The 53,544-nt window shown below is 39.1% G+C and carries 54 protein-coding genes and 1 other RNA gene; 12 read left to right on the top strand and 43 right to left on the bottom strand.

The genetic code is table 11. The annotated features are described in order from the left end of the window. The first annotated feature begins 439 nt into the window (after nt 1-439). Both JZO83_RS03835 and JZO83_RS03830 read left to right on the top strand, forming a co-directional pair. Nucleotides 440-1,198 carry an Ltp family lipoprotein gene (locus tag JZO83_RS03835; RefSeq protein ID WP_242542380.1) on the top strand — a complete coding sequence of 253 codons (759 nt, stop codon included), beginning with the start codon at nt 440-442 and terminating at the stop codon, nt 1,196-1,198. 123 nt (nt 1,199-1,321) lie between these two features. After that, complete coding sequence (locus tag JZO83_RS03830; protein ID WP_242542378.1) at nt 1,322-1,762, top strand: nucleoside deaminase; 441 nt, start codon at nt 1,322-1,324, stop codon at nt 1,760-1,762. Between the two features lie 89 nt (nt 1,763-1,851). Here the strand turns inward: JZO83_RS03830 and JZO83_RS03825 are convergent, their stop codons facing one another. Continuing rightward, entirely contained in the window at nt 1,852-2,304 is a 453-nt protein-coding gene (locus JZO83_RS03825; RefSeq protein WP_207115011.1) for a GNAT family N-acetyltransferase, read from the bottom strand. Between the two features lie 426 nt (nt 2,305-2,730). Between JZO83_RS03825 and JZO83_RS03820 the strand changes: the two genes are divergently transcribed. Then, on the top strand, nt 2,731-3,231 hold the full coding sequence (locus JZO83_RS03820; protein WP_207115010.1) for a hypothetical protein: 501 nt from the start codon (nt 2,731-2,733) through the stop codon (nt 3,229-3,231). A gap of 343 nt (nt 3,232-3,574) precedes the next feature. Here the strand turns inward: JZO83_RS03820 and JZO83_RS03815 are convergent, their stop codons facing one another. After that, nucleotides 3,575-4,921 carry a glucose-6-phosphate isomerase gene (locus JZO83_RS03815; RefSeq protein ID WP_207115009.1) on the bottom strand — a complete coding sequence of 449 codons (1,347 nt, stop codon included), beginning with the start codon at nt 4,919-4,921 and terminating at the stop codon, nt 3,575-3,577. Nucleotides 4,922-5,033: 112 nt separating this feature from the next. Then, complete coding sequence (gene gdhA, locus JZO83_RS03810) at nt 5,034-6,383, bottom strand: NADP-specific glutamate dehydrogenase (protein ID WP_207115008.1); 1,350 nt, start codon at nt 6,381-6,383, stop codon at nt 5,034-5,036. A 112-nt stretch (nt 6,384-6,495) separates the two neighbouring features. Between gdhA and JZO83_RS03805 the strand changes: the two genes are divergently transcribed. After that, nucleotides 6,496-7,755 carry an NAD(P)/FAD-dependent oxidoreductase gene (locus JZO83_RS03805; protein WP_207115007.1) on the top strand — a complete coding sequence of 420 codons (1,260 nt, stop codon included), beginning with the start codon at nt 6,496-6,498 and terminating at the stop codon, nt 7,753-7,755. Nucleotides 7,756-7,863: 108 nt separating this feature from the next. On the opposite strand, the gene ybaK is transcribed toward JZO83_RS03805, so the two are convergent. The 3 genes from ybaK to JZO83_RS03790 are packed head-to-tail and all read right to left on the bottom strand — an operon-like array spanning nt 7,864 to nt 10,310. Then, on the bottom strand, nt 7,864-8,349 hold the full coding sequence (gene ybaK / locus JZO83_RS03800) for a Cys-tRNA(Pro) deacylase (protein WP_207115006.1): 486 nt from the start codon (nt 8,347-8,349) through the stop codon (nt 7,864-7,866). 20 nt (nt 8,350-8,369) lie between these two features. Then, nucleotides 8,370-9,125 carry a type I 3-dehydroquinate dehydratase gene (aroD, locus tag JZO83_RS03795; RefSeq protein WP_207115005.1) on the bottom strand — a complete coding sequence of 252 codons (756 nt, stop codon included), beginning with the start codon at nt 9,123-9,125 and terminating at the stop codon, nt 8,370-8,372. A gap of 15 nt (nt 9,126-9,140) precedes the next feature. Continuing rightward, the gene (locus JZO83_RS03790; RefSeq protein WP_207115004.1) at nt 9,141-10,310 is read right to left on the bottom strand and encodes a class I SAM-dependent rRNA methyltransferase; all 1,170 of its coding nucleotides are present in this window, start codon (nt 10,308-10,310) and stop codon (nt 9,141-9,143) included. Nucleotides 10,311-10,611: 301 nt separating this feature from the next. On the opposite strand from JZO83_RS03790, the gene JZO83_RS03785 reads away from it, so the two are divergent. The 3 genes from JZO83_RS03785 to JZO83_RS03775 all read left to right on the top strand — a co-directional run bounded on the left by JZO83_RS03785 (nt 10,612) and on the right by JZO83_RS03775 (nt 14,290). After that, complete coding sequence (locus JZO83_RS03785; protein ID WP_207115003.1) at nt 10,612-12,759, top strand: LTA synthase family protein; 2,148 nt, start codon at nt 10,612-10,614, stop codon at nt 12,757-12,759. A 303-nt stretch (nt 12,760-13,062) separates the two neighbouring features. Next, nucleotides 13,063-13,791, top strand: a complete 729-nt coding sequence (locus tag JZO83_RS03780) for a hypothetical protein (RefSeq protein ID WP_206859089.1) — start codon at nt 13,063-13,065, stop codon at nt 13,789-13,791. Beyond that, complete coding sequence (locus tag JZO83_RS03775) at nt 13,778-14,290, top strand: hypothetical protein (RefSeq protein WP_206859091.1); 513 nt, start codon at nt 13,778-13,780, stop codon at nt 14,288-14,290. Before JZO83_RS03780 ends, JZO83_RS03775 begins: the two co-directional genes overlap by 14 nt. Nucleotides 14,291-14,358: 68 nt before the next feature. Here JZO83_RS03775 and JZO83_RS03770 read toward each other — a convergent pair whose 3' ends face one another. From JZO83_RS03770 to JZO83_RS03760, 3 genes are read right to left on the bottom strand one after another with little or no spacing between them, the layout of a single operon-like run. Then, complete coding sequence (locus JZO83_RS03770; RefSeq protein ID WP_206859092.1) at nt 14,359-15,801, bottom strand: HAMP domain-containing sensor histidine kinase; 1,443 nt, start codon at nt 15,799-15,801, stop codon at nt 14,359-14,361. Beyond that, a complete protein-coding gene (locus tag JZO83_RS03765; protein WP_206859094.1) occupies nt 15,801-16,517 on the bottom strand; it encodes a response regulator transcription factor in 717 nt (238 codons plus the stop codon). The genes JZO83_RS03770 and JZO83_RS03765 overlap by 1 nt, the downstream gene beginning before the upstream one ends. Further along, entirely contained in the window at nt 16,498-16,848 is a 351-nt protein-coding gene (locus JZO83_RS03760; protein WP_206859096.1) for an SdpI family protein, read from the bottom strand. Before JZO83_RS03760 ends, JZO83_RS03765 begins: the two co-directional genes overlap by 20 nt. Before the next feature lie 142 nt (nt 16,849-16,990). Here JZO83_RS03760 and JZO83_RS03755 point away from each other — a divergent pair, with 142 nt between their 5' ends. Further along, a complete protein-coding gene (locus JZO83_RS03755) occupies nt 16,991-17,764 on the top strand; it encodes a Cof-type HAD-IIB family hydrolase (protein ID WP_207115002.1) in 774 nt (257 codons plus the stop codon). A gap of 173 nt (nt 17,765-17,937) precedes the next feature. Next, nucleotides 17,938-18,081, top strand: a complete 144-nt coding sequence (gene pepG1 / locus JZO83_RS03750) for a type I toxin-antitoxin system toxin PepG1 (protein WP_206859099.1) — start codon at nt 17,938-17,940, stop codon at nt 18,079-18,081. Nucleotides 18,082-18,341: 260 nt separating this feature from the next. Here pepG1 and JZO83_RS03745 read toward each other — a convergent pair whose 3' ends face one another. The 10 genes from JZO83_RS03745 to JZO83_RS03705 are packed head-to-tail and all read right to left on the bottom strand — an operon-like array spanning nt 18,342 to nt 26,063. Further along, the gene (locus tag JZO83_RS03745; protein WP_206859101.1) at nt 18,342-19,736 is read right to left on the bottom strand and encodes an oxaloacetate decarboxylase subunit alpha; all 1,395 of its coding nucleotides are present in this window, start codon (nt 19,734-19,736) and stop codon (nt 18,342-18,344) included. Beyond that, nucleotides 19,737-20,276 carry a citrate lyase holo-[acyl-carrier protein] synthase gene (gene citX, locus JZO83_RS03740; RefSeq protein ID WP_207115001.1) on the bottom strand — a complete coding sequence of 180 codons (540 nt, stop codon included), beginning with the start codon at nt 20,274-20,276 and terminating at the stop codon, nt 19,737-19,739. It abuts the gene before it with no gap. Next, nucleotides 20,269-21,801 carry a citrate lyase subunit alpha gene (gene citF, locus JZO83_RS03735; RefSeq protein WP_206859103.1) on the bottom strand — a complete coding sequence of 511 codons (1,533 nt, stop codon included), beginning with the start codon at nt 21,799-21,801 and terminating at the stop codon, nt 20,269-20,271. Before citF ends, citX begins: the two co-directional genes overlap by 8 nt. A gap of 2 nt (nt 21,802-21,803) precedes the next feature. Beyond that, nucleotides 21,804-22,691 carry a citrate (pro-3S)-lyase subunit beta gene (gene citE, locus JZO83_RS03730; RefSeq protein ID WP_206859105.1) on the bottom strand — a complete coding sequence of 296 codons (888 nt, stop codon included), beginning with the start codon at nt 22,689-22,691 and terminating at the stop codon, nt 21,804-21,806. After that, entirely contained in the window at nt 22,679-22,987 is a 309-nt protein-coding gene (gene citD, locus JZO83_RS03725; protein ID WP_206859112.1) for a citrate lyase acyl carrier protein, read from the bottom strand. Before citD ends, citE begins: the two co-directional genes overlap by 13 nt. A gap of 6 nt (nt 22,988-22,993) precedes the next feature. Next, the gene (citC, locus tag JZO83_RS03720; protein WP_206859116.1) at nt 22,994-23,992 is read right to left on the bottom strand and encodes a [citrate (pro-3S)-lyase] ligase; all 999 of its coding nucleotides are present in this window, start codon (nt 23,990-23,992) and stop codon (nt 22,994-22,996) included. Between the two features lie 15 nt (nt 23,993-24,007). Further along, nucleotides 24,008-24,133, bottom strand: coding sequence for an OadG-related small transporter subunit (locus JZO83_RS14465; protein ID WP_277989388.1), 126 nt, complete (start codon nt 24,131-24,133; stop codon nt 24,008-24,010). 15 nt (nt 24,134-24,148) lie between these two features. Beyond that, nucleotides 24,149-25,264, bottom strand: a complete 1,116-nt coding sequence (locus tag JZO83_RS03715; RefSeq protein ID WP_207115000.1) for a sodium ion-translocating decarboxylase subunit beta — start codon at nt 25,262-25,264, stop codon at nt 24,149-24,151. Between the two features lie 59 nt (nt 25,265-25,323). Then, on the bottom strand, nt 25,324-25,719 hold the full coding sequence (locus JZO83_RS03710) for an acetyl-CoA carboxylase biotin carboxyl carrier protein subunit (protein ID WP_206859121.1): 396 nt from the start codon (nt 25,717-25,719) through the stop codon (nt 25,324-25,326). A 20-nt stretch (nt 25,720-25,739) separates the two neighbouring features. After that, a complete protein-coding gene (locus JZO83_RS03705; protein WP_206859123.1) occupies nt 25,740-26,063 on the bottom strand; it encodes a hypothetical protein in 324 nt (107 codons plus the stop codon). Nucleotides 26,064-26,459: 396 nt separating this feature from the next. On the opposite strand from JZO83_RS03705, the gene JZO83_RS03700 reads away from it, so the two are divergent. From JZO83_RS03700 to citG, 3 genes are all read left to right on the top strand, one after another. Continuing rightward, on the top strand, nt 26,460-27,806 hold the full coding sequence (locus JZO83_RS03700; RefSeq protein WP_206859125.1) for a citrate:proton symporter: 1,347 nt from the start codon (nt 26,460-26,462) through the stop codon (nt 27,804-27,806). 231 nt (nt 27,807-28,037) lie between these two features. Continuing rightward, entirely contained in the window at nt 28,038-28,733 is a 696-nt protein-coding gene (locus JZO83_RS03695; protein ID WP_206859127.1) for a GntR family transcriptional regulator, read from the top strand. After that, nucleotides 28,726-29,622: a triphosphoribosyl-dephospho-CoA synthase CitG gene (gene citG / locus JZO83_RS03690; RefSeq protein ID WP_206859129.1), complete on the top strand. Its 897-nt coding sequence runs from the start codon at nt 28,726-28,728 to the stop codon at nt 29,620-29,622. The genes JZO83_RS03695 and citG overlap by 8 nt, the downstream gene beginning before the upstream one ends. Here citG and JZO83_RS03685 read toward each other — a convergent pair. The 24 genes from JZO83_RS03685 to JZO83_RS03570 form a co-directional block, all read right to left on the bottom strand. Continuing rightward, entirely contained in the window at nt 29,577-30,305 is a 729-nt protein-coding gene (locus JZO83_RS03685; RefSeq protein ID WP_207114999.1) for a response regulator transcription factor, read from the bottom strand. The genes citG and JZO83_RS03685 overlap by 46 nt on opposite strands. Before the next feature lie 882 nt (nt 30,306-31,187). After that, nucleotides 31,188-31,555, bottom strand: a transfer-messenger RNA (tmRNA) gene (gene ssrA / locus JZO83_RS03680). A 203-nt stretch (nt 31,556-31,758) separates the two neighbouring features. Further along, complete coding sequence (locus JZO83_RS03675; protein ID WP_206859133.1) at nt 31,759-32,046, bottom strand: putative quinol monooxygenase; 288 nt, start codon at nt 32,044-32,046, stop codon at nt 31,759-31,761. A gap of 20 nt (nt 32,047-32,066) precedes the next feature. Beyond that, entirely contained in the window at nt 32,067-32,705 is a 639-nt protein-coding gene (locus JZO83_RS03670) for a nitroreductase family protein (RefSeq protein ID WP_206859135.1), read from the bottom strand. A gap of 31 nt (nt 32,706-32,736) precedes the next feature. Then, the gene (locus JZO83_RS03665; RefSeq protein ID WP_206859137.1) at nt 32,737-33,141 is read right to left on the bottom strand and encodes a MarR family winged helix-turn-helix transcriptional regulator; all 405 of its coding nucleotides are present in this window, start codon (nt 33,139-33,141) and stop codon (nt 32,737-32,739) included. Between the two features lie 362 nt (nt 33,142-33,503). Then, entirely contained in the window at nt 33,504-33,767 is a 264-nt protein-coding gene (locus JZO83_RS03660) for a hypothetical protein (RefSeq protein WP_206859139.1), read from the bottom strand. 141 nt (nt 33,768-33,908) lie between these two features. Next, the gene (locus JZO83_RS03655) at nt 33,909-34,397 is read right to left on the bottom strand and encodes a GAF domain-containing protein (RefSeq protein ID WP_206859141.1); all 489 of its coding nucleotides are present in this window, start codon (nt 34,395-34,397) and stop codon (nt 33,909-33,911) included. An 85-nt stretch (nt 34,398-34,482) separates the two neighbouring features. Further along, on the bottom strand, nt 34,483-35,190 hold the full coding sequence (gene budA / locus JZO83_RS03650; protein WP_206859143.1) for an acetolactate decarboxylase: 708 nt from the start codon (nt 35,188-35,190) through the stop codon (nt 34,483-34,485). A gap of 12 nt (nt 35,191-35,202) precedes the next feature. Then, nucleotides 35,203-36,867, bottom strand: coding sequence for an acetolactate synthase AlsS (alsS, locus tag JZO83_RS03645; RefSeq protein WP_207114998.1), 1,665 nt, complete (start codon nt 36,865-36,867; stop codon nt 35,203-35,205). A gap of 180 nt (nt 36,868-37,047) precedes the next feature. Further along, entirely contained in the window at nt 37,048-37,551 is a 504-nt protein-coding gene (locus JZO83_RS03640) for a GNAT family N-acetyltransferase (protein ID WP_206859202.1), read from the bottom strand. 79 nt (nt 37,552-37,630) lie between these two features. Continuing rightward, entirely contained in the window at nt 37,631-37,744 is a 114-nt protein-coding gene (locus JZO83_RS03635) for a putative metal homeostasis protein (RefSeq protein WP_104870956.1), read from the bottom strand. Between the two features lie 24 nt (nt 37,745-37,768). Beyond that, the gene (gene rpmG, locus JZO83_RS03630; RefSeq protein ID WP_206859148.1) at nt 37,769-37,918 is read right to left on the bottom strand and encodes a 50S ribosomal protein L33; all 150 of its coding nucleotides are present in this window, start codon (nt 37,916-37,918) and stop codon (nt 37,769-37,771) included. A gap of 266 nt (nt 37,919-38,184) precedes the next feature. Next, on the bottom strand, nt 38,185-39,582 hold the full coding sequence (locus JZO83_RS03625; protein WP_207114997.1) for an aminopeptidase P family protein: 1,398 nt from the start codon (nt 39,580-39,582) through the stop codon (nt 38,185-38,187). Beyond that, entirely contained in the window at nt 39,579-40,346 is a 768-nt protein-coding gene (locus JZO83_RS03620) for a DeoR/GlpR family DNA-binding transcription regulator (RefSeq protein WP_207114996.1), read from the bottom strand. The genes JZO83_RS03625 and JZO83_RS03620 overlap by 4 nt, the downstream gene beginning before the upstream one ends. Before the next feature lie 116 nt (nt 40,347-40,462). Continuing rightward, nucleotides 40,463-41,257: a phosphonoacetaldehyde hydrolase gene (gene phnX / locus JZO83_RS03615; protein WP_207114995.1), complete on the bottom strand. Its 795-nt coding sequence runs from the start codon at nt 41,255-41,257 to the stop codon at nt 40,463-40,465. Next, the gene (gene phnW, locus JZO83_RS03610; protein WP_207115012.1) at nt 41,250-42,359 is read right to left on the bottom strand and encodes a 2-aminoethylphosphonate--pyruvate transaminase; all 1,110 of its coding nucleotides are present in this window, start codon (nt 42,357-42,359) and stop codon (nt 41,250-41,252) included. Before phnW ends, phnX begins: the two co-directional genes overlap by 8 nt. A gap of 53 nt (nt 42,360-42,412) precedes the next feature. Then, the gene (locus JZO83_RS03605) at nt 42,413-43,408 is read right to left on the bottom strand and encodes an extracellular solute-binding protein (RefSeq protein ID WP_207114994.1); all 996 of its coding nucleotides are present in this window, start codon (nt 43,406-43,408) and stop codon (nt 42,413-42,415) included. Further along, the gene (locus JZO83_RS03600) at nt 43,335-45,020 is read right to left on the bottom strand and encodes an ABC transporter permease subunit (RefSeq protein ID WP_207114993.1); all 1,686 of its coding nucleotides are present in this window, start codon (nt 45,018-45,020) and stop codon (nt 43,335-43,337) included. Before JZO83_RS03600 ends, JZO83_RS03605 begins: the two co-directional genes overlap by 74 nt. Beyond that, on the bottom strand, nt 45,017-45,799 hold the full coding sequence (locus JZO83_RS03595) for an ABC transporter ATP-binding protein (RefSeq protein ID WP_206859158.1): 783 nt from the start codon (nt 45,797-45,799) through the stop codon (nt 45,017-45,019). The genes JZO83_RS03600 and JZO83_RS03595 overlap by 4 nt, the downstream gene beginning before the upstream one ends. A 318-nt stretch (nt 45,800-46,117) precedes the next feature. Next, nucleotides 46,118-47,878, bottom strand: coding sequence for a 1-deoxy-D-xylulose-5-phosphate synthase (locus tag JZO83_RS03590; RefSeq protein WP_207114992.1), 1,761 nt, complete (start codon nt 47,876-47,878; stop codon nt 46,118-46,120). Nucleotides 47,879-48,060: 182 nt separating this feature from the next. Continuing rightward, nucleotides 48,061-48,435 (bottom strand): hypothetical protein, encoded by a 375-nt coding sequence (locus tag JZO83_RS03585; protein WP_206859160.1) that lies wholly within the window; start codon nt 48,433-48,435, stop codon nt 48,061-48,063. Nucleotides 48,436-48,456: 21 nt separating this feature from the next. Continuing rightward, complete coding sequence (locus JZO83_RS03580) at nt 48,457-49,110, bottom strand: hypothetical protein (RefSeq protein WP_206859161.1); 654 nt, start codon at nt 49,108-49,110, stop codon at nt 48,457-48,459. A gap of 59 nt (nt 49,111-49,169) precedes the next feature. Beyond that, on the bottom strand, nt 49,170-49,715 hold the full coding sequence (locus tag JZO83_RS03575) for a hypothetical protein (RefSeq protein ID WP_207114991.1): 546 nt from the start codon (nt 49,713-49,715) through the stop codon (nt 49,170-49,172). A gap of 13 nt (nt 49,716-49,728) precedes the next feature. Then, a partial coding sequence (locus JZO83_RS03570) for a putative mucin/carbohydrate-binding domain-containing protein (protein WP_277990889.1) occupies nt 49,729-53,544 on the bottom strand: 3,816 nt, incomplete at its 5' end.

The raw sequence follows: 53,544 nt of genomic DNA, 5'->3' as shown, positions 1-53,544 counted from the left end.
ATATGTACATATATTATTTTACAATAACAAATCATGTGTGCTAACATTTATTTGAAAGCGATTGCAAAAAAACATCTTGATAACGTGACTAGTTAAAAAATCGATGAATAAAATTTGCACCGTTTTTTAAAGATCAACTGTTCAAGTGGTTTTGAAATTTTGGGATGATATGTATATAAAAAACTACTTTTTCAAGAGATGCTTACTCGTTCTTTCTCCTTTTTATATAGTGTTCAAAATATTCTAACCAATTTTTTATACTTAAAAAACTTATAGCTTAATTATATGATTACCTATACTACTACCATCTTTAAACTAACAATGAAATGATTAAGTATATTATTTAAATTTTGTTAAACATAATTTTAAATAGTATTCTTATTATTTCGGCGACTATCACTAGATGCCGTTAAGTGAAATAAATTTTTGGGAGGACTATATGGCTAAGAAAAAAGTTATAGGACAGAATGGTAAAGCTTACGTAGTAAAAGAGAAAAAACCGTTTTACAAAAAAGTTTGGTTCTGGGTCATTGCAACAATTTTACTTTTTGCTGTTGGCGGCTCATTAACTGGAGGAGGTAATAATAACAGTTCAGATACAATTACTGCTAAATCATCTGAAGAAGAGATATTCTCTGATCCAGAAACTTCTGAGACTACTTCCAATATTCCAGAAGTTTCAACCGAAATCACACAATCTTCTGCAGAAGAAACCATAACATCTCCAAATACATCTGAAACTACTGAACAACCGAGTTCCAATGATGATGTCTCTCTCGAGTTCTCAAATGCGCTAAGATCTGCTAATGATTATTTGAACTATACTTCATTCTCACAACTGGGACTGTATGATCAACTGATTTATGAACAGTATCCTCCTGAAGCAGCTCAATATGCCATTGATAATGTGGATACTGATTGGAACCAACATGCGTTACAAGCTGCACAAGATTATTTGGATTACTCATCTTTTTCTAAAGCTGGCCTTTACGATCAATTGATTTATGAGCAATATACACCTGAGCAAGCACAATTTGCTATTGATAGTATAGAAGCTGATTGGAACCAACATGCATTACAAACTGCACAAGATTACTTGGATTACTCTGCCTTTTCAAAAGCTGATCTGTACGATCAATTGATTTATGAACACTATACATCTGAGCAAGCACAATTTGCCATTGATAATTTACCGTAATGATTATAGATTTTTTCAGAAACAGTAAGTTAGTTGCTTACTGTTTTTTTGCTGGTAACCTGCATTTTTTTCATCATCAAATCTATGTTACAATTTCCTTATAAAATTATAGGAGAGACAATTATGAACTATCATCCCCAAGAAAGTATCATGAGTAAGTTGATTCAATTACAAAAACAAGAACATTCGATTATTGCTGCTGTTATAGATAACAAGAATATGATTGTATCGATTGGTAAAACAACTGTCTTTATTGACAATGATCCCACTTCTCATGCTGAAGTAAACGCAGTAAGACAAGCTTGCAAGCAACTAAATACACATAGACTACCACAAGGTTATTGGTTATATAGTACCTTTGAGCCATGCCCTTTGTGTAGCTCAGCAATTATTTGGGCAGGTATAGACGGCGTAGTCTACTCTAATAATCCAGCATACCGTGGAAAAGAGCAAAATTGGTCATTCATATCTTGCGAAGAAGTTCTTCAAAAAGGATCTTATATACATGATGTTTCATTGATCAAAGATTTCATGATTGATGAGATTAAAGATTATTTTACTTAATTATCTAAAGTCGATAAGTATCTAACTGTTTGCATCCAATTCATTTATTTTGCGATTTCACCTATTTTGAAATGCAATAATAAAAAAATTCATGTTTCATCTATTAAGTTTTTTTCCAAAACCCTCATCAACCGTCCAAATTGATCTATCTCCTTTGACACTTCCTTGTATCCCCACTTTTCATATAGTCCTTCATGCTGTGTAGTTATATAAACATTTCTAAACCCAGTTTCCGTTAATCTACGTTCGCCTATTTCTACTAATTTCTTACTAATGTGATTTCCCCGATATGCTGGTGTGACAAAGACAGTCGCAATATTTGGCGTGTATTCATTCGTGTCGATAATATCTTTTTTGACAAGAGTACAAAATCCCACAATTTCGTCTTTTTCTTTTGCGATAATCACAGATTCCCAATCTGTGAATTCGTGCTTTGCTATTTTATCTGCTGTATACTTTGCTGCCTTCCAATCAAATTGACGAATAGTATCAGCTACTTTAAACCATTCAGGGTGATCATTCGTTAAGATTATATATTCCATCTACATTTCCTCTTTTCTAATCATTTCAAATATACTTACTTGAGTTGTTGAACCTACCCTAACATTTTAAATAAAAAAACTCAAAAAATCCCCATTCTATGATAATGAGAATTACGATTTCATATATTCATTGAAATATAGATTATAAACTAATAGTTAATACATTGATTGGCTAAGATTGTCGTATGATAAAAATCTATTGTTTTGCGTACTTCGTGGTTTAAAATAAAAAAATAGCTTGATTTATTATGCTACACCATGTGACTAAATTTCTTTCTGTTTGATAGTATTCTTTGCATTTTAAACTTTTTATAGTTGTAACTAAAACAGCACAACTTAAAAGTATTAACTTGCTGCTTTATTTTTTACATTATTCATATATTAGCAGTATGATAAATAGATAAATAACATATAGGAGATATTATAATGAAAAGATTTTATTTTATTTTTATGGTGAACAGTCTTTTTTTACTTGCTTCTTGTGGGACGATCACTTCAAACAATACAACTTCAAGCAGTACCACAGATGTAACGATAAAAAATAAAGCTTCTACATCTGAAATAAATTCTAATAACCAATTTTCCGAAGGCTCTTCCAGTATTCAAAGTTCTAAGATTCAAGAAATCACAAAGTCTACTCAATCATCTCAGGCAACAACGGAATCGACTATTATCCATTCTAACCCTGTGAATAATTCGCTAAATTCTGAAAAAAAAGCAATGCAAGTCCTCATTAGCCTCTCCCCTGAATTACAAAATGATGATATTGTGGTTACATTCTATCAAATGGTTGATTCAGATTATCTATTTAATGCACAAAGTAAATCAATTCTAAGGCAAGGAGGATCCGGATCCATAGGTTTTTATCGAGTTTCTAAACAAGGTGTTGTTACAATAACTGATGCATATGGTAATCCATTAAAATAATTAAAAAAAATTTTTTCTAACAGCTGTAAGTAAATTAGATGATTTTTTAAACAATCAAGATAAAAAAGCATCTTGTCTAGTAGTCCAACTGACATGAAGAAAGATAGCCAATAACTGGCTTTCTTTCTTCATGTAGTACCATTTGTAGTACCAATAATTAAATGGGGTTTACATGTTTTTATCAACAACGAAAAGTTTCCGGACAAATTATTTCCCTACCAAAACGAAAGGATGGCTAAATCAGCCATCCTTTCATTTTGGGTACCAGAATGGGTACCATATTTTATTTCAAAGCGAACATGTTTTTGGTACTGATTTTTTATTAGTAGCGTAAACCTCTATCCTAAAGGCGTTCGTTCAATTCTTTCGCAAGATCTTCAAACCCTGGTTTACCTAGAAGTGCGAACATGTTTTTCTTATAAGCTTCTACCCCTGGTTGGTCGAATGGGTTGATTCCGTTGATGTAGCCTGAAATGCCGACAGCAATTTCAAAGAAGTACATTGTGTAACCTAAAGTGTAAGCATCCATTGCTGGGATTTTTACTAATAGGTTTGGTACGTCGCCGTCTGTGTGGGCTAATAATGTTCCTTCAAAAGCTTTTGTATTTACAAAGTCAACTTCTTTTCCTTGTAAATAACCAAGTCCGTCTAAGTCTTCTGCTTGTTCAGGAATCGTGATCGATTTACGTGGTTTTTCAACTTTGACGATTGTTTCAAAGATATTGCGGCGGCCTTCTTGGATAAATTGACCTAGTGAGTGCAAGTCTGTTGAGAAGTTTGCACTTGAAGGGTAGATTCCTTTTTGGTCTTTTCCTTCTGATTCGCCGAATAATTGTTTCCACCACTCAGAGAAGTATTGCATTCCTGGTTCGTAGTTGATCAATAATTCAGTTACTTTTCCTTTACGGTAAAGGATGTTACGCATTGCTGCATATTGGTAAGCTTCGTTTTCTTCAAGTTTGTCACTTGAGTAAGCTTTGCTTGCATCTGCAGCTCCTTGCATCAAGGCATCAATATCTGCTCCGCTTGCTGCGATTGGTAGTAAACCAACTGCTGTCAATACAGAGAAGCGTCCACCAACATCATCAGGAATAACAAATGTTTCCCATCCTTCTGCGTCGGCTTCTACTTTAACAGCGCCTTTTGCTTTGTCTGTTGTTGCGTAGATGCGTTTGTTTGCTTCTTCTTGTCCATATTTTTTAACAAGTAATTCTTTGAATACACGGAATGCAATGGCTGGCTCAGTCGTTGTTCCTGATTTTGAAATGACATTTACTGAGAAGTCACGATCGCCGATCACTTCGATCAAGTCAGCAAGGTAAGTTGAGCTGATTGAGTTTCCAGCGAAGAAAATTTGTGGTGCTTGGCGTTTGTCGCTTCCCAACAAGTTGTAGAATGTATGTTGTAGGAAATCGATTGCTGCACGAGCGCCTAAATAAGAACCACCGATACCGATGACTACAAGGACTTCAGAATCAGATTGGATTTTCTTAGCAGCTGCTTTGATACGATCAAATTCTTCTTTGTCGTAGTTCGTAGGTAGGTCGATCCATCCTAGGTAGTCGCTGCCTGCGCCTGTTCCTTCTCGTAATAATTTGTCTGCAGCAGTAACTTGACTCTGCATATAGCCTAACTCATGTTCATTGACAAATGGTGCAACTTTAGAATAGTCAAAATGAATGTGTGCCATTTTTGTTCCTCCTTAAAAGTTTCAATCTACAGATATACTTTACGTTTTTTTTGCTTATTTTTCAAGCAAATATACGAGAAGCTTCTAATATTTACAAGAAACTTCCATTTTTTTAAACTAAGCCTTGCATTGCCATTACTTTTGCGACTTTTTCAAAGCCAGCAACATTGGCACCTAGCAAGAGATTTTTTTCGTTACCAAACTCTTTGGCAGTTTGACGACAAGTTTGATAGATGGTTGCCATGATGTCGTCTAGTTCTGTGTCGACTTGGCTGCTTTCCCAAACAAGGCGTTGGGAGTTTTGACTCATCTCTAGCGCAGAAACAGCAACTCCACCTGCATTGGCAGCTTTTCCTGGACAATACCAGATGTCTGCTTTTTCAAAAACTGAAACGGCTTCAAGTGTCGATGGCATGTTTGCGCCTTCGGCTACGACCTTGACACCATTTTCTACTAAGATCTCTGCCAAATCACCATTGATTTCGTTTTGTGTGGCACAAGGCAAAGCAATATCTGCGGCTTGTTTCAATGTCCAAACAGATTCATTTGCATGATATTCAGCTGACGAGCGTTCTTTGACATATTCTGTCAAACGGGCTCTTTTGACTTCTTTTAATTCTTTTAACAGATCAAGATCAATGCCTTCTGGATCATAGATGTATCCGCCTGAATCGGAACATGTAACGACTTTTCCACCTAGTTCATGGACTTTTTCGATGGCATAGATTGCTACATTTCCACTACCTGAGACAAATACGGTTTTGTCAGCAAATGAATCTTGTTCTTCGTTCAATAAATGTTTTACATAGTAAACCAAGCCGTAACCCGTTGCTTCTGTTCGAATCTTGCTTCCCCAGAAATCGAGTGGTTTCCCTGTCAACACGCCTGCATCGTATTGTTTCAACCGTTTATAAGCACCATATAGATAGCCGATCTCGCGCGCACCAACGCCGATATCTCCAGCTGGTACGTCGATTGAAGGTCCGATATGCTTCGCTAGTTCTAACATGAAACTTTGACAAAAGCGCATGATTTCATTATCTGATTTTCCTTTTGGATCAAAGTCACTTCCGCCTTTACCACCGCCAATTGGCAGACCAGTTAGGCTGTTTTTGAAAATTTGTTCAAATGCTAAGAATTTTAAAATACTCAAGTTGACACTTGGATGAAAACGTAAGCCACCTTTATATGGTCCGATGGCTGAATTGTATTGGATTCGATAACCACGATTCACTTGCCAGTTTCCTTGATCATCTTGCCAAGGTACACGGAATTGGAGCACGCGTTCTGGTTCAACTAATATCCCTAGAATATTTTTTTCAATATATTCTGGATTTTTTTCTAAAAATTGGATGACCGTGGGCATAAATTCATCGACCGCTTGTAAAAACTCGCTTTGGCCTTCATCTTTTTGGTGAAGTTTTTCTTGTATCGATTGTACATATTCTTTTGCATTTGACATAGGTTCACGCTCCTTTATTCTTCTGACTTTATTTTAGCTTATTTCAATCATAGGTCAAAACATTTTCTGCGAATCGTCGTCAAATATGCTACACTCTCTGTGAGGTGAGAAAATGGAAAAAACTTATGACGTGATTGTTGTTGGTGCAGGAACAAGTGGCATGATGGCTGCAATTAGTGCGGCGGAGTATGGTGCGAAAGTCCTGTTGATCGAAAAAAATAAAAAAGCGGGAAAAAAATTATTGATGACTGGTGGCGGTCGATGTAATGTCACAAATAATCGCCCAGTCGATGATTTGATTGCGCATATCCCTGGAAATGGTAAATTCTTATATAGTACGTTTTCTCAATGGAACAATTTCGATATCATGGAATTCTTTGAATCACAAGGGGTTCATTTAAAAGAAGAAGATCACGGACGAATGTTTCCGGTGACGAATAAATCGAAAACGATCATTGACGCATTAGTTCATCGTCTGAATGAATTGAACGTCACGATGTTTTTTGGTGAGCGTGTTGAAAAGTTGATTCATAAAGAGAATCAAATCTATGGTGTACGTACGGAATTTGATGAATTTAAAGCAAAATGTGTCATTTTGACGACGGGTGGTCGAACGTATCCATCGACTGGTGCAACGGGTGATGGATATAAGTTGGTCAAAAAAGTGGGGCATACTGTCACGCCCCTTTATGCAACAGAATCTCCGTTGATCTCTGAGGAGCCTTTTATTGCTGATAAAGTGTTACAAGGTCTTTCTTTACAAGATATTACATTGCGCGTCTTGAATCCAAAAGGGAAAGTGATCACGGAACATACGATGGATCTTTTATTTACCCACTTTGGGATCTCTGGCCCTGCTGCTTTACGATGTTCGAGTTTTATCAACAACGAACTACAAAAAACACAAGCGCCTGTCACTGTATCTTTAGATTGTTTTCCGACGAAGTCTATGCAAGAACTGGTACAAGAGTTAACAAAGTTGAGTAAAGAATCTAAAAAGAATCTAGCCAATGCTTGGCGTGGTTTTCTACCTGAACGTCTCCTACAGTTCTATCTTGAGCGTTTAGAAATGACGGAGTTGACTGGTAGCCAAACAACGGAAAAACAAATTCAGGAGTTTGCTGCATTATGTAAAAACTTTGAGATGTTGATCCACAAGACATTTCCGATCGAGAAATCTTTTGTGACAGGTGGCGGTGTCTCTTTAAAAGAGGTCAACCCGAAAACGATGGAAAGTAAACGATTGAGTGGTTTGTTCTTTGGTGGAGAGTTACTTGATGTCAATGGCTATACGGGCGGCTTTAATATTACTGCAGCTTTTGCTACTGGGCGAGTTTCCGGGATGCATGCAGCGATGCAAAGTCAGTGGTAATAACTAAAAAAGCAAAACAATACTTGAATGTAGTCATCTTTGAAAGGCAACGTGTGTCGTTTGCCTTTCAAGGGCGCTCATTCCGTATTTGTTTTGCTTTTTTTAGTTCTAACTCTTGATATCAACAAATGTTGCATTGGTCAACTCGGCGATGGCTTCTGGAGCTAGCTCTATTTGCAGTCCTCGTTTTCCAGCAGAAATGATGATTTGATCATACGCTCTTGCCTGTACTTCAATAAATGTAGGAAATAACTTTTTCATCCCGATTGGTGAACAACCACCTCGAATATATCCGGTTGTTTTTTCTAAATCTTTTAGGTGGAGCATCTCCACTTTTTTATTGCCAGATGCTTTTGCTAGTTTCTTTAAATCCAGTTCGGTGCTTCCAGGGATCACAGCGACGATTGGGCCTGTGTTATTGCCGACTGCAACTAATGTTTTAAATATCCTGTCTTCACTCCCAGGCAACTGATTTGCAACGGATGAGGCGCTGATATGGTCTTCATCCCAAGCATATTCATGTTCTGTATAAGCAATCTTTTTTTGTTCGACCATGCGTATCGCATTGGTTTTCACTTGTTTCTTTTTTGCCAAAATATTCACCTTCGTCTAGCTTAATTTTCATTGAGTAAACTAATGATTTTTTTTAATTGTTTAACTGGTAATTGTCCAGGTGCCGATGCACGTGTCGCATCTAATGCACCAAATGTGATGGCTGAACCGGTCACGTTGCCAGCAAGTCGAGAGACCATGCCGAGTTCTCCCATCGACATTGTGACTAAAGGCATCGAAACAAACGAATGGGCGCGACGAGTCAATTCCATCATACGTAGGACATCTCGTTCATTGTTTGGCATCACAGCAATCTTACCAATACTTGCACCAAAATGTTCCATCATATTCAAACGATACAGCAAAACTGGATCTGCTGGGGTTTCTTTGAAATCATGACTACTGATGACCAGTGGGATCTGCCGGCGATGGATATCATGCAGCAGATCTTTATCCATACTTTCAATTTTGAACAACTCAATATCTAGCATATCCACTAATTCTGTATCGATCAGAAATTTATATAGATCGTGGTAGTCTTTGATTGAGATGTCTTGTGCGCCACCTTCTTCTAAGGTGCGAAAGGTCAAAAGTAAAGGAAGTCCTTCTAGCATCTCATAGATCAATACTAATGTTTCCTTTAATTGTTCGTGATCAAAGACTTCTTGATAACAATCAAGTCGCCATTCTGCTAAATCGGCGCCTGCTTCTCTCGCTAGGATCGCTTCTCTTAAAAGATCCTCACGAGTCGTGCCAGTCAAGGGCGCACATACTTTTGGACGTCCGGTACCAAATCTTACCCCTTTTACTTGAAACATTGCTTCACGCCCTCTCTATTTTTTTATTTCATATACGAATACCTTTAAATAATTGCCTTCTGGGAAAGAATCAATGGTTTGAAAATCATCAGGTAAGCGATACACGCCGCTGATTTGATAATCATACTCCGCAGAGATTAGTTCGTCTTCGATCATCGCTTGAAATTGATCGATCGATACATTGGCTGCATTTGTTGAGGCAATCAAGACGCCTTCATCTGCTAAGATCGACAAGCTATCTCTAACTAATTCCCCATAATTTTTTGCCACACGAAAGACTTTTTTCTTGTTCCGTGCAAAGCTTGGCGGATCTAAAATGATCACGTCATAAGTAAACCCTTTTCGTTGTGCGTATTTAAAGTATTCAAAGACATCCATGACGATGATTTTGTGTGCATCAGAAGTTAAACCATTGACCTCAAATTGTTCGCGTGTCTTATTTAAGCTTCGTTTCGCGAGATCGACACTTGTCGTTTCTCTTGCTCCGCCCATCGCAGCAGCCACCGAAAAAGCACCGGTGTAACTAAACATATTCAACACCGATTTTCCTAATGCCAGTCCATCGATCAAAGCTCCTCTGACTTCTTTTTGATCAAGAAAAATCCCTGTCATGAGTCCTTCATTCAAATAAGTGGCATAGGTCACTCCGTTTTCTTGGACGAGTAAAGGTTCTTTCGCTTCTTCCCCCGTCACATGCTGGCTCTCAGGTAATCGTGTCGTTTCAAAACGAATTTTTTCGTAAACCCCTACAATTTCAGGATAAGCAGCTTGAAAAGCGTTTAGTAAAACTTCACGAATCAAGTATAAGGTTTCATTGTACCAAGAAAAGACAGCAAACCCATCATAATAGTCGATGATCAAGCCACCGATACCATCGCCTTCTCCATTGAACAAGCGAAAAGCCGTAGTTTGCTCGTCGTTAAAAAAGCTTGTTCTTTTTTCTCGGGCTGTATGGAATTTTTGTTCAAAAAAGGATTGATCAAATGGTTCATCCTGATCACTTAGTATCCAACCAATCCCTTTGTTTTGTTTCCCTAAATAGCCTTTTACTATAAATTTACCTTGTTGATCAACTAATTCCACCCATTCTGTTGTTCGTTTCACTTGAACTAAATCTTCTTCTTGGATCAATGGGTAACCTTTTAAAAATTTTTTGACCGCTCTTTTTTTGATTGTTAGTTTCATTGGCTCACCTGCTTTTTCATTCTCCCTTTTAGTATAACAAAAAACAGCCTGCTTGTCTTAGTGATTCCTTGGCTTGAGCCTACTTTCCCTCAGAAAAAGATCATGTACATAATGGTTCATCCTAAAAGCATGTTTATCTAAAAATGAAGGATATTAAAGAAAATCTTAATCTATTAAGCTTGATTTGTACTTTCAATTGACACTATTTTGGTCTACTAGTAAAATGATGAGGAGTATGTGAGTCGTGAGTATGTTTCATGCCACTCTTTTTTTATGTAAGAGTGCAGAAAGGAAGATTAATTTGAAAATAAAAACACCCGCTTTTTTAAATAAAAGGCTCGGATTTTTTTCTTTACTAGCAGTTTTGTTATGGGTCAAAACAATTGCTACTTATCTATTTGAGTTTCATTTAGGAATTGACAGTGGGATTCAGTACTTCATCTTGTTCATCAACCCAATTGCAACAACTATCCTTCTTTTAGGGATTGCCTTATATGTTAGACGAACGAAAGCAGCGTATATCACGATGCTTGTCATCTATTTCTTGTTGACCTTGCTCTTATTTTCTAACATCATCTACTATCGTGAGTTCACTGATTTTATTACGATCAACGCGATTTTAGGCGCAGGAAAAGTTGCAAGTGGTTTAGGAGAAAGTGCGATACGGTTGTTCCGTCCCTATGATGTCCTTTATTGGATCGATATCGTTCTGATCATTGCCCTTTTAGCAACGAAAAAAATCAAAATGGATGAACGTCCGATCCGCGCTCGGATGGCGTTTGCTTTTTCTACTTTAGCGATCATGATCTTTTCAGGAAATCTCTTTTTAGCTGAAGCAGATCGTCCAGAGTTATTGACACGTACCTTCTCTCGTGATTATTTAGTTAAGTATCTTGGACTAAACGCATTCATGGTGTATGACGGTATCCAAACTTACCAAACGAACCAAGTACGCGCAGAAGCAAGTCCAAATGACATGAAAGAAGTAGCAACGTATGTCAAAGAACATTATGCGCAACCAAACCAAGACCTATTCGGATTAGCTGAAGGTAAAAATGTTATCTATATCCACTTGGAAAGCTTGCAACAATTTGTGATCGATTATAAATTGACCGACGAAAATGGTGTAGAACATGAAGTAACACCTTTCTTGAACAGCTTGTTCCATAGTAATGAGACATTTAGTTTTGATAACTTCTTCCACCAAGTAAAAGCAGGAAAAACAAGTGATGCCGAAACATTGATGGAAAACTCATTATTCGGTTTGAACCAAGGTTCATTGTTCACTCAATTAGGCGGCAAAAATACATTTGAAGCTGCACCAAACATTTTAAAACAAACAAAAGGTTATACAAGTGCCGTATTCCACGGAAATGCTGGTACATTCTGGAACCGTAATGAAACATATAAGAGTTTTGGTTATGATTACTTCTTTGATGCGTCTTACTACGACGTGAATGATGACAACTCATTCCAATACGGTTTACATGATAAACCATTCTTTGAACAATCAGTACCATACTTAGAACGGATGCAACAACCGTTCTACTCTAAATTTATTGCTGTATCCAACCACTTCCCTTATTCAAGATTCACGAATGAGGAAGCTGGATTCCCAGTAGCAAATACAAATGATGAAACAATCAATGGGTACTTTGCAACAGCCAATTATTTAGACCGAGCAGTAGAAGAATTCTTTAACTATTTAAAAGCAAGTGGCTTGTATGAAAACTCAATGATCGTCTTGTATGGAGACCATTATGGTATTTCTAATTCAAGAAACAGATCATTAGCTGAGTTGGTTGGTAAAACAAGTTCAACTTGGACGAATTTTGACAATGCAGCGATGCAACGCGTACCATACATGATCCATCTTCCAGGACAAACAAAAGGCGGGATCAATCATACGTATGGTGGACAAGTTGATGCTTTACCTACACTGCTTCACTTGTTAGGCGTGGATTCAAAAAATTATATCCAACTTGGTCAAGACCTGTTCTCACCAGACAACAATCAATTAGTGGCGTTCCGTGATGGTGATTTTGTTTCACCTAAGTACACATACTACGGTGGCGCGGTTTATCTAACAGAAACTGGCGAACTGCTTTCAGATATGACAGAAGAACAACAAGCAGAAGTCACTGCTTTGCGTGAAGCAGTCAGCAAGCAACTTGCAGTTTCAGACCAAATCAACAACGGGGATCTTCTTCGTTTCTATACAGAAAGTGGTTTAGAACCACTTGATACTTCTACGTTTGATTACAAGAATGGCTTGCAACATCTAAATGATGCTGAACGCGCACTTGGCGATAAATCAACAAGCGTCTTTAGTCAAAACAATGATCAAACAACGCAAAATCTATACGAATCAAAAACGTTCCAGGATCTTCATGGCGTTCCTGATACCGAAGAACCGACGGATAGTGATGATTCAGTAGAAAACAACTAACGAAATCACGTGATTGCAAATACCTTTGTTATCACTCAAAAAAGCACTTGCGAATATTCTTTCTGCAAGTGCTTTTTTTGTGTGAAATAATGTCTACTGTTGGTAAGAAACGCTTGTTTGATTGGGCATCGTCCAAACGAAAAGTAATTTACTTAAACCTGTCAGGTAAGATGATCATTCTGTTCATTTTATGGTCATTTCAATCAACGATTCGCCCCCTTCTTTCTTTATTTCGGTTTTTCACTAAATGAATTTCATACTTTATTCATATTCATTTTTTATACTATTCTTGAGGTGAAAAGTATGAATATGATCCGTTATTCTACGGCACGGTTACTTTATTACAAAAAACAAACTTTTTTGTATACTTTATTTTCAAGCTTTTCTGCTTTATTATTACTGATCAGCTTTAACTTATATAATTTACAAACAGCTTTACACAAACAAATCCAAGATCGGGTCTTGATGTTTGATGCTTCTGATGTCAAAGAGAATTTACCTTCTTCAGAAACGCTTCAACAAGCCTATCTGATCGTAATCAGTTGTATACTGGCACTGTTTGCATTGTGTTTCTTTTTTTTCTTTTTACACTCACTTTATAAGCATCGTATGGAAATAATCAATTGGCGATTGGCAGGGCTATCAAAACCAAAAATGTTCTTCTTTATTTTTTGGCAATCGTTGATTCCGTTACTCATGAGTTGTCTTGCTGTTCTTTTGCTCGTTTTTGCTTTTCAAAATGGCTATCAAACATTACTTCAAAAAATCAATTTGACCTTGTTGAATTTCTTCGAATTACCAAATCTACCAACTGTCTTTTCATCTGGAAATGGTTTATCGATTTCGATTGACCAAAACACTTTTTTTATGATTGATTTTTTTAGCGATAACTTTTTAACTGATACCTTAAAAGGAATTGGGCAGACGATCATCTGTTTAGTTAGTATTAGTACATTGCTTAGTACCTGTCTATTCATGATTTCAAATCGACTTTTAAAAAGAAAGAAGCTGATCATTGATGAACCCACATGATTCACTGATATCGTTTAACGGTTTTACTGTTTTGCTTGGTTCTAAAGCCGAGCAGCAACTGATTTTTTCAGAGATAAAAGAGCAACTCCTTACTTCTGAACGTACAGATGTGATGATCGTTCAAAAAAACTGGCCCTTCTTCCCTTACCTCAATTTAAAGGAACAAGTATTTTTAGATATCTCTGAAAAACAAAAGAAGTCCAAACAGGAAGATATTCAAAGCAAGCTGATGATCGACTCCTCTTGCTTAAAAAAAGCAGTGGATGAATTAAATACATTTGAAAAAATCAAATTACAACTTATGCACGCGATCCTTGCTGAGAAAACGAATTTGATCATTGAAGATCCTATCGATGATCTTTCGATTACTGAAATCCAAGATCTCTTAGTCCATTTATGTGATCTAGTCAACGAGTTTTCTTTTTCTATCCTTTTATTGACACACGATCTCTCGATTGCGGAAAGTCCATATGTCAACTTTTGTAAAGAAGCAAGTTAAAATTTGATTCTCTTTCAAGCAAAAACGCTAAAGCAAGATTCTTGCCTTAGCGTTTTTTTGTTGTTCAGTTATTCGATCTCCACATCTGGTAGTTTGACAGTAAAGGTCGTTCCTTTGCCTAACTCGCTCGTGACATCAAGCTTTCCTTTATGCAGTCGAACTAATTGTTGGACGATTGGTAAGCCTAACCCAGACTCACCGTATTTGGTATTTTTTCTAGATGGATCGACTTTGTAATAGCGATCCCATATACTTTTCATTTGTTGTTCTGACATGCCGATCCCTGTATCAGTCACTTTGATGATCGTTTCAAGATACCCTTTTTCTAAAGTGACCGTGATCGTTCCATTTTCAGTGAATTGGATCGCATTTTGGATAATGTTGACCATGATTTGCACAAAACGATCATAATCAGCATATACATCTAATTGCTCTGGTGCTTCTAAAATCAATTGGTTGCCCGCAGCTTCTGCTTTTGATTCCAATTGGGCAACGATATTTTTCAAAGTTTCTGTGCCATCAAATTTCTTGATGACCATACTGATTTGATTCGTTCTGATTTTTTCATAATCTAGATTCTCATTGACTAAACGAATAAGACGTTCGGTCTCGTTCTTCATCAACTTGATAGCATTGTCTCGTTGATTTTCTGGGATGGCATTATACTCTAAACCTTCCAACAAGCCATTGATCGTTGTTAATGGCGTCCGCATCTCATGAGACGCATCTGCCATGAATTGCCGGCGACGATTTTCTTGTTCTTCGATTTCTGCACGTGACTCTTTCAGGGAATTCGTCATCTTATTGAAATCGTCTGCTAACTCATCAAATTCATCTTTGTCGTTGACTGGTAACTGCACATCAAAATTGCCGTTTGTCACCTCTTTGGTGGCATTTCTCAATCGATTGATCCGTTTCACTTGGAACGCAGCAAACGCATAGCTGGCAATGATGGCAATAATACTTGAGAAAATGAACCCTTTAAATAGATTCAAGGTCACTGAGCGCACACTATTATCGATGTTTCTTGCAGGTTGGCTGACGACCAGTCCTCCATAAAATTCATGGTTCAAGTTAAAAGGAACCAACGCATATGAGGTGGCTTGATTTTCTCCTGCAATATTTTTATTGGAGGTGAACTTGACTTGTCGGCCATTTTTCAAGCTTTCCCATTGATTGGCGGTGATCGTAAAATTTAAGTAAACGCCAGCGGTTGGATAGATGACACGCTCATACTTATCAATAAAGATAAAGTTGACATTTTGTTCCGTCAACACTTGTTCGGTCAATTCCAAGGCATTTTGGAATGCCTGATCTTGATTGAATTGAGAAAACGTATCTGCAAAAGTTTGCGTCGTTTTTTCCACTGATTCAGCATAGCCAAAGAGTTGTTGGTAATTATTTTCTTCGATCGTCTGCTTCGTCAATTGGGTAAAAGAAATGCCGACGATCAAGATGATCATGGCGATCATCCCACAAAAGGCAAGTAGTTGTTGATATAAATAACGCATCAGGCAACACCTGAATCATCAAATTTATAGCCTACGCCCCAGACTGTTTGGATCACTTGTGGGCCTACTTTCTCAATTTTTTGACGCAGTTTTTTGATATGTGCATCGACAGTTCGTTCATCCCCAAAGTATTGGTAATCCCAAACTAGTTCCAATAACTGTTCTCTTGAAAAAACTTGTCTTGGTTTTTTTGCTAATGTAAATAAAAGATCGAATTCTTTAGGTGTCAAACCATCGATCGGCTTGTTGTTCAAATAAGCTTCACGTGTTTTCGTATTCATTTTGAAATGATCGGTTTGGATATCAAAGTGTTGATCAGATAAGGTACTTTCTTCTTTCGTTTCCACTAACTCACTGCGGCGGTGTAAGGCCTTCATACGGGCAATCAATGTTAATGGGCTAAAAGGTTTCGTGACGTAATCATCTGCCCCCATTTCTAAACCGATCACTTGATCACTTTCAGAATCACGGGCAGTCAACATAATGATCGGTACAGTACTAGATACTTTGCGGATTTCTCGTCCAACCATCATGCCATCCATTGTCGGTAGATTCAGATCTAACGTGACCATATCCCAGTGCTGTGGATTTTCTAAAAACGCATCTAATCCTTCTTTTCCATCATATTTAAAGGTTGCTTCCCAACCTTCATTCAAAAAAAACATCTGCATCATTTCAGATACGGATTGATTATCTTCAATCATTAAAATGTTCATGCTCGTCTCCTCCATTTTCCAAATCGTAAGTTTGTAATTTCTTTTCTGTTAATATAAAAATCGGCATGATTGGAAAAACTAAGACCAACATTTCAATAATGAAAAAATTTGTATGGCCTGTCGCTTTCAACCAGTACCCGATCAGAGTCATCAATAAACCAAAAAGAAAGAAATATTTTCCGCTCGTTCGTTGGGCGATCTGCCAATGTGCGTCAGATTTAGCAGCACGTTCTGAATGATAACCGTATAAAGGCAAGTTACCTTTAGAAGGTAAAATCAAAAATAAGAGACCTATTAAGGTTAAAAAGGCACCTACTGTTAAAAAAATCATTATTTCACTCCCCAATCTCTGTCTATAGTATACTCTAAAATGTTTGTTGAACCAATAAGTTCAGTAATTCTTCACGAAACGTTTGTCTTTTGTTCATTCTTTGATAAGATAAGGGTATTCAATTGAAAAAGGAGTTTTATTTGTGACAAACTATAAAGCAATCACATTTTTTGATCTCGATGGGACTTTACTAGATGGAAATTCTAAAATCACTCCTGGGATCGCCGCAGCCATTCAAGCGCTAAAAGACAATGATATCCTTCCTGTTATCGCTACAGGACGTACAGAAATGGAAATCAGACAAATCATGCGTGATGCGGGTATCACCTCTGCTGCAACAATGAACGGATCGTGTATCAGTGTTGAGGGAGAAGAAATCTATTCTGTTCGTTTTTCTAAGGAAGAATGTCAAAAAATGCGTGACCATATCGAAGAGCAAGGCCATGCACTTTGTTTTTATAACCGAGATAATATTTGGAGTACACATCACACGGAGACTATGAGAAAAGCTTATGGCTTTATCCATTCAGATGTCCCGCCGATCGATCCTTCGGCTTTTCAAGATCATCCGATCAATATGTTGTTGATCCTTTCAGAATCAGGCGACGAATACTATCATGAACATTTTCCAGAATTGACTTTTTACCGCAATAGTCCGTATTCGATCGATACAGTTAAAAAAGGTATTTCAAAAGGTGCTGGTGTCAAACGATTGAAAGAAACCTTAAACTTAGAAAACATTCCAACTTTTGGTTTTGGTGATGGCCCTAATGACTTCGCTTTGCTTCAAGCTTGTGATCATAAAATCGCAATGGGCAATGCGTATGATGAGTTGAAAGAAATTGCCACGTTCATTACAAAGAAAAATACTGAGGGCGGAATCGTTCACGCATTGAAGCATTTTGACTTGATTTGATCGTCTGTTATAGCACAACTAGCTATTTCGATATTCCATCTAAATAACTGAATCTCATAAAAAAGCCCTAGTTATTATCTAAAGTTCAAGGACTCTAACTAGGGCATTGTGCTATACTTTTTTTGACAGTAAAGTTTAATGACGGTGGTGACTTCTGGAAGGTGGTGGTGCTTATGGAAATAAGTACAGAAATCTATGAAAGGAGAAACCTTTTGTCTGCATATGAGACAATTCAAACGATCGTAGCTTTCGGTATGTTTACCATTGCTTTGATCAGTTTGGTTGTGGAACTGCTTAAAAACGACAAAACGAAATAGCCGTCACTTTAGCGGAGGACGACTATTTCTACTGAAATAAGTTAAAGCTTTGCCACCGTCTTTAGCGGTGCTGTCAAAAGGAACTGTTGACGCAGTTCCTTTTTTCATCTTTATTATAGCATAGCACGGACGATTCAGCCATTGTTATCTAAACACATGGTTGGAAATTTGATCTAGTCAACATCTCTCAAGTGACAAATAATCACCTTTATTTTTACTATCTCTTATCAACCTTTAAAACTTAAATACTTGTATTGTCATCAATCGATGTCGATCATCACTTCAACCGTTTGCAGTGGTACGTCATAAAACCGATCTTCGCGACGTCCTAAGAAATCTTTGGCTTGCTGAGGGAATAACGCATAACTCAAAAGATCTTCTGTTGATTTTGCATAGTCGCTGATTTCTTTTTCGAATTGAGGCAATTGTGGTGCCAATAAATCGGCGGGTCGTACAGTGAGTACTTCGTCTTCTCCGATGATTTTTTGTTTGATCTCTTCAGCAATCGGTGCTGGCGGACGGCCATATAGTCCACGGACGTATTCTTTGATTTCAGTTGGGACGAGCTTGTAGCGGTCACCAGAAATCACATTCATCAAGGCCTGTGTTCCTACCATTTGAGATAATGGGGTGACAAGTGGTGGAAACCCAAGATCTGATCGAACTTTTGGTACTTCTGCTAATACTTCCTCATATTTATCTTGTAGTCCTTGTTCGGTTAGTTGGCTCAAAAGATTCGATAACATACCTCCAGGGACTTGGTAAATCAACGTTTTGGGTTCGATATCCTTTACTTTGGGATTTAACATCCCTTCGTTTCGAAAACGATCTCTTAGCGGATTAAAGTATTCTGCTATTTCTGTGATCTTTTTCATGTCTAATCCTGTATCATAGCCCATCTCTGCAAGGACCAAAGCCATTGATTCCGTTGCAGGTTGGCTCGTGCCACCGGCAAAAGAAGAGATCGCTGTATCGATGATATCTGCTCCTGCTTCTACCACTTTTAAATACGTCATTTCGGCGATACCACTTGTGGCGTGCGTATGGACTTCTAAAGGTAATGGGACAGCATCCTTGATCCGACTGATCAATTCATACCCTGTTTGTGGTGTTAGTACTCCTGCCATATCTTTGATACATAAAGAATCGGCACCTGTAGCAGCCATTTCTTTTGCTAATTTAACAAAATAATCGATTGTGTGGATCTCACTGGTCGTGTAAGAAATGGCTGTTTGGCAATGTCCACCAGCTTCTTTGGCTGTCACGATCGATGTTTGTAAATTACGGACATCATTCAATGCGTCAAAAACACGAATAATGTCGATCCCATTTTCGATCGATTTTTCGACAAATTCTCTTACTACATCATCTGCGTAATTTTTATAGCCAAGTAGATTTTGTCCACGCAGTAACATTTGCAGTTTTGTATTTTTTACTTGTGAGCGAATCAGACGCAAGCGTTCCCAAGGGTCTTCATTCAAGTAACGTAAGCAAGCATCAAAGGTTGCACCTCCCCACATCTCTAATGAATGATAACCTGCTTCATCTAGCGTGGTCAAAATCGGCAACATGTCTGCTGTAGTCATTCTTGTAGCAATCAAACTCTGTTGACCATCACGCAAGACAGTTTCCATCATTTGGATTTTTTTCCCCATTTACTCCCTTCCTTTCTCAACGAGTTGTTGGATATGGTTACGTATTTCTTGGAATGGATGTTTCTGTTGACGGCTACATACTTTAGCTTCTTCGGAACAAATGAAACACGTCCGTTGCTTATAACCCAGCATGTCACGACTGACTGGTTGAAGCTGTCCTTCTTCCCAAAAAAGAACGTCTAGATCTACGAGTCGCCCAAAAAGACAAGTTTCTTCAAGTTCGATCATGCGTTTTTTTAGTGTCTCTTTTCCTAATGGAAGAACTAAAAAATACTCGTAACCCGTTTTTTTCTTGCGATATAAATGAACCAATGGTCTGACCTCTGAAACACTTTTTTCGACAGCATCGATCATCACATGAAATACTTGTGCGATTTCTTCTGACGTTTTGACAGGCCCCGGTATATTCATGGTTGCTGAAAGCAATACCGCTTGTGGATTTGCTTTTAATAAATTTTTTTGGATATTCGCCCGTACTTCTTTTGCATGAAGAATTTCTTCATGCGTTACTGTTGGGCCGTCAAATAACATGCTAAACATTTCTGACCACGTCGATCAAGGTACCATCACGATACTCAACTAAAGCAACGACTTTTTCGCCATACTGGATCGGTGATGGTTCTCCAACGATGTCGTATGCTTTTTGTTTCAGTTCGTCAATCGTATACTTAGGAATATCTACTTCCTTGAAATAGTCAATCAGATCTTGGCGTTTAGGATTGATTGCGATCCCTACTTCTGTGACGAGTACATCGATGCTCGTTCCGGGAGTCACAACTGTATTGACATGATCCACGACAGTCGGTATTCGTCCACGAATCAGCGGGGTGATCACCAGACTCATTTTGCAGCCTTTGCTTGTATCTGGATGACCACCCACCGCACCGCGAATCACACCATCTGAGCCGGTCATCACATTGACGTTGTAATCTGTATCGATCTCCAAGGCAGACAAGATTGCTGTATCTAGCTGATTCACCATTGCGCCTTTACTTGCCGGTGAAGCATACATACTCGCATCGATTTCATAGTGCTTGCTATTTTCTCCTAAAGAAATGGCGGATAAATGATCGAAATCTTGGACATCAATGATTTTTTCAACTAGCCCTTCCTCCAATAATTCTGCCATTGCATTTGTAATTCCACCTAATACAAAACTAGCGGTCATTTGATCTTTGAGCATTGCTTCTCGCAAAAAGCGAGTCACTGCCAGTGCAGCGCCACCTGTGCCAGTTTGGAAAGAGAAGCCTTGCTGATAATACGGCGAGTGAGTGATGACTTTTGCAGCATATTCCGCGATCAACAGTTCTTTCGGATTTTTGGTAAAGCGGGTCGCCCCTTTCGCAATCCCTTCAGGGTCACCTATTGCTTCAACTTTCACGACATAATCGACATCCGTCTGCGCAATACTGATAGGCGTATTGGGAAAATCCACCAAAGTATCTGTGAGGATGACGACTTGATCTGCATATTTTGCATCGATCATGGCATAGCCTAATGAGCCACAAGTGGCTTTTCCAGCAGTTCCATTCGCATTTCCGTATTCATCAGAACTTGGAGCGCCTAAAAAAGCGACATCGATAGGCAGATCACCTGTTGCAATAGCTCGCGCTCTTCCGCCATGTGAACGAATGACTACTGGTTTTTCCATCACACCTTCTGAAATGGCAGCCCCTACTTTGTCCCGTAAGCCACTTGTGGTAATACCAGTTACTACCCCATTTTTGATATGCTCGATCAAGGGTTCATGGACATTGGCTATTGAGCTTGGTGCAATCGTAAGGTCTTTGATCCCCATCTGTGCGATTTCTTCCATAACCATATTTAACACAAAGTCCCCTTCACGGAAATGATGATGAAAAGAAATCGTCATGCCATCTTTCAAACCAGTTTTTTCAATGGCTTCCTTGAGACTCCCAACGATTTTTTTCTCATTTGGCAATACAGGTTTAATTTTCCGACTGGCTTCTTTGTATGTTTCAACATGCGTTAACTCACCTTCGTATAGAAGATGATTTTCCGCTACTGTTTGTGGAATCTCTTTGCCAACTTTATTTACAACCATCCTTAGATTTGCTCCTCTCTGATCAATTTTGCTGCTTTTGCGAGAGCAATCACTCTTTCCGCTCGCTCAACGATCGGTTTATCGACCATCTTGCCATTGACAGAAATCACACCTGAGCCTTTTGCTTCCGCTTCTTGAATGCCCCAGATCACTTCTTTGGCCGCTTGGATTTCTTTTTCTGTTGGTTCATACATCGCATGGACGAAAGGAATCTGACGCGGATTGATCACTGACTTCCCATCAAAGCCCAATTGTTTGATCAGACTCACTTCTTTTTGAAACCCTTCAACATTTTCTACATCGGAATAGACTGTATCGATCGCCGCAATACCAGCAGCTCTCGCTGAATGAAGAATCATATTACGAGCAAAAAATAGTTCTTGTCCATCGGGATATCGTTGCGTTTTCATATTGGTGACATAATCTTCTGCCCCTAATGCGATCCCCACTAAACGACTAGAGGCATGAGCGATCTCTCTAGCATTCAACACACCTTCTGCGGACTCGATCGCGGCCATCATTTTTGTCGTCCCAACTGGCATTTGATTCGCTTCTTCGACCGCAGTAATGACTTGATCAACATCGACGATATCTTGCGCTGTTTCTGTTTTCGGGAGTCGAATCACATTGATTCCAGCCAAAATCATTGCTTCAATGTCTTGATCGCCTCCAGCAGACAATGGATTGATTCGAACGACTGTTTCTACTTTGTTGTAATCAAATGTTTTTAATGCAAAATAAACGAGCAAACGTGCCGAATCCTTTTCTTTCAAAGATACAGCATCTTCTAAATCAAACATGATGGAATCTGCACCATACAATGGGGCATCTCTAAGCATGGCTGCATTTGCACCCGGGACAAACATCATCGTTCTCCTTAAACGTTCCATGAACCGATCTCCTTCCAATCATAACGCTCTTGTTTTGCTGCGCGATAAACGGCTGCCACGGTTCTGGCACGAATCGTGCAATCAAGTGCGCCTTTATCGGTAGCCGTCACCTTCACTCTTTCGATACCTAAATCTTGCAACGTATCCATAATGACTTTTCTGATTTGTTGGCCAAATTGTTTTTCGACACTGCTTGTCAAAGAAAGTTCAATCCCTTTATCTTCCTTTGGATCGATCGTGATCATGATATCGCTTGATTCAATCGTGCCAGCAACTGCACTTTGGTATATTTCCATGTTTAATCACCTCTGTTGTATATGGTTCTTGATATAGTTATAAGTTGAAGCGGGCAAATATACTTGTAATGTCTCATCATCCGCTTCTTTTAAAGCGCGTCGGATTTTTGTTGCGCTGATTGCTTCATTTTTTATGCGTTTTCTCGGGATAATGATCAGGGAAAGTGATTCTCCAAACACCTTCTTTAAGGTTTCGTTATAGATTTCTGTCACCTTAGAATAAGGTTCTTCACCGACAAGTCGGCTTTCGATTGCTAATATTGGTGCAATTTTTTCTTTAAAAAGCTGTGCGTCTAGCGTAGCTTGCGCGATTGTTGCTTTTTCTGTGGCATGGTCTTTTAAAAAATATGCAGGAAATGTGGCGGAAGAAATCAGATAATCTTCTGTTGGTAAGATCGTCACATTAGTTAAATGTGCCACCCCTTGCTTGACCATCTCCAAGCGGTCGTCAAAGGAAAATTCTGAGCGATCTTCTGATAAGACGAAAAGATAGACTTGATCTGCTTTTTTTGATGCACATTCAACCAAGTATTGGTGACCTTTTGTAAAAGGATTCGCATTCATCACAATCCCACATCCTGTTCCTTCCTTCTTTTTTTTCTTCAACATGCCAAGATAGTCATGAAAATCCGGTGTCCCATATTCCATAAACAAAATGGTTGCTGTGGCAATGATTTCTTTCAATCCCAGCGCTCGAAAAAATGTTTGATTACCTGGGCTAGTGTAGACAAAGAAATGTCTCCGATTTTCTTCAGACAAATGATCGATCAATTCCTGAACGATTTTTGTTAATAGATTTTCTGATTGATATGTTTTCTCCACAACCAAATATTTCAAGATATTTCTTTCATACGAACCGGTTGCGATCAGTTGTTCTTCTTTATAGATCCCGACTGTATAGTCAACTTTTTCATCGATGGCAAGATCCGCTTGTGTAACTAGTGCGAGCCATTGCTGATATGCATGCTGATCTTTTTCCAACCATAATCGTTTTATTTTATACATGATCAAACCCTTCTTTTATTTTCGTACTGGAAACAACCGGCTCAAGAGCATCGAAGCGAAATAGATGATCAAGATAACAACGAAAACCCCACCCCATCCTAAAACTAGTAGTTCAAGCGATTTGATTAATTCTGCAGACATTGTCTTTCTCCTTTCTTAGACCAACAAGGCGAGCAATAAGCCACCGGCAATCACTGAAGCAATCTGACCAGACACATTGGCCCCAGCGGCGTGCATCAAGATGAAGTTCTGTGGATCTTCTTCTGTCGCCATTTTCTGTATGACCCGACTAGACATTGGAAATGCTGAGATTCCTGCTGCTCCGATCATTGGATTGATTTTCTCTTTTCGGAATAAATTCAATAGTTTCGCAAACAACACGCCACCGATCGAATCCATAATAAAAGCAACTAGCCCTAACCCAATGACCATCAAGGTATCAATCTGTAAAAATTCTTCATACTGCATTTTGACCGAAATGGATATCCCCAATAAAATACTGATAAGATTCACCAACTCGTTTTGGGCAGTGATCGACAGACGTTCCAATACTCCACACTCCCGTAACAAATTACCAAACATCAAAAAACCGACTAATGGCAAAGAAACAGGTGCAATCAAACCGGCGACGACCGAGATCACTAAGGGAAACAGGATTTTTGCTGTTTGCGATACTTCTCCTGCCCGATAAGTCATGCGGATCTGCCGTTCTTTTCTTGTTGTTACAGCTTTGATCGCTACCGGCTGGATGATCGGTACTAACGCCATATACGAATAGGCAGCCACCATGATGGCCCCCATATATTTGGAGTTCAACGTATTCGCGACAAAAATGGATGTTGGCCCATCTGCTGCTCCGATGATCCCGATGGAAGCCGCATCATTCATATCAAATCCTAATAGGATGGCTACAATGATCGTAAAGAAAATCCCAAACTGGGCAGCCGCTCCAAAGAGTAATAAAAACGGATTTTGTAACAATGGGCCAAAATCGATCATCGCACCGATCCCGATGAATAATAAAAGTGGAAACAGCTCCGTTGTGATTCCCATATCAAACAATATTTGGAATGCTCCTGCCTCGCCACCAGCACTTAGAACCCCTGAATTGGGAAAATTGACTAAAATCGTACCTAACCCCATTGGAACAAGCAACGTCGGTTCATATTCTTTTTTGATCCCAAGATACATGAGGACGCCGCCAATCAACATCATCACGATCCGACCCGGCTCTTGCCCCATTCCAATAACTCCTTCAATAAGTGTTTCCACACATGTCACTTCCTTTACCTAATCTAGAGTGAGCCACTCTGCTTTTAAACGATACTTTCTTAACTGATCGTGATAAGTGGATCACCAGGATTCACCATCTCACCTTGCCCAATATGGATACCAGTCACTTTGCCGGCTTTACCAGCAACGATCTCATTTTCCATTTTCATTGCTTCTAAGATCATCAACGGTTGATTGACTTCTACCACCTCACCGATTGAAACTAGTACGCGAGAAATCGTTCCCGGCATCGGGGAAGCCATCGCATCCGCTCCGGCTGCAACTGAGGATTTCACTTCCGGTTCTTTAGGTGATTCCTTCGTCGGCACTACGGTTTCAACTGGAGTGGCACGTTCAACCATAGGAACTGGACGTGTTTGTGTGCCTTCTCCGATTTCTTCCATTTCCACTAAATATTCTTTTCCATCAATTGAGATTTTGAACTTCCGCAACATTTTTTCTCCTCCAAAATAATTTATTTTTTGGTTATTTTTCGTATCACGAATTGACTATGAGGATGAGCTTCTGCTCCCACAGCCGCAGCAATTAGCGAAACCAAGACCATTTCTGGATTTCGTTGCTTAATTTTTTTTATGACAAAGCGACTTGCTGGATAATGTTCCGCTGCTAAACTTGCAGCTATCACGCTGACACGTTCAATATCTGCTGGCGAAACATCAATATATGCAGGAACCGCTATCATTTCATCTGTTTCTTCTTTGTTCCTCTCTTCCACCATCGAAGAGGAAGTCTTTATTGCTTGTTGCTGCTTGTTGAAACGTTTTTTAAACAGCCCCATACTTCTTGCTCCTTTCTTCTTTCTATCCTTATTTTCATTATAGGAGGATTGAACCAATTTTGTTTTCCAAAATGAAATAAGATTGTTTTTTTGTTGTTTCTTTTTCTAAAAACAGGAATAAAAAGCACGAGAATCATTGATACAAAAGCTTTTTCATTGAATTAATGTTCTGTTAAGGTACGGTTAAGCATACGCTAAGATTAACTAGACCAAATTGTTTTTTTCATGTTCTTTTTCATCCCTAAACCTATCATCCTTTTAAAATATTGCTTATCCTAGAGTCGTCAAGACGACGTCGATGATAGAAAACACCATTCTTTCTATCCTTTGAAGGGTTTTCTATCCACTTGATTTTGATAACGCTTACAAATGATGCAATCAGAAAAGGAGAAGAATATGCTACTAACCGTTTTATCTTATGCGATGATCATTATTTTTATGTATGTCATCATGAAAAAGAAAATGTCTCCATTTACCTCTCTAGTGGTTATTCCACTTTTGTTTACTTTAGTTGCAATGATTTCCGGTGCTTCAAAGAAAGGAAATATTGGCGATTTTGTATTAGAAGGAATCAAAACAACTTCAAATACAGGAATCATGCTATTATTTGCCATTTTATATTTTTCGATCATGTTAGATGCCGGACTATTTGATCCAATCACAAAGAAAATGATCTATTTTGCTAAAGGCGATCCAATGAAAGTCTTGATGGCAACCGCGATTGTCGCTGCCACCGTCTCCTTGAATGGTGATGGAACAACGACCACGTTGATTTGTTGCTCTGCCTTTATTCCTATCTACAAAAAGTTGAACATGAAAATGATGAACCTAGGGGTATTGATCATTCTGCAAAATACGATCATGAATCTATTGCCTTGGGGCGGACCAACCGCTCGAGCAATGGCTGTCTTAGAAGTTGATGCGGATATTTTGTCTTACTTAGCGCCTGGAATGATCTTATCTCTACTTTATGTCATCTTTTTTGTTGCCCGCCGAATGGGGAAACAAGAACGGACTCGTTTAGGTATCACTCAATTATCCAATGAAGAAATCGAAGAGATCACTAAGATCACCGATCCTGAAACAGCAAAAATACGCCGTCCTAAGAATTTTATTTTCAATGGAATACTTACGATCGCACTGATTGCTTGGCTAGTGGCTAGCTCGTTTATCTCTTCGATCGCCTTGCCTCCACTTCTCCTATTTTTAGTAGGGACTTGTATTGCTTTGATGGTAAATTACCCCATTCTTAAAGATCAATCAGCACGGATCGGTGCAAATGGTGGTGATGCCGTCCAAGTTGTAATTTTAGTTTTTGCAGCCGGTGTGTTCATGGGCTTGTTCCAAGGATCTGGAATGGCAGAAGCATTAGCAAACAGTTTTACGTATCTCATTCCAAAACAATTAGCCGGCTTCTGGGGATTGGTTATCGCTTTGATTTCAGCACCAGGTACCTTCTTTATTTCAAATGATGGCTTTTACTTTGGGGTATTGCCAGTCTTAGCAGAAGCTGGTCATACTTATGGATTCACGAATATGCAAATGGCCCTTGCCTCTTTGATGGGTCAAGCCTTCCACTTGCTAAGTCCATTAGTTGCTTTTATCTACCTTCTACTACGTTTGACTGGATTGGATATGGGAAAATGGCAAAGAGAAGCCGGAAAATATGCCTTAGGTATTTTTATTATTTTTATCATCACAATTATCCTTTTAGGACATATGCCGTTTTATATCCCACAATAAAAAAAAATCCGTTCTGAGAAAGACTCCGTAACAACTGAAAATAAGCGATTCGATCTTTTCACTGATACGGAGTTTTTCATAGGCGGTATTACACCATACACTTTATTCCGATTGATCAAACAAAAGTCACTCACTTTTTTCATTCGTTTTTATAAGGCGAACGACAAAACATGATAAACTTATTAATTAATTGGATGATTTAATAGCAAAAGTAGAAATGGGGAGAAAAAAATGAATGAGGTTGTTGAAGCATTACGCAAAAATTTGGATCTAACTCAAAATAAGACATTGAACGTGCTTATTTATGAAGCTTTTCGTAAAACGATCATTCTAGGGGATATCCCTGCAAATACACGGATCAACGAAAAAGTTTTAGCAGAAGAACTAAATATCAGCCGGACACCCATTCGCTTAGCCATGAAACAATTAGTCAATGAAAAGTTGGTTCAACATGTGCCTAAAATCGGCATCGTTGTGAAAGGTATCCGCATAAAAGACGCTTACGAAATCTATGACATCCGCAAATCTTTAGATACACTTGCCACGATCAAGGCCATGAACCAAATGACAAAAGAAGACTTCTCCGAGTTGAAAGAGCTGTTGTTACAAGGAGAACGTTATAATCAAGCGGACCAAACAGAAAAAGTCCTACAGAATTTCTCGGACTTCAATACTTTCATTTATGAAAAAAGCCAGATGCTCCGTTTAAAATCTATCGTACTAGAGTTACAAGCTTACTTAGTTTATTTTCGTGATATCGCCATTCGTTCATCCAGACGTAGAGATAAAGCCCTTGAAGAACACTGGCTCATCTATCGTGGCATGCAAACGAAAAATGTAGAGCAAATCACTTTGATCACACACGAACATCTTGATCGTTCTTTGCAATTTATTTTAGCTGAAATGGAGCGTAGAAAAATTGACTGATCACGAATTGGTACCTTCAATTGCACTTGCTGCAAAACACGCTTTACAATACGAAGTCACATTAAGTCCAAAACCAGGCTTAGTCGATCCATTTTCAAAAGGTGCGCATAACGATATGGATTTTCAGACGTTTCAAACGAGTATTCAAGCGTTATCTCCCTTTTTCTCAAAATATCTTGAAGTTGGGCTTCAGCATAAAGGGAGCAAGAAAAGGTTATTTGAACGTCTACGAACGATCGGCTATCAAGCAGAAAAAATGATGCTTGTTGCAACGAATGGCGTGAATACACATAAAGGTGCGAATTTCTCTTTTGCAGTTATATTGGGCGCTATCGGCTGGCAATTGCAACAACAGTTTATTCAAAAGCTCCCGTTAAACGCTGAACAGACCCAAAAAATTTTACACGTAACTGGTGAATTGACTCATCATTTGATCCAAGAAGATTTTCAAGATCTAACCCGAAAAAAACAAAAAACGCATGGCGAAAAACTTTTTTTAACGTACGGTCTTTCTGGTATTCGAGGCGAAGCATCACAGAGCTACCCTAGCCTTACTTCACTTCTCCTTCCATACCTGCGTTCAACAAAATATGACACATCAGATGAACTATTTTTACGTGCATTAGTATTGTTGATGAGTGAGATCGAAGATGGAAACTTAGTTCATCGCGGAGGTATTCAGGCGTGGCAACAAGTAAAACAAGAAACAAAAAAAATCCATCAAGCAGACCTTTCGACGAAACAACTACTTGATGAATTAACTAATTATGATCAACGACTGATCGAACGCAACCTCAGTCCTGGCGGCTCAGCAGATTTACTTTCATTAGGTATGTTTTTCGCTCAATTAGAAGGACTACTCTCTCTGCCAGAAGGCAAAAAAATGTAACCAAGCCCACGAACTGTTTTGAGGTACTGGACATTTTTCGGATCATCCTCGATTTTACTACGCAAGTGATTGATAAAAACCATAAGGGTATTCGCATCCATCTCGCTGTCATGCCAAACACTTTGATAAATTTGTTCTTTAGAAAAAACCTGTTCTGGATTTTCCATAAAAAATTGCATCAATTTGATTTTTTTTGAAGACAATTCAATACAAGTATCCTTTTTATATAGCCGATAAAGAGCCTTATCGAAACAAAAATCGCCGACGATGATCTTATTTTTTTTACATAAGGTCATTTCCTCTTTGATCACCTGATGTCGGTCAAGAATCGCAATCACTTGTGCCTTTAAAAGTGTCGGATTGAATGGCTTAGTTATGTAATAATCCGCTCCCATCTCTAATCCGGTGATAATTTCGATTTCATTTTTATGTTCAGTAAAAAAGACGATTGGCGAGAGCAGATCCTTTTCACGAATCAATTGAACAATATGATAGCCGTCCGTCTGATGGGCTAATCGAATATCTAAAAGATAGAGATCAAAAGTCACTCTAGACATGATATCTAACGTTTTTTCAACAGAATCACTTTGATAGATCAATACGCCTGTTGGTTGCAAAGCCTTCCAAATCATTCTTCTAAACGTTAGATCCTCATCGATTGCTAAAATCTTTTCACTTCTCATTTTCTTTCCTCCTATCGGGTACATCTTTAGAACTATAAAAATCTCACACTCTTGTCATTACTATTTGATCGAAAAACCAATTGATCACAACATCACAAATCATCTTTCAGTTCTATTATACGCAAAGAAACTTCGAATTTCCGACCGTAAAAAAGAAAATACAATAAAAAAACATTTTTTATCTTGTGGATAGACGAGTCCTTTATAATAAATTACTTTATGGTTTTAGAATCATACCAACTATAAACATCTATCATTAAGCAAAGTACATTTTGACCCTGTTAAAACTTTAAAAGGAAAAACATACTAAAAATAGTGATCAGAATATTTTACCCACTATTTTTAGTATGTTTAATTTTATGTACACTAATTCATTCTAATATAGAATTAAACGCGACTAATGAAGCGAACCTAATCAAGAGTTTTAAAAGCAAAGAATATTACATTAAAAACATTCTGAATCACTCCTAAAAAAAGCTTATTACAGAAAAATAGCCCCACTCCATAAATCTATGAAATGTGACTATCTTCCTAGGCATAGCGCCCTTCACTAAATAATGTATATCATAGCAAATAGTGTAAATCAATAGATAAATAAATTTTTCATACTATTTTTTTTGAGAATTTTTTCTATATATATGGCATAGTCAATGCTAACTACTTAAAATAAAATTCCCGAAACTCGTTATTATTCTAGGCTGGAGAACATATGAGAAATACAAGTACGCTTAGGTCATTCAAATATCCAAACGACTATTCATATCCCTACTCATGTTTTTCTGAAAAGCGTAGTCAAAACCGGAGTCAAAACAAAAAAAATGTAGCAAGAACACTATAAAATCGTTGGTACAACAGTGTTTTTGCTACTTAAATGGTTTCTCCGAATGGAGACGGCGGGAGTCGAACCCGCGTCCAAACACATCGCCACTTAAAAATCTACGTTCATAGTCAACTCATTTAGAAGTTCGCTTTACAGCTTGCCGAGTGACAGGCAGTCTGTATCGCTAGTCTGATGTTCTCTTTTTCAACTTACAGACGGAAAGTTGAAACGTATCCCACTAAAGTTAGGACCCTTACTCGAGCACATGGGCGATGCCGAGAGGATCTACGCTAACTGTTTTTAGGCAGCTAAAGCGTAAGAGTTGTTTTCGTTTTTAGCAGTTATATTTAACTGTAACGTTTTAGCGTAGACGTAACCTACGAAACGCAATTCAAGCTCGAACTGTGCCTGTCGAATCCGTAACGTCCCCTTAATAAAAATGGGTTACGGTATTTTCAAGATACTTATATAGTATACCATATATTTCATTTTTTTCAATATGGATGTTTGCTCTTCAAGTAGTCCATTCACTTCTTGAGGCAAACAAGAAAAGCCTAAGGTTTGAATAGACAATGGACTTTTCATGCTCCCTCTTAAAGTGAACGTTCTTTCTACCTTAAACAATCACTTGTTTTAGGCAATTGTTTTTGCAACATTCAATACTGTTTCTTTTTCTGCATATTCTGGCATATTTTTGAACAACTGTTGCAATAATGGGCTTTGGTTATGTCCTTCGATTGCTTGTTCATCACGCCAGTTTTCCACCATCGTAAATACATTGACTTGCTCGGTTGACTCATACAATTCATAACTCAAGCAGCCGTCTTCTTTTCGAGTGGCTTCGATCAATTGTGTGACTTCTTCTAAAAATTCAGCGCGTTTTGCTTCTGTAATGGTAAATTTCGCATTGATGATGATCATTTGTCAGTCTCCTTTTCTTTCTATTTGAAAGAAGTGATTTTTTCTGAAGCTAAACGAACAGATTCATATCCTTGATCGACTGCTTTACCGACTGATAAGATCATCACAGGTACATAACGTTCTTTGTCTAAATCAAAAGCTTCGGCCAATTGATCTGCTTCAAAACCGCCGATTGGATTCGTGTCATACCCATGGCTGCGTGCAGTTAGCATAAATTGCATCGCCGCTAAGCTAGAATCGATTTTCACTACGTCATTCATTTGTTCGCGTGTGAAGTTTTTGTAGTAAGGAATGATTGCTGCTAGTTGTTCGTCACGAACTTCTGCGGGCATTTTGCCTTCTTCTACTGCTTGATCATAAATCTCTTCTCCGTACTCGTAGCAGTTCATATCACCAAAAATCAAGACCATGGCAGATGAAGTGTCGTTTTGTTTTGTATTAAAGCGGATCAATGGTTTCAATTTTGCTTTTGCTTCGTCACTTTCAACTACTACAAAACGCCAAGGTTGTAAATTGACAGAAGATGGAGCTGTTGTTGCTTCTTGGATCATTTCCAACATTTCTTCGTGAGGGATCTTCACATTTTCATCGTAAACACGAATCGACTTTCTGCCAAAGACGATATCTGAAAAATCATTGTTTGCTAAAGTTTTATTCATTACTTAACCGCTTCTTTCTTCAATTTGATTTTTAGTATAATTTATCCAGTAATTTAGTCAGTTGATCGATTTCTTCATCTGATAGGGAAACACACAAGGAGTCATCTGATTCTTGATGATTTCTTTCACACGCTGTCAATTCATTTACTGCTTTATCTGATAAGGAAACAAATACTTCGCGATTATTGTTTTCGTTTCTTTTTCTAATCACATATCCTTTTTGCTCTAAAATTTTAAGGTGACGTGAAATAGCTGCCAAATCGATTTTTAAATCGCTCTGTAACTTGTTTTGCAAACATTCTCCGTTTTCTTGTAAGAACATCAAGATCTCGTATCTCGTTAAACTAAAACCAGTTTCCTTCTCAAATAATGCGGTTCCTTCTTGACTGATGATCTTTATCTGATAAAGCAATTGACTTAACTTTCTCAGCTCCATATTATTGCCTCCTACTATCATTGACTAATCAATTATTGACTTGTCAATAATATAAATCATTTCCTTACTTTTGTAAAGTAAAAAGAAAAATAAGTATCTGTGATAACATTTGACGTGCTCCTCAAAATCAAATAAACGTTGGAAGCAGAATCGATCTAAAAAATAAAACGGAAGCCACGAAAATTTAAATAACAATTTTCGTGGCTTCCGTCTTTTAATTGTTCAACTATTCGTAGTCGATTTCTTATATATGTAGTAAAACTCAATTGATTATGTAAAATATGCGAATTAGTGGAAGTCTGACATTCAAATGTTGCTTATGATGATCAGACTTCCTAATGGTCAGTAGATGTAGTCATACTTTAAGAGACCATCGCTTGTGTATAAAGCTTTGTTGGCGCTTGGAAAACTTGCTCAAAAGCGTTCAGCTCATAAATATCTGTATATTTTGCTACTACTTTGCCACCTTTTTCTAAAATATCCAAATGATCGATACGATCATATTCTTCTACACTCATAATCACACAGTTTTCTAATTTTCCGATTACTTCTCCTACTACTTTGTTTTTGATACCAATTGGATTACATACATATTTTTGTCCTAAAACGATTGTTTCACTTGTCATGATTCATTCTCCTATTTCTTTATTAACATTTTATAAAATGATAATAACATTAAAATTAGATTATGAAAACAAAAATATTCACTAAAACACAAAAAAGTTGAAAAAAAGTGCATTTACACCTTTTTTCAACTTTTTTTCGCTTTATTTCATAACATTTACAGGAAAATCACCTAACAATAACTCAACATATTGTTCCAAAAATTCTTGGTCCAACGCATCATACCCTTCGATCACTCCGCAATCGATATCCAATACACCGATCAATTGATTCTCTTTGATCATAGGAACAACGATTTCTGATTGAGCTGCTGAATCGCAGGAGATATAATTTTCGTGGGTTTTTACATTGTCAACGATCAATGTTTTTTGCTTTTCTGCTGACTCTCCGCAAACCCCTTTGCCCATTTTGATACGTGTACAGGAGACTTTTCCTTGGAAAGGACCTAAAATCAATTCTTGTCCATCGTATAAATAATAGCCTGCAAAGACTGTTTGAGGTAATGTTTCATTCAATAGCGCAGAAGAGTTAGCTAGATTGGCTAACCAGTTATCTTCCGCTTCTAAAAGACCTTTTTGTTGAAGCAGCAAAATTTCATAAGCATCTCGTTTTTCTTTTTCTGTCCATAACATCCAACATCACTCCTTCTATTCCCAAAATTATAGCGTAATTCAAGGAGCAATGCTATGATTTATTTCTCGTTCGTACCAATTCGGATCATTCTGCTTGCTCGATTTCAGCCGCTAGATCCGCATAGTCGATTTCCGTTTGGATAAACGTTGGATCGTTCGTTGGAAAATGTTGGATCAACGCATCCATTTGACTGATTTCAACTGTTCCTTCCGAAATCTCAAAATCAAGGATGTGTCCTCCAAATGTTTTTTCCTCGTCAATAAAATGTAGATGGAAACCGGCTGCTGCTACCCCTTGAAATAGTTCAGGCGTGTAAAAACCGACGATCGTTCCTTGCACATCCGATTGCTGGAATTCAGGTTGCGATTCTGAGATCTTCGCTAAGCGTCGATACGGTTTTTCTTGTTTTGGCATGATCCGGATATGCATGTTTTTAAATAAACCACTGATCTTGACCGCAAAAAAGAGATTTTTTCCGCCTTCTTCTTTGAGGATCTCTTCTTTCAATGTTTGGCTCGCTAAGTGTTGGACTGAAAATGAACGGTCAGCTGAAAATGGGGTGATTGCCGCATAAGGAGTAGACTCTTCTCCAGACAAATGGATCAATGCGCCATCAGACCTTCCTTGATAAGCTTTACCATCTAAAAAGATGACCTCCCCATCCAAGCCGTGTAATGTTCCCAATCCTAGTGTGCCATGTTTTAAGATTTCTGCTATCGACGTAGTGCCATCCATCAACCCCGCCATCAGCGCACCTAGTGTGCCATGTTGGTATAATATTTTCTCTGTCATACGAGCATCCCCTTAATAAAATTGGTCTGGTAAGATTGTTTCGCCTAGTTTTTCATTGTCTCGATAATCGATTGGGATATCGATGATGACTGGTCCTTCTGTTGCAAAGCCTTCTTCTAAAGCGGCTGCCAATTCTTCGGCGTTTCTAACTCGTAACCCTTTAGCACCAAAAGCTTCTGCATATTGAACAAAATCAACGGGGCCAAAATCAACACCTGATGCACGTTTGTATTTCATGATTTCTTGAAATTCAACCATATTATAGCGACCATCATTCCAAATCAAATGAACGATATTCAATTTTTTACGTACAGCTGTTTCTAAATCTTGTGCAGAAAATAAGAATCCGCCGTCTCCTGAGACAGAAATGACTTGTGTATTTGGTCGAACCAACGCCGCAGAAATTGCCCAAGGAAGTGCGACACCTAACGTTTGCATCCCATTACTAAATAGTAAATGACGGGCTTCATAACTTCTAAAATGACGAGCCATCCAAATATAGTGGCTGCCCACATCAACTGTTACGGTCATGTCATCTGTTACTTTGGATTGTAGTGTATTGATCACTTCTAAGGGATGCAAGATACCATCTTCACTGCTTGTTTCACAGATATCTCTTGCTTTTAATTTCTCTTGCAAGGTATTCAAATACTCTTGTGCATCTTCAGAGACTTGTGTTTCTTCTAATGATTCAGATAGTAAATCTAATGTGGCAGAAATATCACCGATCAATTCTCGTTCAGGTTGCATGTAACTATCGATTTCAGCTGGCGTTTCGTCGATAACGATGATTCGGGCATCTTTTTCTGCATTCCAGTTTCTAGCTTCATATTCAATTGGATCATAGCCAATCGCAATCACTAAATCGCTACGTTTCAACAGCATATCTCCTGGTTGGTTGCGGAATAGTCCGACTCTGCCAAAAAAGTGTTCTTCGAGTTGCCGAGAGATCACGCCAGCCGCTTGGAAGGTTTCTACGACAGGTAATCCAGTTTTTTCAACAAGTTGGCGAATCGCTGCTGTTTCCTCTTTGCTTGAGCCACGCATCCCTACTAATAATACTGGTAACTTCGCTTCACGAATGCGTTCGACCAAGTAATCAATATTTTCAGCAGAAGCCGAACCTAGTTTAGGGTCTTGTAATGGCTTGATCACGTCGCTTTTGACTGGTGCATCCACCACATCCTGAGGGATACTGATAAAACTTGCCCCTTTTTTCGAGCTTTTTGCCATTCTGTAAGCATTAGCAATGATCTCTGAAATCGTTTCAGGATCTTGGATCTCGGCACTATATTTCGTGATTGGTTCAAATAATGCTGCATTGTTCATGCTTTGATGTGTTAGTTTTAATAAATCGCTGCGTTTAACTTGTCCCGCAATTGCCAATACAGGGTCACCTTCTGCTGTTGCCGTGACTAAGCCTGTCGCTAAGTTACTTGCTCCTGGCCCACTTGTTGCAATCACGACACCTGGTTCTCCAGTAATGCGACCGATTGCTTGCGCCATGAATGCGGCATTTTGCTCATGACGAGTCACGATCAGTTCTGGACCATGATCTTCTAATTCATTGAATACGCCGTCGATTTTTGCTCCTGGAATACCAAATACGTAATCAACTTGATGATTGATCAAACTTTCTACTACAGTTGAATAACCTTGTTTTTCTTTATTGTCCACAATACATCTTCCTTTTCAAAGCTATTTACATGATTATTACATAATAAATAGAAATTATATTAATACAGTTTTACGAACCTGTTTCATTTATTAGTTTAGCACTAATAGTTGCTTTTGTGTAGTGAGAAGTTCAAAAAAAGACATACATTTTTGTCACTTAGACAAAATGTACGTCTTTTTTTATTGATTCAGATAAGTTTTTCCTAAAATGACTAAGCCGATTTCGTGATCACCCATATCGGCAATTTGCGGTAAGTGTCCCCAAAGCTCATAGCCATTTTTAAGAAATAGTTTTTTGCTTGCTTGATTTACATCAAACACAAGGGCAACGAGCGTACGGATCTTAAGACGTTCCAATTGCGTTTCAACAAAAGCGAGCGCGTCTTGTCCTAAATGTTGACCACGCGTGACTGGATCGAGGTAAATACTGATCTCAGCTGTCCGATGATAAGCGGGTCGACCATAAAATTCACTGAGACCGATCCAACCAACGATATGATCGTCATGAGTCATCACCCATAATGGTCGTGAATCGGCGTGATGTGCTTCAAACCAGGGGATTCTCGATTCAACGGTGATTGGCTCTAGGTCTCCCGTCGATTGTTTAGATGCAATCGATTGATTATAGATTTCAACAATGCGCGGCAGATCATCGATCGTTGCATGTGAGTACTTGATATCGATTGGTTCCGCCCCCTTTATTTTTTTGAACAGTATAGCATATTTTTTATGATTGTTATAGAACAAAAAAGAGGGCTTTTATTTATTTATTTTTCATCCTTTTAGATTGTTGGATGATTTTAAGTGCGCGTTTTCGCGTTTTGATATTCGGGCTTTTCAATCGGCGGTATGCACTTGAAAGATCTTGTTTCTCCATTTTTACCCCACCTCTTCAATTGACTTATTTTATTTCTGTGAATAGCATTTTTTTCCTTAATTTAGGGGAATATTTTTTCAAAGCTAAACGTTCTGGCGTATTTCTTTTATTCTTGCTAGTCAAATAAATCCGCTCACCGGTTTCCTTGCATTCTAATGTAATATTCTGGCGCATCTTTTTTCCTTCTTTCTTTTACTTGATTTGACGATTCAATCAACGTCCGATTTCAACTTTCGATTCGACCTACTGACACCACCTAAATAGTAATGATTACGATTTACAAAAATCAATATACGCTACTAGCATTCTTCTGTCAATAAAAAAACGAATGAAAATTCACTCAAATGAATACACAATCATTTTATACGACCTTAAATAACAAAATAAAAAGTCACCTCTCTCGATAGGATTGCTCCTTTTTCGAGAAAGGTGATGGCTGTCTATTTCGTTTTATTTATACAAAGCGCTTTTTCTTTTGCTAAAAAGAATGGTCGTAGATACCCGACTGTATTTGATAAAGGAAGCAGTTCTTCATTTAGTTGGATATGCAGCACTTCGGCTAAATACTGTTTACGTGTGATGATGCGCTCCCACATGTCCGGATACTGCTCAGCTAATTCATTTCGCAACCGTTCATCCGCAACGGCGATACATTCTTCCGCACTTACACCAGTATAACCAGCTACCGAAGGAATGATATCTAATTGAAAGATCATGCCACTTTGGACGATTTCGTTTGATCCCGAATAGATTGGCGAAGCTAGCCATTCTTCATCCGCTGTCAAATGCCCTGGGTTCAAATGCCAGTGATATTGTGCTTGTGGTAAAACGGCTTCAATCAACTCGTACAACTCAGACCCCCGCATCCCGATTTGGATTGCTTCCAACCAACTGACCATCGCTGCATAGTAAGGCTTTGCCACGCGATCGAGATAGTCAGATTGTTCTACTGGTAACTGACTTTCTTCTGCGATCACAAATCCCGTACGACTGGATAAACCACCTTTGAAACCTGTCGTCAATGACATGGGATCGCCTAGTTGGATCGGTTTTGCTGTCGGATAGAGATTCGCATGTTCAAAACGACGACCAGTCGCTGCGATGGTGATCACTGTGTTGGCTTGTCCTTGAGCATTCAATAACTGTCCGATTTCTGACTCTTTCACCTCAGGTTCGATTGCATCCAACGCACGCAACATACAGGAAGAGGCCAGATTTGCACCATATTCGTAGTGTGCCAGTTCATTGGCATTGTTCGTGACGCGTGACCCATTTTCACCAATCAGCACATGTGTTCCATTGACTAAAGAAGTTTCTTTAGGGAGTGCTTGTTTTAACGCCTCAACAATAAAATATGGCACATCGAAGATTTGGGAATTATCTTGTAATGTGGATGTAAAAAGCTTCCAACCGACTAAGCCGATTTTCTTATTATCTGCTACGTTCAAAGAAGTAAAGATAGCTGATAAGTCTTGTTCATTCGTCATTGGTTGATTTGGCAATGAGAACGCTGGATAGTGGATCAAATCGGCGGTGATCCGCGCATGCGCATTCATTTTCAAGTTCTCATTTCCGAGAATCATCGTGCATTTCCCTGTTTGGTCCAACAGCAACAAGCCTTCTTCAAACCGAGGGATAAATCCAGTAAAATACTCAAAATTACTCCCATGCTCTTTGTCTGCGTAAATCACCAACAGGTCGATTGCTTCTACTCGCATTCGTTCGATCGTTTTGTTGACTCGTTCTGTAATCGTTGCATCAGTTAAAAACACGGGAGCAACATCTGGAAAAATCGTTGGTTTTGGTAAAGTCGTTAATTGAATATTTTCTTTTTTCATTTATCATTCCTCGTTTCTATGAGTTGTACATGGTTTTCAGTCAATGCTTTGATTAACTCGTTCGAAGGCTTTTGATCTGTAATCAAATAATCGATCGCTGACAGGTCACAAATTTTATAAAAACCGGTCTTATCAAGTTTCGTATGGTCAGCCAGCGCAATCACTGTGCGGCCTTGTTGGATCATCTGACGTTTCACACGCCCTTCTTCTTCCGTGTGGATAAACAACCCATCACTTGATAAAGCAAACACACCAAGTAATGTATAATCTGTCTGGTAATTTTTCAACTGTTCAATAGTTTCTGTGCCATATAAAAACAACTGGGCTTTATGAAGGCTGCCCGGCAATAAAGAAATCGCTGTTTCCGAATAGTTCGCCAATAATAAAGCATGGGATAATGAATTAGTGACTGCTTGTAGCCTTTTATCCGGTAACTGTCTGATCACTGCTTCCACGGTAGTTGAGGAATCAAAGATGATCGATGATGGCTCTTTCATTAGTTGGCGCGCCTTCTCAGCCATTCGCTTTTTTATGTCACTGAGAATCGTTGCCCGCTGTTCATAATCAAAGATCGTTGCTTCTTTTTGGAGGGCTAGAGCACCACCATGCGTTCGTTTGATCTGCTGCTGTTTTTCTAACTGGATCAAGTCGCGCCGAATCGTATCTCTGGAGACAGCTAACTCATCCGCCAAATCTTCGATCGAGGCACTTTTTTCTTGGTCAATGATTTCTTTGATCCGTTGCAAACGCTCTGCTTTTAACATCTAATTCTCCCCCTTTGAACCTAAGATACGCTATATTGCACTTTTTTTGCAATATTTTGCATTATTTTTCGCAAAAAAAGAAAGACCAAAATAGTCTTCCTTTTCCCTATTTAGATTCAACTAGTAACGACTTGTTGGGCTTCTATTGTTTCAATCAGTGCAGATAGCTCAGAAAACTGATCGATCACATAGTCTGCGCCGGCTTCCAAATATTCTCGGCGCACTCGTTTGAATAGCGCTTCTTTTTCTGCTTCCGATAATTGCTGATAGGCGTCAAATGAATAACCCGCTTGCGAACTACCTTCAATCACGCCAACAGAAATCACTCCGGCATTTTTCCCTTCTAAAATATCGGAGATCGTATCTCCTAGTTTTAGTACTTCTTGGTTATTTTCCTGTTTGAAATAAGCCAAGTTTGTGAGTAACATTTCCGGCGCAGGACGACCTTTTCCGTCTACCTCATCAGGCGTGACGATGTGATCCGGTTGATACCCTTGTGCGTTTGCTTCTGCAACGACGATTTCCATCATTTCACTTGTATATCCTGTTGTACTTCCGATTTTGATTCCTCGGTTTCGCAAAACAGCAACAGTGTCCAAAACGCCCGGTTTCACTTCTGCATGGTTCGCTAATTGTTGGAACAGGACTTCTTCAAATGTGGCATAGATCGCCTCGATATCTGCTGTTGTAGGCGCCTGTCCATGAGTCTCTAACCAACTCTCAGCAATCCGTGGCATCTCTAGCATCCTCTTGATATGCTCGATTTTTTTCATTCCCATCGGTTCTCTGATTTCTTGCTCCGTCACAGTGATCCCTTGACGCTCAAACGCTTCTCTAAACGCAGCCACCGGTGCCATACACCCAAAATCAACCGCTGTTCCTGCCCAATCTAAAATGACGACTTTAATCATTCTTCAGTTCCTCCATATATTGCTGGATCAAACCAGCTACTTTTTCGATATCTTCCAAATAGATTTCACCAATATTCCCAATGCGGAAACAATCTGTATCACTGATTTTTCCAGGATAAATCGCGTAGCCATGCGTTTTTAAATAGTCATAAAATGCTTGAAATTCAAAATCACTAGTTTCTGGATATTTGAATGATGTGATGAAAGGACCTTGATTGTCACTGACATAGGCTTCAAAGCCGATTTCCGCCATTCGTTCACGTAAACGCTCATTATTCGCATGGTAACGTTGGTAACGAGCAACGATCCCACCTTCTTCTGCTAACTCTTCCAAGGCTTGCCAAAATGCTAATACCGTATGCGTTGGTGAAGTGAAACGCCACTTGCCGTCCACGTCCATTACCCGAAATTGGTCATAAAGATCCATGCTCAACGTACGTGCTTGACCAGCACTTTTTTTCAACAAATCTTTTTGACAGATCACAAAACCAAACCCAGGTACTCCTTGGATACATTTATTGGCACTTGAAACAAGGAAATCAATTCCTAACTCGCCAACAGGAATGGGGATACCACCGAAACTTGACATTGCATCGACGATAAAACACAAGTCATGTTTTCTTGTCAGTTCCGCAATCTCAGGTAGAGGATTCAAAATACCAGAAGTCGTTTCACTATGGATCATCGCCAGTGCTGTGATATCGGGATGCACTGTTAAGAGCTCTTCGATTTTTTCTGCTTGTGGGGTTTCATTTTCAGCAACTTGATAAACCACATGATCAATGCCATGATATTCAGCCATCTGAACCATTCGCTGACCATACGCCCCATTTGTACAGATCAATAAGCGATCAGCTGGTGTAACTACCGAACTTAAGACAGATTCCACCGCAAAACTGCCGCTCCCTTGCATCAAGACAGCTGTGTACGATTCATTGGAAACTCCAGCAAGATCGAGCAACCGCTGACGGATTGCTTGCGTGATCACCTTAAAATCATCATCCCAGGTACAATGATCGACAAGCATTGCTTCTTTCACCGTACGGCTCGTAGTCAATGGCCCAGGCGTCAATAGTTTATAATTGATTTTATTGTGATTCATTTCTTGCTCATAATGTTCGATTACCTTTGTTTTCCCACTCATTTTTCTTTCTCCTATTCAACTAGACTTGCGTGTTTTTTCAATAGATCTGGTGTTAATGCTTCTGGGAAGACTTTTTGATTCTTCGCAGTTTCAACACCTGTTAAATCATCTGTTTCATACAGTTTGCTTGGATAAAATTGCAATAGATCGGCGCGTCCTTCTTTAAGGATCACATTCAACATCTCTTCTGCTAAAGGATTCGTATCTTCTCCTTTGTCGATCACCGCAAGTGATTCTGTCAACGCATACGTGCCTTCACTAGGTTCTACAAAATCGATCGGCAAGCCTTCTTTTTTATCCTTGATTGCTTGGTGGCGTAACCCAAAACCTAATGCCACTTCACCAACGCGAACTTTTTTCAACGGCCCTGAACCAGAAGCTTCGATATGATCGCCCGCATTGTCATAGATATCAGCTAAAATCGATTGTGCTTCAGTCTCACCATATTCATCGATCAATCCTTGGAACAACAACCAAGCAGTGGAAGAATGGTTGATATCAGAAATCGACAGTTGTCCTTCATAGATAGGATCAGCTAGATCGGCTAAACTCGTCGGTACAGGTAAATCCGCTTCTTCTAAGACTTGCGTGTTATAGAAAATGACACCTTCTTGTGTTGTCATCGGCGCTTGATAATTCGGTAGATCATCGATTGGTTGCATGTCTAGTGATAGTTCTTTGAAGACAGGATCATTTTCTTGAACACCGTCTAGATAAAACGTACTCATCGTGACTAAGTCCGCTTCGATATCTGTCCCTTCTGCCCAAAGTTTGCCGCTCAATTCAGAAGTACCAAAAGATTGCAACAAGTATTGATTCTCAAAACCATTCGCATCAAGGACTTCTTTGATGATTTGCACAGGTTCCTCATCTGCATTGGTGTAAATGATGACTTTGTCTTCACCATCCGCATTTTCGCTTGCATTTGACGTGCTACACGCCCCTAGAATTCCCAAAGCGCTGACGAATGACAGATAAATCAAACCTTTTCTTACTAATTTTTTCATTTGCTTCAACTCTCCTCATGATTGATTGCGCAAGGATTCTTGCGGTTAAATTAACGAGCAACAATAAAATGGAAAGGATAAAGATTTCAGTAAATCGCCCGAAATGTTGCAATTCTTTGATTTTTGTCGTAATGACCATCGTTCGCGCACTTGTCAGAAAAACGACCGCACTGATCGTCACCATCGAATTGGTAAAATAGTAACAAGCCATTTCCACAATGGTTCGCTTTGAATTTGGCAGAATGATCCGAACCAACGTTTCGAACCAACTATCGCCCATCATCTTCGCCGTATTTTCCCAATTTGGATTCATCTTCAACAAGGCACTTTTTGCTAACTGGTAAGGTGTTGCAAAATAATGGATCATGTTTGCAATCACTAAAATACTGATTGTACTTTGCAGAGTCGTGCCACTAAAAACCAGTAAATAAGCGATCCCTAAGACCATTCCTGGAATCGAATTAGTGACTGAAGCTAAGCTGTCGATCATTTTGAGTATCATGCTCTGTTTCACAGAACGTGCGGTGAAAACTGCTGCTAGATAGGCAATGACCGTCCCCACTAAAGCTGTCCAAAATGCCACGATAAGACCCGTATTCAGCGTCCGACGCAAATCAGACGTTTGCATAAACGCTTCGATATGGCGGGTTGTAAACGTCAAATCAAACGGCCAACCTTCCACAAACGGAATGAGGAACATTACTAGAAATACACCTACAATGAATAATCCACCAATCGTCATACCTATGCTAAAGAGGCAGTCTCTGATACGGTTGCTCTTTATAGATGTGCTTGTACCAGGTGACGTATGGTCGTTTTTTTGGATCTTGCGTAAAAACAAAATACTGATGATCGAAGGAACCAACATGATCAACGCAATGACTGCCCCGCGATTAAAATCTGGGATCGACCCCATAAAATACTCATACAGTAAGGTCGTGATAAATGTTTCTCGACCGCCTACCGCTACAGGAATACCAAAATCAGTAAAACTCATGAAAAATGCTTGGACGAAGGCAACGCCAAATGTTTTGCTTAATGGCTGCAGGATCGTGATCCTCAGCCCTCTCAAAATACCGTCACCCATCAATCTTGATACTGTCAAATAGCGTTTATCCAAATAGTTCATCGCATCGTTCATCAATAAGAAAGTCACTGGGATCGTATAGATCAATAACCCTAAGACCACACCTGATTTCCCATAGATCGAAAATAATTCATGACCGAACAGACGCGTCCATAAGCCTTGACGACCAAAAGAATAGATCAAGACAAACCCGTAAGTGATCGTTGGCAACAACATTGGCAGGAAGAAACATTTCTCGATGATCCACTTAAATCCCTTTGGCAAATTGGTAAAGTGCATGCCATAAGCAAACACAAAACCAAGAAGCGTTGCCAAAAGTGCCGTGATACCGCCAACGATCAGGCTGTTGCTTAGCGCATCCAACCAACCGTAATCTTTTGCGAGTTCTTGAATCAGTTCAAAAGAAAATCGTCCATCTACACTTAATGCCTCTTTTATCACGTTTACTAAGGGATAGAACAACATCAGCGCAAAACTAAACAAGATAAGCGGAGGTAATAACTTTTCTACTTTCAACCTACTCATGAGAAATAAACCACTTTTTCTTGAAGGACTCCTGTTGCTTGCGTAAAGATCCGTTCAATATTTCTACGTTTGATTTTTAATTGATCAACGATAAATGCCTGTACAAAAGGCTCGACAGTATTCGTGACGATTTCTTTTGGCGTACTGTATTGTGCGATCCGCCCATCTTTTAGCACCATGATCTTATCAGAAAGGGTCAACGCTTCTTCCGGATCATGTGTCACGATGATCGTCGTTAAATTCAGTTTTTTGGCAATCGTTTGGATGCGCTCTTTGATCGACTCTTTGATGACACCATCCAAGGCACTCAAAGGCTCATCCAACAATAAGACTTGGGGTTTCATCACCAATGTGCGTCCTAATGCTACTCGTTGTTTTTGCCCGCCTGATAGTTGGTGGATTCGTTTATCTAAATGATCGTTCAAATCTAATAGATCGATCAATTCTTGTAATTCTTCTTTAGAAGTGAGATTTTTTTGTTTTCGCAAACCATAAACTAAGTTTTCATACGCACTTAAATTAGGAAATAAAGCATAGTCTTGAAAAACAATATTAAATGGTCGTTTCTCCATGGCGTGTTTCGTAATATCCTCGCCATCATAAAGTAGTTGACCATTCGTTGGTTGCTCCAATCCTAAGATGATATTCAGTAATGTCGTTTTTCCTGAACCTGAAGCACCGAGTATCGAAACGATCTCTCCTTTATCGATCGATACATTGATTTCTTTTAAAACCTCATGATGATTAAAAGTTTTACTAATACCATCTAGTTTTAACATGCTTTCACTCCTTCGTTCTTTCTATACTGCTAATTGTAGAAAACCATTTTTTACTTCCGATTAACTTTAAGTAAATTATTTGTAGGAATATATATTTTTTATGTAAATTTTCTAATGGTTTTCAGATAAGTATGTCTACAAAAAAACAGTGGCTTGGTATCCAATGCGTCATTTTCAGCATTGAAACCAAACCATTTTTTATTTTAGAACTAATTTTCTTATTCTGTTTGTCAACTTCCTGTAAAGTTGAGGTCAATCAGATAGATGCGCTTCAGCTAACTGGCTGTGACACCTCTTGCTTCCACAATGCACTGACTCTTATGCTTCTGTAAGTGTCTGTTCGATGTTTTTCACAATATTTTCCACCGTCAAGCCATTTTCTGCTAAGAGTGCCGCTACCTCATAGCGGTCGTGGAAAGCTTTATCTAGCCCATAAGTTTGTACATGGATCGCTTCATTGCCTAAATAGCCAGCGACCATTTGGCCATATCCACCTTCCAAAATACCGTCTTCTAGTGTGACGATCAACTGATGCGTTTCTTTCAGTTCATCAAGCAATTCAGTATCTAAACCGGAAATGAATGCTGGATTGATCACTGTGGCTGTCAGTTGGCGTTCTTTTAGTTCAGTCGCAACTTCTTCAGCTAAGCCGTAAAAATTACCCAGACCTAAGATTGCCACTTTTTCACCTTTTTGCATGACTTTGTTCTTATATAACTGACTGTAATCTGTTTGATCCACTTCACCAGTTGATGTCACTGGTCCAACTGGCACTCGGATCGCAACCAATTGATCCGTTTGATCGATCGACCATTCAAGCATCGCTAAGTACTCTTCTTTAGTAGTTGGCGCTAAGTATACCAGATTTGGGATGTGAGTTAAAAATGGAATATCAAAAATCCCTAAATGACTTTCATCATTCATGCCATTAACTGAAGCAAGCGTCACTAAAATCGTTCCTGATAAACGATTCAACGCTAAATCATGTGAAATTTGATCGTAACTTCTTTGTAAAAACGGTGAATGGACCGCCCATACAGGTTTTACGCCACCTTTAGCAAGCCCTGCTGTCATCGTCGCCGCATGCTCTTCAGCAATCCCTACATCCACAAATTGACTACCCACTTGTTGACGTTGTTCCGGTGAAAATAAAATCATCGGTGTCCCTGCATTCACAGCCACGACTGTTGGATCTTCGTTCATTTTTTGTAATAAGAAATCGGTCGTCAAACTGCTGTACGTTTCTGTCGGTTTAGAAGATCTTAAGTATTCCCCTGTTTCTAAGCTGAACGGACCACCCGCATGAAACTTTTCTCGATTTGCTTCTGCATAAGAAAAACCTTTACCTTTGGTCGTGTGGATATGAAGTACGATCGGTTCTTTTTGATCCTTCACTTCTTCAAACAACTCGATCAAAGCAGTTAAATCATTTCCTGCTTCTAAATAACGATAATCAAGTCCTAAAGATTGAAAGAAATTGTTCGTTGCCTGACCATTCGTTTCTCTTAACTCTTTAAGATTTTTATAGAGTCCTCCATGATTTTCCGCAATCGACTGATCATTGTCATTGACAATGACGATCGTATTCGTACCAAGTTCAGAAATATTATTCAAGCCCTCGTAGGCTAAGCCACCTGACAAAGAACCATCACCGATCACTGCAATGACATTCGACGTTTCTTTTTTCAAATCTCGTGCCTTTGCTAACCCATTGGCTAGAGACAATGAAGTTGATGTGTGTCCGATCGTAAACAGATCATGTTCACTTTCTAACGGGTTCGTATAACCAGAAACTTCGTTATAATGCGCTTGAGCCAAAAACGCTTGCGCTCTTCCAGTCAACATTTTATGCACATAGGTCTGATGTGAGACATCAAATACGAATTGATCTTTCGGAGAATCAAACACATAATGAAGTGCTACGGTCATTTCAACGACCCCTAAATTCGGTCCATTATGCCCACCATACTGGCTGATTTTTTCTAATAATGCGGTACGTGCTTCTTCAACTACTTGTTGTAGCTCTTCTTTTGTCAATTGTTTTAGATCCTGTGGACCCTTGATTTGTTCTAATAACATAGACTAACCTCCTTTATTTCTGCTTTATCATACACCTTGAAGCAAACTCCAAGTCAAGTGATTTTTTTAACAAAACATTTTTATTTTTGAAAATTATGTTCTTAGATGATTTTATGCAGTTTCAAACCTAAAGAAAAAAGCCAGAGATCATTTGATCTGTGACTTTCTTCTCTAAATGAATATTATTTCACAATAACCCGACTCATCTTTTTAGGATTTCGCCGTTTCTCACGTACGATTTGATACATGATGATCACGATCAAAACCACGATCACACCTGTTAAAACGTACAGTACTTGCATTTGTTCTCCCAATGGTGGTAGAGCGCTATCTTTAGGTGGTGTACTGGGTGTGACTGATTCTTTTGGATCACTGGGTTTCGGATTTGTCGGGGTTGCTTCCTGCTTATTAGTTGATTCATCTGTTGCGTTCAACTCTAGTTCGCCGATGACTTCTATCGTATTGGCGCTCGCTTCTATATGATTTTCTGGTAACCCAAGAATCAATAGTCCCAAAACCATGAACAAACAAAGAATTGTTTGTTTTTTATGTTTCATCCAATCACCTCACGATTCGAACTATGGATAAGGATCTCCAGCTTCATCTAGTGCTTCAATATTCAATGTCAACGTACTTGCAATCGAGATCGACCCCTTATCTTCTGGGAAATTCAACGTATCACCAACAATTCCATTAAAAGTAAATGTCGCTGTACTATCTCCTTGCAAATCACCTGGACGTGCATTCGGAGAGGCTAAAGTCATTAAGTTTCCTGATAAGTTTGAATTTACGGATCCATTTTCAATCAAAAGATTCGTACTTCCTAAACTTCCAACTAATGACAACTCATCGATTGCTGAGATATCCCCAGAAGACACGGTATAATTTCCTACACTGATCTGTACTGGACGTGCTGAATTATTTGTGATCGTATGCTCTCCACCTTGGATGGAAGTATAGTCTTCTGGTTCAGTGAAGAAGACAGCTTTTAAAGGCAAAGTCACATTTAGCCATTTGTCTGGGTTTCCTGGTTCTGGTGCTCCTGGATCTGTGTTATCAAATCCTAATGTTCCATCGATTTCCACATCTGCTGTAGTATCGATCGACCCACCCAATGAGTTATCGATTGTTTGATTGTCGCCATCGGTAATAATATCCGCTTGAACACTTGCACCTGCTGCCAATACCGTACCACAAATAAATCCTGTTGCTAAAATATTCTTTAATTTCATCAATTTTCTCCCTTTTCTTCTATAATTTTATTCTAAAGCATGACTGCCTTATTTCTTTTTTACTCATTGACATGGATCATGACGTCAACGGTTGTTTTTCCCATCAGTTTTTTATTGTCTAAATCATAAAATTCTAATTCTACTACCCCTGGATATTCCCCACTCGACAGGTTTTTTGTCAAGGTCAATTCGGTTACTTCATATCCAGGTTCTAATAAACCTGTTTCATACAATTTTTCTTGAGAATCTTTCACGGACAATATCGCTTGTTGCCCATAACGATTGGTCGGTAAATTTTGGATCCAGATATTTCCCGTCTTCCCATCGGCATTGATGTTGACTTCTGGATAAACATTGATCGTCACATTACTTTCATCGACTGCTTGATTGGCATATTTCTTCAATTGTTCGCCTGTCATCTTTTCCGCATTTTTGATCTCCGGAAAACCATCTGACAAAATCTGCGTTGGTTGGTTATTGGTGTACCAATACCAACCAATCGCAACTAACGCAAGCAATAATAAAACTAATACAAGTAATCGTTTTTTCTTTTTTTGTTCATTTTTTTCAATTGCTGTTGGTGTTTCTTGCGTTATGATGTTCACCTTCTTGATTTGTTCAATTTGTCATCGCTGCAAAGTGTAAACTTAAATTGCCCGAGACTTTGTTACTCACTGTTACATCACCGAAATAGGTTCCTGTAAATCCTAGCGCCATTTGAGAATCGGGTTGAATGACCTCAGTCCATCGCGCGCCCGTAAAGGTGCTTGATCGTCCCACTAAAGGTTTATCAGACACTGGCTCTCCTAGACGTTGCAAGTATAAAAGCATCGCTTCTTCCCCTTGCACCCCATGCTCGGGTTCTTCTAAAAAGACGACGTTCGATGTACTTGCTAATTCCACATCCTCTTTTGTATGGAATGCTACGGATAGATTTGTTGTTGTCGAGTGATTGATTACTTGGTAATCCGGGCTTATCACTTCCTCTTCAATCACATCAAAGATCATTTTAACTGGTAACGTCACATGGATCGCCGGATCACTTTCTACAACAAAAGGAACAGTATATTCCCATGTAACAGTTTGACCATTCACTAGTTCTTCACTGACAACGATTTTCCCGCTCGTATTCCCTTCCATAGAAGTATCAGGGTATTGACTGAAGCCCTCGATTTTCAATGTAGGATATTGACTGATATCTAAATATCGACTGATTTGTCGATCTAAATCTTCTTGAGTCATCCCTAAAACGGTTTTTTGTTCTCGTGGATTTAAGCGATCAATGGTTAACTGTTCAAATCCGTTCGCAGTGATTTGGTAACGACTTCTTCGCTCCGTCGATCTAGACTGAGCGACATTATTTTGAAAGTTATCTAATCGAGCGCTAGCTTCTCTATGGTATATTTCTACAATTTCGCCTTTCGCAACAGAGATTCTTCGATTTGAACCAAAACTATCCATGATACCCACTCTATCACTTCCATTAGCAGAAAAAGTAACATTTGATGTTTGCTCATTCAACGGGCCATTAGCGATAGTTCCTGAGTTATAGTGCATGATTTGATAGTACATTTCATTCCCAAAATACGAATGAATGGAAACGCCAGATATCAAACTATTATACGTCGCAACAATTTCTGTTTGATCGCTATTCAAACTTAACGTTGCTGCCCGTATATCAGTTCCTTGGAAACTGATTCCTCGTACATTCAACGAATGGCCGAACTGATACGTAACTGGCACGTTAAGCGTTGCTAATATTGTCCCGTTTTTCGACACCTCTACACGTGCTGAATTTCCATTTAATGAATCAGGGAAGCTTACAAAGCGTGCTTCGTAATCATCTGTTTCGCTATGATCTTTATACACAGCCACGAAATCTTTTGCGTCATAATCTTTCTCTTCGTACCCATAGTTCAATACTTGACTGACTGGTTGGATATCAGTGTAATTTCCAATCCCCGTAAAGCCAATAACGCCTTGTCCATTGATGACCCCGATTGAAAAGCGTGTTGCATTGTTACGATTGATCTGGATCGTTCCTGATGCAGCATTTCCAGGCAAATCTGCTTGGTATGGATTAAATAAGCGCATCGATTGACCTGCTAGATCCAATGTCGTTGTTACTTGATTTGTTGATACCGCTCGATCGACTTCTGGTTGGATCGAGTGTAAAAATTCAGAAGGTTGCACGTCATTCGTTTGCCATTTCAAATATGGGTAGGTTCGATTCGCACTGCTCCCCAAAGCAAAGCCTGTCAACCACTTTTCGCCAAATCCAAGCTCACTGATTGTCGCATCGATCAAACCAGTCGTCAGTCGTGCCTCGCCGACACCTGTCGTTGAAGTTTTTCTTGTAGTTGTTGTATCAAAATAGACATTGTTGGCTGTAATTCCTGTTGTTGTATTCGTGATTGGTTGCCCTCCTGTAAATCCAGCAACAAAGAAATTATTTAATTGCACTGTCGCTGCTGAAGCAACCACTCCGATTACTCCATTGCCATTCGTTGAACCAACGCTATAACTATCATTGACACTCAATTGTCCATTTCCTTCAAGCCTACCAATCAAGCCACCAGAACCATCTGTCACACTTCCTAACATATACCCATTGTGATAACTCTCATTGATCGTCACGTTTCCTGATGCACGACCTACAAAACCACCTGCAAAACTGTTTGCACTTCGGATATCACTAGAATTTATACTTCTTTCAATCACTACTCGGGCATTCCCTCCAGTAAGGCCAATCATCCCACCACGATAAGTAGAGGATGCAGAAGCAACCGTTGATTGCGCCTCGCTTTGAGTATCACTGATCGTAATGGTACCCGATGCTTCTCCGATCAATCCACCTAAGTTTAGACTATAATTATTATCACCAGTAAAGCGTACTCTTGAAGTGGTTCGCTCGATCGTAGTCGTTCCTGTCGTACGACCCACTAAACCACCTAGCAGACCATTTGAGGTGTGCGTATGAACAGAGTTTGACAGTAGGCTATTCCTAATCGTCAAACGACCATTATTATTTCCAACAAGAGAGCCACTACCATTTGATTGGTTCGAAGCAATCCTAGTGCTTCGATCAAACATGATGTTTTCCAGTTCAACGACTCCGCCTGTATTGATTTGACCGATCAATCCTGCCGTATAGTTCATAAATGACTGGGATCTGGTATTTCTAACGCTCAAGTTCTCAAAACTCAGATTCTCGATCTGTAAGGAACCAGTGCCTGTTGCTTGGATAAAGCCTAAATCGATTTCTGCACTAGTCAATGTTAAGTTTCTGATCACCGCATGATTACCAATCAGTTTTGCTCCATAGGTTTGTCTGCCAGGGAAGGTCCCTGCATTAGCCATGTCGATTGCGACACCATCTTCTGGCTCGATCGAATAGTTTTCATCATCTCGATCAAAAGGTGCTTGTCTATTCAAAAATCGACTTAGATCTGCAGCTGTTCGAATGACTGTTTGCACATAATTTGCTGTGACAGTAGCATTTTCTATTCCCATTGTAAAAGTAGCGGTGCGATTTGTCTGATTGATATTACTCAATGTGCTTCCCGTTCCAGTGACACTAAAACCAACGAAACGATACCCTTGACTTGGTTCAGCGGCTTGAATCGTCGTTGTTTCCCCTTCGATAAAGTTCGTTAGGTCAGCAGATGGATCGGATGCACTTCCAGTTAACGGATCTCTAGTCAACGTCAATTCCAGCCGGCGTGCGGTAAAACCAACAACACCTTGTGGATTGATGACACCGATTGAAAAGCGTGCCGCACCATTACGGTTGATCGTTCGTTCTCCTGAAGACGCGTTACTTGCCAAGCCAGCTGTATATGGATTAAACAGTTTCAGCGAGCCAGTTTGTAAGTCTAACGTTACAGTCACTTGGTTTCCACTCACCGGACGATCGACCATAGGATTAATACTATTCAAAAACATCGAAGGTTGCGTATTGTTTGTTTGCCAGTTCAAATATGGATACGTTTTATTCGTTCGTTGGCTGACAGAAAAATCGGTTCGCCAACGAGAACCAAACCCTAGTTCATCGGTGGTTGATTCAATCAATTCCAATGTTGTTTTCGCTTCACCGACTCCTGTCGTTGACGATTTGTTTGTGGTACTTGAATCATAGTAGACATTGGTCGCTGTAATACCAGCCGTGGCTGATGTGATCGGTTGCCCACCGGTAAATCCAGCAACATAGAGTTGACTAAGTGTGACCGGATTGTTCATTTGGTTGTTTCCGATCACTCCATTACCGTTCGACGAACCAATGCTGTAACTATCTGAAATAGCTAAAGTGCCATTACCTTCAGAGATTCCTATAAAAGCACCCGTTCCGATCGTTGTACTTCCTTGTACATGTCCATCATGGTAACTTTCCTCGATTCTAGCAGAACCAGATAATCGCCCGATAAAGCCACCGAC

This window comes from Enterococcus sp. DIV1298c (assembly GCF_017316315.1).
GTDB lineage: Bacteria > Bacillota > Bacilli > Lactobacillales > Enterococcaceae > Enterococcus_B > Enterococcus_B mangumiae.
The sequence above is the reverse complement of the archived record's forward strand: the minus strand, read 5'-3'. Positions and strand labels throughout refer to the sequence as shown.

Excerpts from the sequence above, each read along its gene's own strand:
- JZO83_RS03835 (WP_242542380.1), top strand. The coding sequence starts at position 440 with ATGGCTAAGAAAAAAGTTATAGGACAGAATGGTAAAGCTTACGTAGTA.
- JZO83_RS03675 (WP_206859133.1), bottom strand. The coding sequence starts at position 32,046 with ATGATCATCATCAATGCGAAATTTACCATTACAGAAGCAAAACGCGCT.
- JZO83_RS03620 (WP_207114996.1), bottom strand. The coding sequence starts at position 40,346 with ATGTTAAAAGCAGAGCGTTTGCAACGGATCAAAGAAATCATTGACCAA.
- JZO83_RS03625 (WP_207114997.1), bottom strand. The coding sequence starts at position 39,582 with ATGAAAAAAGAAAATATTCAATTAACGACTTTACCAAAACCAACGATT.
- JZO83_RS03700 (WP_206859125.1), top strand. The coding sequence starts at position 26,460 with ATGCTACTAACCGTTTTATCTTATGCGATGATCATTATTTTTATGTAT.
- citC (WP_206859116.1), bottom strand. The coding sequence starts at position 23,992 with ATGTATAAAATAAAACGATTATGGTTGGAAAAAGATCAGCATGCATAT.
- JZO83_RS03705 (WP_206859123.1), bottom strand. The coding sequence starts at position 26,063 with ATGGGGCTGTTTAAAAAACGTTTCAACAAGCAGCAACAAGCAATAAAG.
- JZO83_RS03595 (WP_206859158.1), bottom strand. The coding sequence starts at position 45,799 with ATGTTAAAACTAGATGGTATTAGTAAAACTTTTAATCATCATGAGGTT.
- citX (WP_207115001.1), bottom strand. The coding sequence starts at position 20,276 with ATGTTTAGCATGTTATTTGACGGCCCAACAGTAACGCATGAAGAAATT.
- JZO83_RS03820 (WP_207115010.1), top strand. The coding sequence starts at position 2,731 with ATGAAAAGATTTTATTTTATTTTTATGGTGAACAGTCTTTTTTTACTT.
- JZO83_RS03605 (WP_207114994.1), bottom strand. The coding sequence starts at position 43,408 with ATGAAAAAATTAGTAAGAAAAGGTTTGATTTATCTGTCATTCGTCAGC.
- citE (WP_206859105.1), bottom strand. The coding sequence starts at position 22,691 with ATGGAACGTTTAAGGAGAACGATGATGTTTGTCCCGGGTGCAAATGCA.
- JZO83_RS03790 (WP_207115004.1), bottom strand. The coding sequence starts at position 10,310 with ATGAAACTAACAATCAAAAAAAGAGCGGTCAAAAAATTTTTAAAAGGT.
- JZO83_RS03695 (WP_206859127.1), top strand. The coding sequence starts at position 28,038 with ATGAATGAGGTTGTTGAAGCATTACGCAAAAATTTGGATCTAACTCAA.
- JZO83_RS03635 (WP_104870956.1), bottom strand. The coding sequence starts at position 37,744 with ATGGAGAAACAAGATCTTTCAAGTGCATACCGCCGATTGAAAAGCCCG.
- JZO83_RS03770 (WP_206859092.1), bottom strand. The coding sequence starts at position 15,801 with ATGCGTTATTTATATCAACAACTACTTGCCTTTTGTGGGATGATCGCC.
- JZO83_RS03830 (WP_242542378.1), top strand. The coding sequence starts at position 1,322 with ATGAACTATCATCCCCAAGAAAGTATCATGAGTAAGTTGATTCAATTA.
- aroD (WP_207115005.1), bottom strand. The coding sequence starts at position 9,125 with ATGTTTCAAGTAAAAGGGGTAAGATTTGGTACCGGACGTCCAAAAGTA.
- JZO83_RS03765 (WP_206859094.1), bottom strand. The coding sequence starts at position 16,517 with ATGAACATTTTAATGATTGAAGATAATCAATCCGTATCTGAAATGATG.
- JZO83_RS03660 (WP_206859139.1), bottom strand. The coding sequence starts at position 33,767 with ATGACAAGTGAAACAATCGTTTTAGGACAAAAATATGTATGTAATCCA.
- JZO83_RS03710 (WP_206859121.1), bottom strand. The coding sequence starts at position 25,719 with ATGTTGCGGAAGTTCAAAATCTCAATTGATGGAAAAGAATATTTAGTG.
- JZO83_RS03805 (WP_207115007.1), top strand. The coding sequence starts at position 6,496 with ATGGAAAAAACTTATGACGTGATTGTTGTTGGTGCAGGAACAAGTGGC.
- citF (WP_206859103.1), bottom strand. The coding sequence starts at position 21,801 with ATGGTTGTAAATAAAGTTGGCAAAGAGATTCCACAAACAGTAGCGGAA.
- JZO83_RS03825 (WP_207115011.1), bottom strand. The coding sequence starts at position 2,304 with ATGGAATATATAATCTTAACGAATGATCACCCTGAATGGTTTAAAGTA.
- JZO83_RS03760 (WP_206859096.1), bottom strand. The coding sequence starts at position 16,848 with ATGATTTTTTTAACAGTAGGTGCCTTTTTAACCTTAATAGGTCTCTTA.
- JZO83_RS03580 (WP_206859161.1), bottom strand. The coding sequence starts at position 49,110 with ATGAAATTAAAGAATATTTTAGCAACAGGATTTATTTGTGGTACGGTA.
- JZO83_RS03655 (WP_206859141.1), bottom strand. The coding sequence starts at position 34,397 with ATGTTATGGACAGAAAAAGAAAAACGAGATGCTTATGAAATTTTGCTG.
- gdhA (WP_207115008.1), bottom strand. The coding sequence starts at position 6,383 with ATGTCAAATGCAAAAGAATATGTACAATCGATACAAGAAAAACTTCAC.
- budA (WP_206859143.1), bottom strand. The coding sequence starts at position 35,190 with ATGACAGAGAAAATATTATACCAACATGGCACACTAGGTGCGCTGATG.
- JZO83_RS03585 (WP_206859160.1), bottom strand. The coding sequence starts at position 48,435 with ATGAAACATAAAAAACAAACAATTCTTTGTTTGTTCATGGTTTTGGGA.
- JZO83_RS03775 (WP_206859091.1), top strand. The coding sequence starts at position 13,778 with ATGAACCCACATGATTCACTGATATCGTTTAACGGTTTTACTGTTTTG.
- JZO83_RS14465 (WP_277989388.1), bottom strand. The coding sequence starts at position 24,133 with ATGTCTGCAGAATTAATCAAATCGCTTGAACTACTAGTTTTAGGATGG.
- citD (WP_206859112.1), bottom strand. The coding sequence starts at position 22,987 with ATGGAAATATACCAAAGTGCAGTTGCTGGCACGATTGAATCAAGCGAT.
- phnX (WP_207114995.1), bottom strand. The coding sequence starts at position 41,257 with ATGATTAAAGTCGTCATTTTAGATTGGGCAGGAACAGCGGTTGATTTT.
- JZO83_RS03815 (WP_207115009.1), bottom strand. The coding sequence starts at position 4,921 with ATGGCACACATTCATTTTGACTATTCTAAAGTTGCACCATTTGTCAAT.
- pepG1 (WP_206859099.1), top strand. The coding sequence starts at position 17,938 with ATGGAAATAAGTACAGAAATCTATGAAAGGAGAAACCTTTTGTCTGCA.
- JZO83_RS03685 (WP_207114999.1), bottom strand. The coding sequence starts at position 30,305 with ATGAGAAGTGAAAAGATTTTAGCAATCGATGAGGATCTAACGTTTAGA.
- JZO83_RS03590 (WP_207114992.1), bottom strand. The coding sequence starts at position 47,878 with ATGTTATTAGAACAAATCAAGGGTCCACAGGATCTAAAACAATTGACA.
- JZO83_RS03670 (WP_206859135.1), bottom strand. The coding sequence starts at position 32,705 with ATGAATAAAACTTTAGCAAACAATGATTTTTCAGATATCGTCTTTGGC.
- JZO83_RS03665 (WP_206859137.1), bottom strand. The coding sequence starts at position 33,141 with ATGGAGCTGAGAAAGTTAAGTCAATTGCTTTATCAGATAAAGATCATC.
- JZO83_RS03745 (WP_206859101.1), bottom strand. The coding sequence starts at position 19,736 with ATGGGGAAAAAAATCCAAATGATGGAAACTGTCTTGCGTGATGGTCAA.
- JZO83_RS03780 (WP_206859089.1), top strand. The coding sequence starts at position 13,063 with ATGAATATGATCCGTTATTCTACGGCACGGTTACTTTATTACAAAAAA.
- JZO83_RS03600 (WP_207114993.1), bottom strand. The coding sequence starts at position 45,020 with ATGAGTAGGTTGAAAGTAGAAAAGTTATTACCTCCGCTTATCTTGTTT.
- phnW (WP_207115012.1), bottom strand. The coding sequence starts at position 42,359 with ATGAATCACAATAAAATCAATTATAAACTATTGACGCCTGGGCCATTG.
- rpmG (WP_206859148.1), bottom strand. The coding sequence starts at position 37,918 with ATGCGCCAGAATATTACATTAGAATGCAAGGAAACCGGTGAGCGGATT.